Below are 57,671 nucleotides of genomic sequence, written 5' to 3' on the forward strand. Positions count from 1 at the left end.
CGGAGGCGGGTTTGCCGGTCTTCAGGCAGCTATCCAGTTAGGACGCTACTCTGTGCACCGTGTACTGGTCATTGATGCAGGTGCGGGAAGATCAACGCTGTGCCGGAGCTATCATAATATTATTGGCTGGCCGGATGGAGTATCAGGTGAAGAATTGCGCTCCAAAGGCCGGCAGCAGGCTGAGACAGCAGGTGTGGAGTTTATAACCGATAAGATCATTTCAGCGCAAAAGAGTGAGGACCGCTTTTTGTTAACCGGGCAGCAGGGTCAACAGTATGAGGGTACAACTTTACTGCTGGCGACGGGTGTTATGGACCGTTTTCCGGAGTTGCCGGGAATGAAAGCAACGATGGGCCGGACCCTCTACGTATGCCCTGACTGCGACGGATACGAAATAGAGAACCGGCAGACGGTGCTACTGGGCTCCGGTGATGCGGGGGCGAACATGGCCTTTGTTCTGCGTGAGCGTACAGGGGACCTTATTTATATTAATCATGAGCGTGAACCTGTCTCTCTAGAAAATATCGATCGTCTCCTTCGCGAGGGAATCAGATACATTGAAAAGGCTGCTGCCGAAATTGTCCATGAAAATGATGGGTGTATCAGGCATGTTGTTATGGAGGATGGGGAGAATATCCCGGCTGAACGGGGATTTATTGCTTTTGGGAAAAATCCGGTCCATTCAGAGCTGGCTGCCCAGCTGGGAGTGACTCTGCATAAGAATAGGCATGTTGAAGCAAATAAACGGTCCTTAATGACAAACGTCGAGCATCTCTGGGTAGCCGGTGATATTGCTGTTCATGCGGAACAGGCTACAGTTGCTATGGGTGAAGGGGCGATTGCCGGGATCTGGATGAATAAAGTGCTGAAGAAGCTTAATCCCCCTAAACTTCCTGAGTCTCAGCATGCAGTCTGCAGCCCAAAGGCCATTAACTAGGAACGGCGGGATTGAATGTCTGGTATCCTTCAGAAGGGCTTGTCCGCATCGTATTGCAAAATATGATAAAATAGGCGAAAAGAGCAAAAGTGGTGGAGCATGGTGACTATGGATAGTGAGACTTTGCGTCAAAGACTGGAGCAGCTCACGGGAAAAAGAACCGGAATCAAACAGCTCGGGAGGCAGCATTCGGCTTCCCTTTTTGGTGCAGGCACAGAACAGCCGGATCAGCCGGTTACCTATGATGGGCATTTATGGGTTCCTTTATACGAGAATGAAGGCCGGTTCACTGCACTATGGGTTGAGATGGACGGCTTATCCCCGCTGGAGCTGCAATTGGTCAATTTTGCAGCACTTAATTATGCGGTTGCCCTTAAAGCTACCGGTTTGAAGGAAGAGGGCGAGGTAGAAGCACGCCAGCTCAGTGTCTGGCTTAACTCGCAGCTGGAGCAGGAAAAGATTGATGCGGAAATACCGGATGAGATGACGCTCAAGGGACGTTTATTCGGAGATATGATTCCTTTTCTGCTGGTAAGTGAAAATATGCATAATCCGCAGATGACTTACCGTTCGTTAATGAAGCTGCTGCGTAACTATTTTGAAAATGATGTACTGCTTATTCCCCTCCAGGAGAAGGAATGGCTAATTTTGGCCCGTAAGGAACTCCTCACTGGCGGAGATGATAAGGAAGATGAGGAAGAAAGTGAAGATGAGCTGCTGGCCCAGACCAGCATGGGACTGCATGAGCTGATTGCAAGCGAGTGGGTCGGTGTATTCCATCTGGCTGTAGCACCGGCTATTATTCCTGTGAAAGGCCTGACAGGCTCTGTTGCCCTTCTTCGGGAGACGATAGTGCTTGGCCGGATTTTTCAGGTCGGTGATTATATCCATCTTCCATGGGAGCTGCATATGGAACGTTTGGTTAACAGTATTCCAGACAGCCGGCGGCGACAGCTGCTGGGACAGATCGGCGACTACTCCTCTGTGCTGGCTGACAAAGAGATGCTCCTTACCCTGGAGACATTCTTTGAAATGGACTGCAATGTAAGTGAGACAGCAAAAAAGCTGTACATTCACCGCAATACATTGCTGTATCGGCTGGATAAGATCAAGCAGGAAACAGGAGCTGATGTCCGGAGCTTCGGCGATGCGGCGATTGTGAAGTTAGCCATGTTATTGTATAAAGTGACGAAAAGAAAATAGGTTTTTTGTGAACGTTACAAATAGCCAGTTCTGCACGTCTGGGGTAAGATAAATGTACAAGAAAGCGATTTATTTTTATCCTAATTAATAAACTCGAGGGGGAAATACAATGGCAGGCGTACGTTTAGAGCATATTTTCAAAAAATACCCGGGTTCTGATAAAGCAACAGTAATGGATATCAATCTTGATATTAAAGATAAGGAATTTCTCGTATTGGTTGGACCTTCCGGTTGCGGTAAATCCACAACCCTGCGTATGATCGCTGGTCTGGAAGAAATCTCTGAAGGAAAAATGTACATTGGCGACCGTGTAGTCAATGACGTTGCTCCTAAGGACCGCGATATCGCGATGGTATTCCAATCCTACGCGTTGTACCCGCACATGAGCGTATATCAGAACATGGCATTCGGTCTGAAACTGCGCAAAGTGAAGAAAGAAGAAATCGACAAGAAAGTACGCGAAGCTGCGAAAATCCTCGATATCGAGCACTTGCTGGAACGTAAACCTAAGGCTCTGTCCGGTGGTCAACGTCAACGTGTCGCTCTGGGCCGTGCGATCGTCCGCGATCCGCAAGTCTTCCTGATGGATGAGCCGCTTTCCAACTTGGATGCTAAACTTCGTGGTCAGATGCGCGCCGAAATCACTAAGCTGGTTAAACGCCTTGAAACCACTTGTATCTACGTAACGCATGACCAGACAGAAGCTATGACAATGGGTGACCGTATCGTAGTTATGTACGACGGTATCATTCAACAGGCTGCTTCCCCTGAAGAGCTGTACAATGAGCCTACTAACCTGTTCGTAGCCGGATTCATCGGATCCCCTACAATGAACTTTATCAATGGTACCCTGAGCGATGTTAACGGTGCAGTTCGCTTCCGCGCTGAAAACCTGGATGTTGAAGTTCCAGGCGGCAAAGCAACAATCCTGCGCAGCAAAGGCTACATCGGTAAAGAAGTAATTCTTGGTCTTCGTCCGGAAGATATCCATGAAGAGCCAGTATTCCTGGAAGCTTCCCCTAACACAATCTTCTCTTCCCTGGTAGACGTTACAGAAAACCTCGGTCACGAAATGCTCCTCTACTTGAGCGGCGTGGGCACAGGAACTGTAATCGCCCGTGTAGACGGACGTTCTACTACCCGTGAAGGCAGCAAGCCAAAATTGGCAATCGATATGAACAAAGTTCATATCTTCGATAAAGAATCCGAACTGAACGTATTGCTGGGCTAAGATAGCAGTATCTTCCCTGCTTGAGAGAGGCCGCCTGAAAGGGCGGCCTTTTTCATATGTTGGCCCCGGCGGGATTAAGCAGAGAGACAGGCATTAAGATTGCATTCATAGACGTTATCCATTAAGATAGCAGGAGAATTATCTACGGATGGGTGAATAAGAAATTGATATCCAGACGCGGAACAGCGGCGGACTGACCGCAGGCGACGAAAGGAAGAACATACATGGCTAAGAAAGTAAAAGTATCTGAATTGGTACAGCATTTTCAATTAGAAGTGGTTTCCGGGCATGAAGGTCTTAAAAGACCGATTACAGTAGATGATCTCAACCGTCCCGGGCTGGAAATGGCCGGTTATTTCGAATATTATCCTGAAGAACGTGTGCAGTTGCTCGGTAAGACGGAGCTGGCGTTCTTTTCGATGCTTCCCGAGGAAGAGCGTATTAAAAGAATCCAAGGTATTTGTACAGATAATACTCCATGTATTGTAATTACACGAGGACTGGAGGTGCCGCAGGAGCTGATTGATACCAGTAATGAAAAAGGGCTTCCGGTACTGCGCAGCTCGATGGCAACCACGATTTTTTCCAGTAGACTGACCAGCTTCCTGGAAGGCAGACTGGCACCTACCGCAACCATTCATGGCGTTCTGGTCGATGTTAACGGCGTGGGCATGCTGATTACCGGCAGCAGCGGTATTGGTAAAAGTGAAACGGCACTTGAACTGGTTAAACGCGGACACCGCCTGATTGCCGATGATGCAGTAGAAATCCGCCAGACCTCTGATAACCAGCTCCATGGTACAGCTCCGGAGCTAATCCGTCATCTGCTGGAGATCCGTGGTGTCGGGATTATTAATGTAATGACCCTGTTTGGTGCAGGCGCCATTCGTAATCATAAGCGTATTACACTCGTCGTGCGTCTTGAGGCATGGCAGCAGGACAAACAGTATGACCGTCTTGGCCTGGATGAGGAGACTACACGGATTATTGATACAGATGTAACTCTTGTAACGATTCCGGTCCGTCCCGGACGAAACCTTGCTGTTATTATTGAAGTTGCCGCAATGAATTACCGCCTGAAGCAAATGGGCTTTAACGCCGCTCTTCAGTTTACCAACAAACTTACAGCCACCATCTCTGAAGACATGGATGATCTGGACTAGGAGGAGTGTGAAAACATGTTTTTTTCTTTGGCGATTAATCCCATTGTATTCTCCATTGGGTCGCTGCCGGTACACTGGTATGGGCTGATTCTGGGAACCGGAGCGCTTGTCGGCCTGTTTCTGGCCATCCGTGAGGGCAAGCGGTTTAATATTCCCCAGGAGTTCTTTATGGATCTGCTGCTGCTGGGCGTACCGTCGGCCATTATTGGTGCCCGGATCTACTTCGTTGCTTTCATGTGGGATGATTACAAGGACAACCTGATTGATGTCTTTAAAATCTGGAACGGCGGGATTGCCATATACGGCGCCTTAATCGGGGCTATTATCTGCGGGATTATATACTTCCGCTATAAGGGATATCCGTTCTGGCGTATTGTAGATATCTGTGCACCAAGTCTGCTTGCCGGACAAATGATTGGCCGCTGGGGTAATTTTGTTAACCAGGAGGCCTACGGTGGTCCGATTGAAGAGTCCTTTTTGCGTGACAAGCTGCATCTGCCGGACTTCATTGTTAATCAAATGTACATAGGTGATGCTTTTCACCATCCGACGTTCCTGTATGAATCGCTGTGGAGTCTGCTCGGCATTGCGCTGCTGATGGTCCTGCGCCGCCAGAAATTTGTACGCGCCGGTGAGATCTTCCTGTCCTATTTCATCTGGTATTCTATTGGGCGCTTCTTTATTGAAGCACTGCGTACCGACAGTCTGGGCTTCAACGGAAGCAGCGGTGTAGCTTCACTGGTTGACGGGCTGTGGAGTCCGATGAAGTGGATGGGCTTTGAACAGGGCTATCTTGATCCTGCATACGGTAATATCCGCATCTCCCAGCTGCTGGCCCTGCTGATCATCATCGCGGCGGTTATCATCATTGTCGTGCGCCGGGTGACAGGCCAGGCGAATGCTTATTACTCTGACCCTATTGTCAGCACGAAGCTTGCGGCCGGTGAACCGGTTGTGCCGGAGCATGCCGCGGTTACTCCGCAGAAAGCCTCGCAGGATGCCCAGTCTGAAGCAGATAAAGCGGAGAATGAGCAACGTAAGGAGTAAACCTGAAATGATAGAACATGTGTTATTTGATCTGGATGGAACGATCGTAAATACGAACGAGCTGATTATTAACTCGTTTATGCATGCACTTAAGGAAAATAATCTGCCCCCGCTAAGCCGGGAGCAGATTATTCCTCATATGGGGACAACGCTGCAGCAACAGATAAGCACCTTTTCCGGGCTGGTAGATACAAGCGCACTGGAGCTTTCATACCGTGCGTATAACAACGCGCACCATGATGAGCTGGTGGCTGCTTTTCCGCGTGTAAATGAAACGATGGACGAGCTGCTGCGGCGCGGAATCAAGCTGGGGATTGTTACGACGAAGATCCGGCCGACTACCCTTAGAGCGCTGGAGATGTTCGATCTGCTCAAGTATATGGAGACGATTGTTACCGTAAATGATGTAGAACATGCCAAACCTCATCCGGAGCCGGTGCTGACAGCAGTCCGTAATCTGAATGCTGATCCGCAGCGGACGCTTATGGTTGGGGATAGTGCGGTGGATATTCAGTCGGCCCAGGCAGCCGGTGTGCGTGTAGCGGCGGTTGCCTGGTCACTGAAGGGCGAGGAAACACTGCGTAAATATAATCCCGATTATATTATTCAGGATATGGCTGATCTGTTGACTATTGTAGAGCAAGGGTGAATGAACCGTGCGAAAAGTAACCCGTTATCCGGTTGAGGGACATAACTCATTATGGTACATCTACCGCACAGTCAGCCCGTGGAAGGGCGTGCGCAATTTTATTTTTATCCAGATTGCCCGTTATTGTCCGATCCTGCCGGTCAAAAACTGGATCTACCGTAATATACTTGGCATGAAGGTAGGCAAGCATACGGCATTCGGCCTTATGGCGATGGTCGATGTGTTTTTTCCGGAGAAGATAACGGTTGGTGAAAATTCTATTATTGGCTACAATACAACGATTCTGGCGCATGAATATCTCATCAAGGAATACCGCCTGGGTGAAGTCATAATCGGAGAAAATGTACTGATTGGAGCGAACACGACGATTCTTCCAGGCGTCACGATTGGTGACGGGGCCGTTGTCGCTGCCGGCTCGGTAGTACACAAGGATGTGGCAGCCGGCTCTTTTGTCGGCGGTAATCCGCTCCGGGAGCTGCGTCCGGCTTCTGCAGCAGCAGCTGTACGGGACGAGCAGTAAAGGACAGGACATCAGGAATTACCCTGCAGTTTCAGAATGCGTGTACCGGCGCAGGAGCTGCAGGTTTTTTTTATAAATAAGCATCTATATGTCCTGGGGTCCCTGTAAAGTACCTGAGTCAGCCTCCATGTTAAGGCCTCACTTTGTGGGGTTATTTTATGTTAGCAGGGTGGCAGCGGACCTTTTCTTATCTGTTTTTAAGAAAAATTAAGAAAGGTTTAAGTGCCCTGGCAGCAAAAGAAGCGGTATACTGGTAATAAGATAAGCATGTAGCCGGCACAGAGAAGCTGCAGCACATATCAGAATGAATAATCAGCATAGGACAGGCTTCCTGATAGGTACAGTCATCATGATCCGCTCGCTTTGGCGTCTATATGAACAGCCATTATAAGCAGAGAAGAGGAACCATTATCATGAGTGCAGCCAGACAGGAAAGACTGCCGCAGCTGGATATTTACCGTGCCCTGGCCATCACGGGTGTTCTGCATGTGCATTCTTCATCGTTCGCGGCCGGGGAGCAGGCACTGAATTCCCCCTATTATTATTGGCTTAACTGGATCAATATTTTTTTCAAATTTGGGACCCCGTCGTTCATTTTTCTCAGCAGCTTTGTGCTGTTCTACAATTATTATGGGCGTCCGGTTACGAAAAGCCTGATCGGCAGCTTTTACCGGCGCAGGCTGAAGTACATTTTGCTGCCTTATCTGCTTGCCTCCATCGGATACTATGTGCTGACTCTGTATGTGAACGGGGTGCTGATGCAGCAGCCGGGTGAGAATCTGTCGAGCTTTCTCGGGGCGCTTTTTTCGGGATCAGCTTATGCGCATTTGTATTTCGTCTTCATTAGTATTCAGTTTTATCTGCTGTTTCCTTTATTATTGAAGCTTCTGCAAAGTTCAGGATTCTGGGTGAAATGGGCTTTTCCGCTTGGGCTGATGCTGCAGTGGGGGTTTATTTTCTGGAACAAATATCAGCTTCATATAGTGGAGAAGGGCAGTCTGGCTATCTCTTATCTGGCTTATTATATGCTGGGTGCGTATATTGCAGTTAACTTTGAAAAGGTGAAGCAGTGGCTGGTACAGCCATGGAGCGGACTTACGGCTCTGCATAAAAGGCTGACGGTACTGCTGTTCACCGCCTGGCTGGCGGCAGCTTTTACTCATGTCCAGTTATGGTATGAAGCGCGCCACTTCGGGATTTGGACAGATTCGCTGTGGTACGAGCTGCTGTGGAATGTGCATACGCTGCTGTCGGCGCTGGTATTGCTATACGTGACCTTTTTGCTCTACAGGAGGGCTCCGCGATGGCTGGTTGCTTTTTTGACAAGGCTGGGGGAGCTGTCGTTTGCAATTTATCTGATCCATCCGCTGCTGCTTGCCGTGTACAGACGGTTCCGTTACAGCATTTCACCTGAGTCGTTACTCTATGTAGGGTTTATCTATGGCGGACTTGTGGTTGCACTGGCAGGCAGCTGGATTATTGTGCAGTTTACGTTCCGCAGATTCCCGCTAGGCTGGGTTGTATTCGGAAGTGTGCCACGGTCGCTTGCCCCTCCGGTAAAGGTGAGGCCGGGATATACAGCGGGAAACGATCAGGTACAGGTTGAAATAAACGGGAATCATGGGGCTTGAAGCAGATGGGCTGTCTAATAAACAAATCCGGGATGCGGAGCTTAACAGGAGGAACATAAATGGGACATAAAGAAAGAATTCCGCAGCTGGATATATTTCGGGCAATTGCAATTTTTGCGGTACTGGCGATTCACGCCACTTCACGTACATTATCGGAGACACTGGGCACAGGGATGTTTCATCCGTTTTTGTTCATCAACAAATTCAGCCAATTCGCGGTACCATCGTTTGTATTTCTGAGCGGGTTTGTACTGTTTTACAATTATATCGACCGTCCGCTCAGCGGAAAGACACTGGGTAAGTTTTATAGCCGGCGGCTGATTTACATTATTGTACCTTATTTTGTTTTTTCAGCATTGTATTTCATATTAAAAATGACGGCCGGACATACCTGGACCATGCCGCTGGACGATATGGCAGCCAAGCTGTGGAAGTACCTATGGACGGGGACGGCCTACACCCATTTGTATTACATCATTATTATTATCCAGTTCTACTTGCTGTTCCCGCTGATGCTGTGGTGTCTACAAAAAGCCCGTAAGCTTGCTGCCTGGGCACCGGTCATCGGGCTTGCGCTGCAATGGGGCTTCGTGCTGCTGAACAAATATATGACGAACAACGGCTACTGGCAGCTGTCCAAGGGCAGTCTTTCCATTACCTACTTCTCCTATTTCCTGCTGGGAGCGGCGGTTGCCGTGTACTATAGTTCTCTGAAAAAATGGCTAATTCCTTCGCGTGAAGGCTGGAAATCCGGCAAAGGCGGAGCGTGGATCACTTTATGGCTGTTATGGGCGGCTGCAGGGGTTGTTCATGTAGAGCTGTGGTTCAACAACTACACCAAGAAGACAGTGATTAACAGCCTCTGGTATGAGGGCTTCTCCAATCTTCATGCGCTGCTCTCCTGTCTGGCGCTGCTGCAGCTGTCCTTCCTGCTGTACGGGGCGGGCCGCAGTCTGCTGACAAGAATGCTGATTTCAGTCGGTGCCTGCTCATTCGGTATTTATCTGCTGCATCCGGCAATTCTGTTCTTCTACCGTAAATTGCCGTTTCACGGCGGTTCGCTGGCCTATACGGCAGCTATCGCCGGAGGCTTCCTCGCGGCGCTCCTGCTCTCATGGCTGGTCGTGGCGGTTGCCTTCCGGTATGTAAAACCAGCCTGGGTGCTGTTCGGCTCCGCGCCGCAGAAACCAAAATCCAAAACAGCCGTTTAAGCGAAAAGTAAAGCGCCGGCATAGCCTGTATCATACAGGCCATGCCGGCGCTTGTTTGTTATAAGCAGACATTGACCTTACTGAGGGTCAGACAGCTTACTCTCCGGCCTGTTCACGCTGAAACGCTGCAATGGCCTCATACTGGCTCTCCAGGCTGCGGAAGACAGAGATAAAGATAGGCAGGAGCTGCTTGTAGACCTTGGCATGCGCTTCTACCGGTTCATGCCGGTGAGTGGAGCCGATCATGTCAAATACAATGTCGAAGGATTCAGCCCGCCCTGTGGCATGCAGCCCTAGCACAACTGCTCCGAGACAGGAGCTCTCAATACTCTCCGGTATGATGACCTCCTGATCAAAAATATCGGCCATCATCTGCCGCCAGAGGGAAGAACGGGCAAACCCGCCGGTAGCGAGAATCCGGCTTGGACGGCCAATGCGTTCCTCCATTGCCAGGAGTACGGTGTACATATTAAAGATAACGCCCTCCAGCACCGAGCGGATCATATGCTCCTTGCGGTGGGTCATGCTCAGCCCGAAGAAGGAGCCGCGTGCATCCGGGTTCCACAGCGGAGCGCGTTCACCAGTCAGATAAGGATGGAACAGAAGCCCGTTACTGCCGGGAGGCACCTGCTCGGCTATACGCGTGAGGACCTCGTACGGGTCAATGCCGAGGCGCTTCGCGGTTTCCACTTCCGAAGCGGCAAACTCATCACGTACCCAGCGGAACAGCATGCCGCCATTGTTGACCGGCCCGCCGATGACCCAGTGATTCTCGGTCAGGGCATAGCAGAAGATCCGGCCCTTCGGGTCTGTCAGCGGGCGGTCGACTACGGTGCGGATAGCGCCGCTCGTACCGATGGTAGCAGCTACTACGCCGGGCTTGATTGCACCTACACCAAGATTGGACAATACCCCGTCACTGGCGCCAATGACGAACGGCGTTGAAGCAAGCAGTCCAAGCTGTTCGGCAAAGCCGGGAAGCAGCCCCTGGATTACCCGGGTAGTGGGGACAGGCTCCGACAGCCGGTCGGCTGTTATTCCGGCAATACGCAAGGCTTCCGGGTCCCAGTCCAGATGCTCCAGATTGAACATACCAGTGCAGGAGGCAATCGAATAATCTACAACATATTTGCCGAACAGTTTAGCGAAAATATATTCCTTAATAGAAATGAATTTATAGGTCTGACGGAACAGCTCCGGCTGCTCCTCACCCAGCCACATCAGCTTAGTAATGGGAGACATGGGGTGAACCGGTGTGCCTGTGCGCAGGTACAGCTCATGTCCGTTCAGTTCATTCTTCAGGCGGGCTGCAGCAGCGCTGCTCCGGTTATCAGCCCAGGTAATACAGGCGGTAAGGGGCTTGCCGTCAGAGTCAACTGCGATTACGCTGTGCATAGCGGAGCTGAAGGAGAGAAACAGCAGCTCGTCCGGGCGGATGGCGCTTTGCTGCATCACTGCTGCTACCGTATGGAGGACAGCGTTCAGGATCTGATCCGGGTCTTGCTCGGCAACTGACGGCGAGGGCTGATGCAGCGGATAACCTTCACTCGCCTGGATGACGATGCTTCCGTTCTCCCTGAAGAGAACAGCCTTGGTGCTTGTAGTTCCAATATCAACGCCGATCATATACGATGGATTCAAGTTCACAGTCCTTCTTTCTGCTTGAGAATAGATACTTGGAACGCTGAATGCGGGAAGTGCGGTAGAATTATATTAGTTCATTATAGTATCCGTTCAACATAGTGGCAAAGATATGAATCAATAAGTTGGGTAAGTAACGGAGAGGGGCTGGAAAGGACAGGTGTTATCCGGCAGGAAGGTAAGGTATTATTGACGTATGAAGACAGTCCATGATACGATGTTCCCACCACTTTACTTTACTACCACTTTACCATAGTAAAGCGAATTACATAACTTTTTATGAACTCTGACGAGGTGACTAATGAAGATGTCCAAGCCGAAGGGATTCGAGAAACCGGCAGGTGTACGTGATTATCTGCCGCGAGCAGTCAAGAAGCTGCGCAAGATTGAACATGATGTGCTGCATTGCATGAGCCGCTGGGGATATCAGCAGATGATAACCCCTACACTGGAATATTACGATACGGTTGGTGTGGCCAGCTCCACGTCTGACCAGAAACTTTATAAACTGCTGAATAACCGGGGACAGGCGCTGGTACTGCGTTCAGAAATGACCGCCCCGGTGGCAAGGGTGGTATCCTCGCTGCTCAAGGATGAGCAGCTGCCGCTGCGCTTGTCTTACCACGCCAATGTCTTCCGGGCTATTGAGGAGGAGGCAGGCCGCGAGGCTGAATTCTTCCAGACCGGCGTGGAGCTGGTCGGCGATGACTCCCCCGAGGCGGATGCCGAGGTCGTTGCACTGGCTATTGCCTCATTGCAGGCAGCCGGTGTGAATTCCTTCAAGATTGCTATGGGCCATGTGGGCTTCCTTGACGGCCTGTTCCAGGAAGCGGTGCCCAACCTGCCGGAAGCACAGGAGGAGCTCAAGAGCCATCTGCTTGGCCGTGATTATGTGGCCTTCCGTGATACGTTGCGGCGGCTTGAGCTGCCGGATGCCCAGAAGAACGAGCTGTACGGGCTGCTGCGCCTGCGCGGCGGCAAGGAAATCTGTGGACAGGCACTGGAGCTCAGCAGCCATCCGCTGGCCCGCGCTTCCATCGAGCATCTGTGCAAGGTGTGGGAAGTGCTTGTATCATACGGGGTATCTGAGCATGTCCTGATCGATCTGACCATGATCGGTGATTTCTCCTATTATACTGGCATGACTTTTGAGGGCTATGCCTCTGAGCTTGGATTTCCGGTATGCAGCGGCGGCCGTTATGACAACCTGCTGCAGCAGTTCGGCCGGCCGGTTCCGTCAACAGGGTTTTCGCTGAAGACGAACCGGATTCTGGACGGCGTGACCGGTATGCCAGAGGAAGAGGAGCTGCCGGTTTTAGTCCAGTATGACGCGCAACGGCGGACTGAAGGGCTAACAGAAGCGGCAAGGCTGCGTTCTGAAGGACATATGGTTGTGACCAGACTCGCCGCAGGTCCTGAGGATCTGAAGACTGTAAAGCGGCTTGATTTGGAGCAGGTTGAAGCAAATGGCGAACGGTATGGTGAAATATATACCTTTGTGTCTTTTGTAAGTGAGCATTACTGAGCCGAAGGGGAACGGATGAACCTATAGTATATAGATATTGTTAAAAGGGTTATAAGAAACGGAGGCAAGTGACATGGGGCAGATATTGAAGGTAGCCATGCCGAAAGGCCGGATTTACACTAAAGCGGCAGAGATGTTCCGCCAGGCGGGTCTGCCGATTCCCCCGGACGGGGAGGAGTCGCGCAAGCTGGTCATTTCCTTGCCTGAGGCGGGGATGGAGTTTATTCTGGCCAAGCCGGTTGATGTGCCTACTTATGTGGAGTATGGCGTAGCGGATATCGGAATTGTCGGTAAGGATGTACTGCTCGAAGAGGAGCGCGATGTGTATGAATTGCTCGATCTTGGTATTGCGCGCTGCCGGATGTCAATCATCGGCCTGCCCAACTGGCAGCCGGGAATCCAGCAGCGGGTAGCGACCAAGTATCCGAATGTCGCTTCGCGTTATTTCCGTGAGCAGGGCCAGCAGGTAGAGGTTGTGAAGCTGAACGGCTCCATCGAGCTTGCGCCGCTAATCGGCCTGGCAGACCGGATTGTCGATATGGTCGAGACCGGCCAGACCCTTAAGGATAACGGGCTGGTGGAAATGACGAGTATCTTCGAAATTACGAGCCGGCTGGTAGCCAACCGGGTAAGCTACCGGATGAAAAATGACGAAATACAGCAGCTGTGCGACCGCCTGCAGGCGGTTATCGGAGAGCCGGGCTTGCAGCTGAAGTGATAACGGGAAGTTAAGCAGCCGCCAGTTTCCTAAAGATGAAAGAGCAGGCGAATGATATATAGAAGGCAATGGGATACAGGATTAATGCGTTACATGTGCAGAAGGGGGAAGCGGCGGTGAAGGTTCAATCGAGTAAGGATTTTAAGCTGAAGCGGGAAGTGGAGTACGGAACGCCGGAGCAGAACGAGAGCGTAAAGCAGATCGTGGCTACTATAAAAAAAGAAGGCGATGCCGCGCTGCTCCGTTACACGGAGCAGTTTGACCGCACGGTGCTGAATGCACCGGAGCTGCGGGTGACACCTGAGGAGCTGCAGGCTGCCTACAGCCGGGTGGAGGATTCGTTCGTCACCGCTATCCGCGCTGCTGCCGTTAATATCCGGGCGTTTCATGCCCGCCAGAAACGCAGCTCCTGGATGGATCTGCAGCCGGACGGTACGATCCTCGGGCAGATCATCCGCCCGCTGAAGCGGGTGGGCGTTTATGTTCCGGGAGGCACGGCGGCTTATCCGTCATCCGTGCTGATGAACGTCATTCCGGCACAAATCGCAGGGGTGCCGGAGATCGTGATGGTCACCCCGCCGGCCACGGGCGGCAAGGCGGGGATTGACCCTTACATTCTCGTTGCCGCCGCTGAAGCGGGCGTAAACGAGATCTACCGGGTAGGCGGCGCGCAGGCGATCGCCGCCCTGGCCTTCGGCACGGAGAGCATCGCGCCGGTCGATAAGATCTGCGGGCCGGGCAACATTTACGTTGCCCTGGCCAAACGCGAGGTCTACGGCGTTGTCGATATCGACAGCATCGCCGGACCGAGCGAAATCGTCGTGCTCGCCGACGATACCGCCGAGCCGGCCTACGTCGCGGCCGACCTGCTCTCCCAGGCCGAGCATGACACGATGGCCTCGGCCATTCTGGTGACGCCATCGCGCAGCCTGGCGGACAGTGTTGCTGCCGAGGTGGAGCGGCAGCTGCAGGATCTGCCGCGCGAGGCAGTGGCGCGCGCCTCCGTCGAGAACCACGGCGCGATTATCGTCGTGGACTCGCTGCAGGAAGGCATTGAGGTGGTCAACCGGCTGGCGCCGGAGCACCTGGAGGTTGTAGCAGCGGACCCGATGGGCCTGCTCGGCAGCATTGAGAATGCCGGAGCGATCTTCCTCGGGCCGTACAGCTCGGAGCCGGTCGGCGATTACTTTGCCGGACCGAATCATATTATACCGACCAACGGCACAGCGCGGTTTGCCTCGCCGGTCGATGTGGATGATTTTATTAAGAAATCAAGCCTGATCTACTATAGCAAGGAAGCGCTACTGCGTGACGGGGAGACAATTATGGAGCTAGCCAGACGCGAAGGCCTTGAAGGGCATGCACGGGCGATACAAATCAGACTGGAGAACGAAGCGAAAGGTGGAGCAGAGGATGGAGAATAACAATAACGAACTGGCAGAACGCAAAGCCGGTCTTAGCCGCAAAACAAATGAAACAGATATTACCCTCTCGTTAGGCGTTGATGGCAGCGGGGTTGCTGAACTGGAGACGGATGTCCCTTTCCTGAACCATATGCTGGATTTGTTCGCCAAGCACGGCCAATTTGACCTTTCGGTGCAGGCGCGCGGAGATATTGATATTGATGACCACCACACGGTAGAGGATATCGGGATCTGTCTGGGACAGGCGCTGCGTGAGGCGCTCGGTGACAAAAAAGGCATTAAACGCTACGCGAGTGTGTTCATTCCAATGGACGAAGCGCTGGCACAGGTCGTGATCGACATCAGTAACCGGCCGCATTTCGAGTACCGTGCGGAATATCCGTCACAGCAGGTAGGCAGCTTCTCTACAGAGCTGGTACACGAATTCCTCTGGAAGTTCGCGCTGGAGGCTCGGATTACGCTGCATGTGATTGTGCACTACGGCTCCAATACCCACCACATGATTGAGGCGGTATTCAAGGCGCTCGGACGCGCGCTGGATGAAGCGACACTGATCGATCCCCGTGTAAAGGGTGTACCTTCTACGAAGGGAGTGCTGTAGCATGACCGTTGCAATCGTCGATTACGGCATGGGCAACCTGCACAGCGTCAGCAAAGCAATAGAGCGGCTCGGCTATGAAAGTCTGGTGACGGGCAAGGCTGAGGAGATTTTTGCAGCGGACAGCGTCATCCTGCCGGGAGTCGGTGCCTTCGGCGATGCGATGGAGCAGCTGCGCGCAAGCGGCCTCGACGAAATCGTGAAGCAGGCTGCTGCCGGCGGTCAGCCTGTGCTGGGTATTTGTCTCGGCATGCAGCTGCTGTTCAGCAGCAGCGAGGAGCACGGGGAGAATACCGGACTGAATATGCTGCCGGGTGCCGTCGTGCGTTTTGCCCCGCGTGAAGGCTACAAGGTGCCGCATATGGGCTGGAACAGGCTGATCTTTAAGCAGCAGCAGAGTCCGCTGCTGGATGGCCTGGAAGAAGGGCATGTATACTTTGTTCACTCTTATCATGCACAGGTGGAGCAGGAGAGTGACCTGATCGCCGTCACCGATTACGGGCATCCGGTAACGGCAGTAGTCGGGCGGGATAACGTGTATGGCATGCAGTTTCACCCGGAGAAGAGCGGAGAGCTGGGCATGAAGCTGCTGGGCAATTTTTTGCGGATAAAGAACGGGCAGGAGCGTGCGTAAGCCCGCTATAAATCTATTTTAGGGAAAGCAGGGAGTGCCACATGTCTTCTTTTATCGTGTATCCGGCGATTGATATCCGGGATGGAAAGTGTGTAAGACTGCAGCAGGGCGATTACGCCCAGGAGACCATTTACAACGACAGCCCGGTAGAGGTGGCTAAGTCGTGGGAAGAGCAAGGCGGGAAATTCATTCACCTCGTCGACTTGGACGGTGCCAAGGCGGGCCATCCGGTGAACGATGCCATTATCGGCACTATCGCCAAAAACGCAAACGTTCCTGTACAGGTGGGCGGCGGATTGCGCTCGCTGGCTGATGTGGAGAAGCTGCTGGGCCTTGGCGTGAGCCGGGTGATTATCGGAACGGCGGCCATCAATGACCATGCCTTCACGGAAGCGGTACTGGCCAAATACGGTGATAAAGTGGCGATTGGTATTGATGCGCGGAACGGCTATGTGGCGACACACGGCTGGCTGAACACCTCGGAAGTACGTGCAGAGGATTTGGCAAAAGAGCTTGCAGGCAAGGGAGCCGAAACGTTCATTTACACCGACATCTCGCGCGATGGAATGATGCAGGGTCCGAACATTGAGGGCATCCTTTCCATGGCCTCTGCCAGCGGACGGACAGTTATTGCTTCCGGTGGCGTTACCGTTCTGGATGATCTGCTGCGTCTGAATGTACATAGCGGTAGCGGAATCGGCGGAGCCATCGTCGGCAAGGCGCTGTATACCGGCAATATCAATTTGACCGAAGCGCTTTCGGCGCTTGGGCAGAAATAGAAGCATGTAGAATTTAAAAGGTTTTGCAGCTTTGCACTTTTGCAATTTTCCAGTCTTCGTTTTTGCTGTTTTGCAAATTGGCAGGAGCACATATTGTTCAAGCGGCCCCGCAGGGGCTAGCGCTGCCTGCTCATTGTTGCCGGGTGCGCCTCGGCCTCTCCTAAGACAGCCATCCGGGTGTCCAGAGGGCCGGGGCCCTTGGGGTCCCCCTTGGCTAAGGGGGATTTAGGGGGATCGAAAAAGCTTTTGCATGAAAAGATTGTAATATTTGGAAAGCAGTTGGAGGGGTGCCGCATGTTAGCCAAACGTATCATCCCCTGTCTGGACGTAAAAGACGGGCGGGTAGTCAAAGGTGTGAATTTTGTTAATCTTCGTGATGCCGGGGATCCGGTGGAGCTGGCGGCGACTTATGACCGTGAAGGGGCGGATGAGCTGGTATTTCTGGATATTTCCGCTTCAGTAGAAGGACGGGCCACGATGATAGAGGTCGTCCGGCAGACCGCCGGGGAGATCGCGATTCCTTTTACGGTGGGCGGCGGTATCTCAACCCCGGACGATATGAAGCGGATTCTGCGCGCCGGTGCCGATAAGATCGGTATTAATACAGCTGCAGTCACCAATCCGCAGCTCATTCTGGAAGGCGCACGCCGCTTCGGCTCCCAATGTATTGTAGTGGCAATGGATGCCAAATATAATGAGGCTTGGGGCGAGTGGGAAGTGTACACGCACGGCGGGCGTAAGCCGGCCGGTATCCGGGCGCTGGCCTGGGCCAAAGAAGCCGAAAAGCTGGGTGCCGGTGAAATTCTGCTTACCAGTATGGATGCTGACGGAACCAAGGACGGATTCGATCTGAAGCTGACAGCCGCTGTGAGCAGCCTGGTAGGCATTCCTGTTATCGCCTCGGGCGGCGCCGGAAAGATCAGCGATTTCTACGATGTATTTACCGAAGGTAAAGCTGATGCCGGGCTTGCCGCTACTATTTTTCATTATAAGGAAATTGCAATCCATGATCTGAAGGCAGATTTGAAGTCTAAAGGGGTAGAGATCCGATGAGCCAAGAACAAGAAACGATTATTGAAAATATCCGCTGGAACGAATCCGGACTGCTGCCTGCCGTTGTGCAGGATGCCCGCACGCTGGAGGTGCTGATGTTCGCCTACATGAACCCGGAATCGCTTCGTCTCTCGCTTACGAGCGGACAGACCTGGTTCTGGAGCCGTTCGCGCAGCGAGCTGTGGCACAAGGGCGGAACCTCGGGCAACACCCAGGCCATTAGTTCAATTCACTATGACTGTGACAGTGATACCCTGCTGGTGAAGGTGGTTCCTGAAGGACCTGCCTGCCATACAGGTGAAAATACATGCTTTTACCGTGAAATTCCGCTTACCGGTCCGGCAGCAGAGGTACAGAACACTGAGCAATCCTCCAAGGCTGCTGCAGGTGAAGGGCGTTTTGCCGTACTGGGCGAGCTGGAGCGTGTAATTGCCGAGCGGGAAATGGAGCGTCCGGAGGGTGCTTATACAACCTATCTGTTCGATAAGGGTGTAGACAAGATTCTGAAGAAGGTGGGCGAGGAAGCCTCCGAGACCATAATTGCCGCCAAAAATAAAGATAATGCCGAGCTCCGCCTCGAAGTGAGCGACCTGATCTATCACCTGCTGGTGCTGCTGCAGGAGCGCAAGCTGCCGCTGGATGAGATTCTGGAGGAGCTGAGCGCCCGCCACGAGCGGCCGCGCCGCGACTAGGAGGAGCAGAGGTATGCATATCGACTATCACACCCATCATGAGCGCTGCGGGCACGCGGTAGGGAAGCTGGAGGAGTATGTACAGCGCGGGATTGAGCTGGGCCTGCAGCAGCTGGGCCTGTCCGATCACCTGCCGCTGATTCATGTAGATCCGGACAGCTATTATCCAGAGATGGCCATGCCGCTGGCTGAACTCCCGCGGTATGTCGAGGAATGCCTGGCACTGAAGGAACGCTACCGTGGAGTCATTGATCTGCGGGTGGGGCTGGAGGCGGATTATATTGAAGGCTACGAGGAGCAGATCCGCGAGCTTTTGTCGCCTTATCCATGGGATTATCTGATCGGTTCTGTGCATTTTCTCGGAGAGTGGGATATTACCGATCACCGGCAGACCGGAGGCTGGGAAGGCAAGGATGTAATGGAGGTCTACCGCCGTTATTATGATGCGGTGCGGAAGTCGGCGTTATCGGGATTATATGATATTATAGGACATATGGATGTTATCAAACGGTTCGGTTACGGTCCGCAGACTCCGGAGGAAAAGGCTGAAGCCAGAGAATTGGAGCTTGGCACGCTGAAGGCGATTGCATCAAGCGGTATTGCCATGGAGCTCAATGCTTCCGGCCTCACCAAGCCCTGCGCCGAAATGTTCCCGGCGGAGCATGTACTGCAGGAGGCGTTTAAACTGGGTATTCCGCTGACACTCGGCTCTGATGCCCACGATCCGGCCAAGCTGGGGGACGGGCTAGAGGAGGCACGCAGCCTGCTGTGGCGTACCGGCTTCCGCGAGCTTGCGGTGTTTGAAGGCCGTCGCCGTTCATCGGTTCCGTTTGAGCTTAAACTATGATCCCAGGAGGGTATTATGCAGCATCATCAATTGCGTATTTTTTCCGGTTCGTCTAATCCGAAGCTGGCCGCAGACATTGCGGAGCGTCTTGGTGCACCCCTCAGCCCCATTAAGCTGACCCGTTTCAAGAGCGGTGAGATTTATGTGCATTATGAGGAGAGCATCCGGAACTGTGACGTATTTTTGGTGCAATCCCTCGCTCATCCTATTAACGAGCTGTTTGTAGAGCTGCTTGTGATGATTGATGCGGCCAAACGCGCCTCAGCCAGAACGGTGAATATTATCGTTCCTTACTACGGCTATGCCCGGCAGGAGCGGAAATCGGCTCCCCGCGAGCCGATCTCGGCCAAAATGGTTGCCGATGTGCTGACCACCGCAGGGGCAACCCGGGTCATAACCATTGATCTGCATGCGGCAGCCATTCAGGGCTTCTTCAACATTCCGGTGGATCATCTGACCGCGCTTGATCTGATCAGCGGCTATCTGAAGGTTAAGAATATACCGAACCCTGTTGTCGTCTCTCCGGATGCAGGCCGTGCCTCTATGGCTGAGAAGCTGGCCAGCCGGCTGGATTCGCCGTTTGCGATTATGATCAAGAAGCGCCCGGCGCACAATGAATCAGTCATCACGCATGTCATAGGAGATGTTGAGGGAAGAACGCCGATTATTATCGAGGATCTGATCGATACCGGCACGACAATTGTAAATGTGGTCGAGGGTCTTAAGGAACGCGGAGCCGGTAACAGTATTGTATGTGCTACACACGGCCTGTTCTCCGGTGATGCACTGACACGCATGGATCATGATAATATTGATGAGATCGTGGTCACTGACTCCATTGCGCTGCCTGATGATCATTCTACCCGTTACAAGGTGCTGTCCGTTGCACCGATGCTGGCTGAAGCCACCCGCATTATTATTGAAGGCGGATCTATTGATAAATTGTTCAGGGACGCGGGAATCTAATTCCCGCGTTTTTTGTTCAAAGCAGCTACATCTTTTTTCCTGAGGTGCCACCATCCCTTAGCTTGAGAATCCCCCTCTGACATGTGTTATACTGTGTGAAGCAGCGTTTATCCAGAGATGGAAACGATAGAATGCTTTAAGATAGGAGCCAGGAGTGTCTATATGACGCTGTACTCCTATTTTTGCTTGAGGAAAAGGAAGCTTACAAAGGGAGGTGCCTTGCTTCCATGATTGAGAGAACTTCAGATGAGGCGGAATTAAGCAATGTCATTCCGGTAAATCTGGATGCCAATTTTTTCTTTGAAAGAGCCGTTCGGTCGATGGACCGCTTTCAATACGATAAGGCATTAAAGAATTTTCGCAAAGCTGTTGAATACGAGCCGGAGAATCCGGTAAATCATTGTAACATGGCGGGTATATTATCTGAGATGGGTAATTATAAAGCATCCAATGATATTCTGGCCCATGTACTGGAGAAGATTGATCCGGCGATGACGGAGTGCCACTTCTATATGGCTAATAATTACGCCAATATGGAGAGCTTCGAGGAAGCTGAGCGCTCCCTGATGACCTATTTGGAGCAGGATGCCGAAGGGGAGTATCTGGCTGAGTCGGAGGAACTGATGGAATTGCTGCAGTATGAGCTGGACCGTCCGGCTCCGCTGATGCGGATCCGGAGCCGGGAAGGGGTAGTGGAGCATGACCGTGCCCGGAGCCTGCTGGAGGAAGGCAAGTTTCCGCAGGCAGTGGATTTGCTGGAGGAGATCATTAAGGTAACCCCTGATTTTCTGGCAGCCCACAATAATTTGGCGCTGGCCTACTTTTATATGGGCCGGTTTGCCAAGGCTAAGGAATGCCTGGGTGAGGTACTGCAGCAGGACCCGGGTAATCTGCATGCCCTTTGCAATATGGCGATCTTCCTGCAGTATGCCGGAGACCGCGGCCAGCTGGATACGCTGCTTGAGAGACTGGAAGCCACAGTTCCGTTCCACAAGGAGCATGTGTTCAAAATGGCGACCACTATGGGTATCGTGGGCCGGCATAAAACAGCATACAGCCACTTCCGCCGCCTGCTGAAGGATGAGGAGGTTGGGGCAGACGCAAGCCTGTACCATTATTGCGCTGCTGCGGCTAGCAACAGCGGGCTCTACAATGAGGCGCTGCGCTGCTGGCGGCAGGCTGCCAAGCTTGACCCGGCTTCGCCGGTAGCTGCCTTCTTCCTGGCTCAGCTGCAGCAGGCGCTGGCCGAGGACCGGACGATGTCACCGGTCAGCTACAACTATCAGCTGCCTTTTCAGGAGCAGCTGAAGCAGTGGAAGAACAATGCCAGCAGCTTCACGGCAGAAGTCCGGAATAATCCGCTGCTGCGTGCCTCGTTCTTCTGGGCGCTGCGTTACGGCGATTCCGGTACCCGGATGCAGGTTACTGAAGCGCTCCGCTGGATCGAGGATGAAGAGATGTCCGGGATGCTGGGCGAGCTGCTGCAGCAGGAGCCGCTGCAGGAGGAGAAGCTGCAGGAAGCGGCGCTCATCAGCCTGCAGCGGCTGATCGGCAGCAGCCTGAAGGAGAACCCGGGTTCTGCCGAAGAGCAGGAGATGGCACAGGGGGAGCTGCCGTCTTCCACCGAGAAGATTTAAGAAATGGCAAGGTAATATAAGCAAGCAGGAATAAATGATGCGCGATTCTGCATCCTTATATTGTTTACCGGAAACGCACAAGGCTTCCCAGAAGTCTCACCGCTGTTTCTTCTTATAAATCTTTACCTACTCGTAAGGAGGCCATAGTGATGTACAAAACGATTGTAATCGGAACAGGCCCGGCAGGACTGACTGCTGCTATTTATTTGGCTCGCGCCAATCTTAGCCCGCTCGTAATTGAAGGCTTGCAGCCGGGCGGACAACTGACAACGACGACAGAAGTGGAGAACTTTCCAGGCTTTCCTGAAGGTATTCTCGGACCTGACCTGATGGAGAACATGCGCAAGCAGGCTGAACGCTTCGGTGCACAATTCAAGAACGGCTGGGTGGAATCCGTTGATTTCTCCCAGCGTCCTTTTAAAGTAAAAGTGGATGGGCTGGGTACACTGGAAGCGGAAACGGTTATTATCTCAACCGGTGCTTCAGCCAGATATCTGGGGATCCCGGGCGAGCAGGAGAATGTTGGACGCGGGGTCAGCACCTGTGCCACCTGTGACGGATTCTTTTTCCGCGGCAAAAAGATTATCGTCGTCGGCGGCGGCGATTCAGCGATGGAGGAAGCCAGCTTCCTGACCCGCTTTGCTTCCAGCGTAACGCTGGTTCACCGCCGTGAGGAACTGCGTGCCTCCAAGATCATGCAGGACCGGGCGCGTGATAACAGCAAGGTGACCTGGGCGCTGAACCGTACCCCGCTGGCAGTGGCAGTCGAGGGTATGGGAGTCAAAGGATTAACAGTGCGCAACAATGAGACAGGCCTGGAAGAGCTGATTGAAGCAGACGGCGTATTTGTGGCCATCGGCCACACGCCGAATACAGGCTTCCTGGGCGGCCAGATTACAACGGATGCCAATGGATACATCGTGGTGAATCCGGGCACGACAGAAACGAACATTCCGGGCGTATTCGCCTGCGGCGATGTTCAGGATACCCGTTACCGGCAGGCGATTTCTGCAGCGGGAACCGGATGTATGGCTGCGATGGATGCCGAGAAGTACCTGGAAGGCACTATGGTGCATGACTGGAGCGAAAGTCTGGATAAGTAACATAGGGTGTACCGCGAGTGTAATAAATGAGATCAAGCCGGTAATTCTGCTGCTGCGGAACTGCCGGCTTTTTTTCAATTAGCTACGGATAATTAATTCGGACTGCAGTCCCGCGCGGCAAAGCGCAGAAGGCAGTCTTTTTTTATTTTAAAAATAAAGTACATACCCGCCGCAACTTAGTGATTGGAATCACAATATGCGTTAATGGCCTATGCTAAGCTAATGTTGAGAAGAGTTCTCAATAAGTAGGCTAAAGGAATGGTGATCATGAACAGAGTGCTGAGGATGGATGAGTCCATATTCGAGCTGGTGAGCCGGCATCCCGAGGTAACCGGTATTATGGTAGAGCTGGGTTTTCAGGATATTGCCAAACCGGGGATGCTGCAGACCGCAGGCCGGTTCATGACCCTGTCGAAGGGAATCAAACTTAAGAAAATGGATCCGGAAACCGTCAGACAGATCTTTGTCCGTCATGGTTTCGAGATTGTTGAATAGAAGCATCCCGATTATAAAGGAGAGAGTACAATGAGTGAATTAATCAACAACCGTGAAGTGGACGTACCTGAGCAGACGCGCCGCCAGGCAATGCTTAAGGAGATTATCAAAGAGCTGCATGCCGGCAAGAGTGTGGATGAGGTCAAAGCGCGTTTTGCTGAGGCTGTTGGCGATGTAACGGTGGCAGAAATTTCGGCAATGGAGCACTCGCTGATGACGGAGGAGGGCATTCCTGTAGCAGAGGTGCAGCGGCTGTGCTCGGTGCATACCGCGATTTTCAAAGGCTCGATCGAACAGATTCACCGTTCCTCGAAGCCGGAGGAGCAGCCGGGTCATCCGGTGCATACCTTCAAGCTGGAGAACCGTGAAATTGAACGGCTGGTTAACTTCCATCTGGAGCTGCATGCCGGCAAGTTCCTGAAGAATGACAGCGAGGAGATCATCTTCAAGCTGCTGGAGGATCTGAGCCTGCTGCTCGATCTCGATAAGCACTATAGCCGTAAGGAGAATCTGCTGTTCCCTTATCTGGAGAAGTACGGCATCTACGGACCGACCAAAGTAATGTGGGGTGTGGATGACGGCATCCGGGCGATGATCAAGGGAGCCAAGGCAGCGCTTAGCTCGTACAGCGGCAATAAGGATGAAATCGGTGAACAGCTGGCCCATATTATACAGGAAGTCAACGAAATGATCTTTAAGGAAGAAAATATTCTGCTGCCGATGGCGCTCGACAAGCTGACTGAGGATGAATGGGTCAAAATCGCCCGCGAAAGCGACGAGATCGGCTTCTGCCTGACGGCGCCGGAGGAGGAGTGGGTTCCGGAACGTGCAGCTGAACCGGAAGGAGCCACTATCTCTGCGGAGGAGCAGCAGGCCGGCGAGAGCCCCCAGGGCTTTATCCGTTTTGAGACAGGTCTGCTGTCGCTGCATCAGCTGGAGACCTTGATGAACCATCTGCCGGTTGATCTGACCTTTATCGACGAGAATGACGTTGTCCGTTATTTCTCCCATGGCAAGGAACGGATTTTTGCACGGACCAAAGCCGTCATCGGCCGTACCGTTCAGAACTGCCACCCGCCGCAAAGCGTACATGTAGTAGAGAAGCTGCTGGAGGACTTTAAGGCAGGACGCAAGGATGCTGAGGATTTCTGGATTAATATTAAAGACAAGTTTATTTATATCCGTTACTTCGCAGTCCGTGATGAAGCCGGCCGTTACATGGGTACGCTGGAATTCACCCAGAATATCGCCCCGATCCGCGCGCTGGAAGGCCAGAAACGGATTTTGTCGGAATAGAGTTGGTTTTTGGATAAGGTGCAGGCCTCGGGGCCTGCGCCTTTTTCTGCTGGTTGGGAGAGTGTAGTCTGCGTAAAGTCAAGCCGCTTTAGGTGCGGGTCCGTTGATTTATAGGAAATGCTACCAAAATGGGGCAGCGGGGCGGAATGGCCGAAATGAAAGGCAAAAATGCCCTTGATTCGCGTCAGCGGGGCGGAATGGCCGAAATGAGAGGCAAAAATGCCCTTGATTCGCGTTAGCGGGGCAGAATGGCCGAAATGAAAGGCAAAAATGCGTCTGATTCTATTTTCCGCTTGCAGCCAGCTACGAGGATACCTGTAATAGTATACAAGTCATAGATTATAGTGATAACGCATACAACATTAATATGCCCGAAAAAGGAATCCGCCGACGCCGGCTCTGCCGGCCTCTTTTTATCCAGCTTAGTTTTTAGAGTAGGGTATATAGCCGGGTGTGCCGCCTTTCCTTGACCGCAGGGGAGGCTTCTATTATAGTGGGTACGTAGGATTAACTATTTTAGCATAGAAAAAGGTGGCTTGTTACATGTCTGAGAATATCTACGTTGGCGTGGATTTAGGTGGAACCACGATTAAGGTTGGAATCTGCAATGCCGAGGGAACCCTGTTGCATACTTATGAGGGACCTACGGGGACTGCGGATGGCGTCGATGCCGTTATCGATAACATCGAGAAGTATGTGCGCCTGATTGTGGAAGAATCCCCGTACTCCTGGGAACAGCTTGCCGGTGTGGGAGCAGGCCTGGCCGGATTTACAAACATTCGTGAAGGAATCATCATTCTTGCGCCTAACATAGGATTTAGAGATGTGCCGATCCGTTCCATCCTGGAAGGACGCCTTAACAAGCCTGTCAAAATAGACAATGACGCCAATGTGGCTGCACTGGGTGAAGCCTGGAGCGGCGCTGGCCGTGGTATTGAGAACTGTGTCTGCTACACGCTGGGAACCGGTGTGGGCGGCGGTATTATCATTAACGGTAAGGTCTACCAGGGCTTCGGCGGACTTGCCGGAGAGCTTGGCCATATCTCTGTTGTTCCTGACCTGGAAGCAATCCAGTGCGGCTGCGGCAATATGGGCTGTCTGGAGACCGTATCCTCGGCAACAGGCATTATCCGTATGGCAAATGATGCTGTAGCACGCGGGGACCGTACTTCGCTCTCTACGGTGGAAAAGATTGCGGCGAAGGAAGTATTTGATGCTGCGAAAGCCGGCGATGAAGTAGCTCTGCGTATTGTTAACCGTGCTGCATTCTACCTCGGCAAGTCTATTGCTGCAGTTGCTGCCGTGCTGAATCCGGAAGTGTTCATCATCGGCGGAGGTGTGTCCAAAGCAGGTGACATTCTGTTCGATGAGGTACGCCGTGTCTATGCCAAGCTGGCTCCTGCGCCGCTGCAGAAGGGCGTTACCATCGTGCCGGCGGAGCTTGGAAATGATGCCGGTATTATTGGTGCAGCGGGTCTCTTGTTGCGTTCTTAAAAGACTGGAATTATTCATATACTATTCTTAGGGAGGGAACGCTCTCATGACCGAATTGGAGCACTCCGAAACGGCCGGCGCCACCCTGATTATTATTACAGGCATGTCAGGCGCAGGCAAAACGATTGCTGTACAAAGTTTGGAAGACCTCGGATTTTTCTGTGTAGATAATCTGCCGCCGGTGCTGATTCCGAAATTTGCTGAACTGATTGAGCAGTCTAAAGGTAAGATTGCCAAAGTGGCGCTTGTTATTGATTTACGGGGACGGGAATTTTTTACGGCTTTATCTGAATCGCTGACCTATATCAAAAATGAGTCCACGATCGGCTGTGAAATTCTGTTCCTCGATGCTACGGATTCTGTGCTGGTACAACGCTATAAGGAGAGCCGCCGCCATCATCCGCTTGCTCCAAAGGGGATGCCGCTTGACGGCATCCGGCTGGAGCGCCAGATGCTGGAGGAGCTGAAGAACTCGGCTACCCTGTGTCTGGATACGAGCAGTATGAAGCCGGTGCAGCTGAAAGAGAAGATAGTCTCCAGATTTTCTCATCTGGGCAAAAGCACACTCTCCGTTAACATTACTTCGTTTGGATTCAAGTATGGTATACCGATTGATGCAGACCTCGTGTTTGACGTCCGCTTTTTGCCTAATCCGCATTATGTGGATCAACTGCGGCCCAAGACCGGCCAGGACAGCGATGTATACGACTATGTAATGAAATGGCCCGAAACGCAGGTTTTTCTGACCAAGCTGCTGGATATGCTTCATTTCCTGATTCCCCAGTACCGTAAAGAAGGCAAATCCCAGATTATTATCGGCATTGGCTGTACCGGCGGCAAACACCGTTCGGTGGCCATATCCGAATATCTGGGCAAAATGCTGGGAGTGAGCGAGACGGAGACGGTAGCGGTCAGCCACCGGGATTCCGAGCGTGACCGGCATTAACGAGAGAAGGGGTCTAAGTGTCCGAGGAACAAGAGAAACGTCCGCGTATCGTCGTAATGGGCGGCGGTACAGGGCTTTCTGTTATGCTTCGCGGTTTGAAGGAAAAGCCGCTTGATATTACAGCAATTGTAACAGTGGCAGATGACGGGGGCAGCTCCGGCATTCTGCGCAGTGAGCTGCAGATGCCGCCTCCCGGCGATATCCGCAACGTGCTGACGTCTATGGCTGATGTAGAGCCGCTGATGGCGCAGATCATGAAATACCGCTTCAGCACCGGGGAGGGACTTGCCGGTCATAGTCTCGGCAATCTTATCCTTGCAGCGCTGACCGACATTTCAGGTGACTTCGTCACTGCTGTACGTGAGCTGAGCCGGTTGTTTGCTGTCCGCGGGCGGGTATTGCCTGCTGCAGGAGAAGCGGTAGTGCTGCATGCCGAGATGGCGGACGGCACCATTGTGACAGGCGAGTCCAAAATACCCGAGGCAGGCGGCCGGATCAAACGGGTGTTTTTGGAGCCGGCTGATGTGGAACCGCTGCCGGAGGCGCTTGAGGCAATCCGGAACGCGGATGCCATTCTGTGCGGACCCGGCAGCCTGTACACCAGCATCCTGCCCAACCTGCTGGTTCCCAAGCTGGCTGAGGCCGTTGTAGAATCGGATGCGATCAAAATCTTCGTCTGCAATGTCATGACCCAGCCGGGCGAAACGGACAACTATACCGTCAGCGATCATCTTCAAGCTGTATACGATCATATCGGCCTGCATTTGTTTGATTATGTCATTGTCAACGACGGGGAGATTCCGGAGCAGGTACAGGTCAAATATGCCGAGAAGGGCGCACGCCCTGTGCTGCTTGACCTGGATGTGCTTGACGGCAACGGGTACAAAGTAATTGCGGATAAACTGGTGTTGTTTAAGACCTATCTGAGGCATGATACAGATAAGCTCAGCCACCATATTTACCAGCTGGTCAAAGATTGGATTTCCAGATAAACAAGCTTCAATGAACATGAAAGAGGTGAGCCCCTTGTCTTTTGCGGCCCTTACCAAAAAAGAGCTGACGATGGTGGAGAGCCAGCCCTGCTGTGAGAAGGCGGAGATGTCAGCGCTGATCCGGATGAACGGATCCGTGCAGCTTTCGAGCAAAAAGGTGGTCTTAGACATCTCGACGGAGAACGCCGCGATTGCAAGGCGGGTATATTCTTTGCTTAAGAAATATTACCAGGTCCATATCGAGCTGCTCGTGCGTAAAAAAATGCGTTTGAAGAAAAATAACGTCTATATTGTCCGTATCCCCAGCCGGGTACAGGAGATCCTGAAGGACCTGCGGATTGTATCCGAGGGCTTCATCTTTAATGATGGAATAGACGAGGAAATGGTCGGGAAAAATTGCTGTAAGCGGGCTTATCTCCGCGGAGCCTTTATGGCCGGCGGATCGGTAAATAACCCTGAAGGCTCGTCCTATCATTTGGAAATCGCTTCCATGTATGAAGAGCACTGCAAAGCGCTGGTGGAGCTGGCTGGTGAATTTCACCTGAACGCCCGTTGCATAGAGCGCAAAAAAGGCTTTATCCTATACATTAAGGAAGGCGAGAAGATCATCGAGTTCCTGAGCCTAATCGGTGCGCATCAGGCGCTGTTTAAATTCGAGGATGTGCGGATTATGCGCGACATGCGCAACTCCGTGAACCGCATCGTCAACTGTGAAACGGCTAACCTGAACAAAACGATCGGCGCGGCGGTGCGGCAGATTGAGAACATAAAGCTGCTGCAGCGTGAAATGGGGCTGGAGAGCCTTCCGGATAAGCTGCGCGAGGTCGCAGAAATCAGGCTGGCACACCCGGATATCAACCTGAAGGAAGTCGGTGAGATGCTGAAGGGGAACGTCAGTAAATCAGGAGTAAACCACCGTTTGCGCAAAATTGATGAGCTGGCGGAGAAGGTCCGCGGCGGCTAATTATTTTTTTTCTAGTGTGGATGAGGTTATAATGATATAATATTATAAAATTAATGTGAAATTTTTGGGCAGATCTCAAATAGGGGGTAAGCGTTTCATGACAAAGCACCCGGTAGTTGTACGGTTGAAGACGGGGCTCCATGCTCGGCCGGCAGCATTGTTCGTGCAGGAAGCCAACAAGTTTTCGTCGGAGATTTTCGTGGAAAAAGACGATAAAAAAGTTAACGCCAAAAGCATCATGGGCATTATGAGCCTGGCGATCAGTTCCGGCACGGAGATTTATATCAGCGCGGATGGCGCGGATGCGGATCAGGCTGTAACCGCTTTGACAAGTCTTGTAAGCAAGGAAGAGCTGGAGAACCAATAAGTGGTTCCGGCCTAACTTAAGATGAAGTTACAAAGAGCCCCTTCGGGGCTTTTTTTCATTTCTTCAAAAATGTTCTTCAAAACCGAGAACCTGATGCAACTTTTACCAATGAGGCCCGTCTAGAGGGTACCAAACAAAACAAGAATATGAAAGGGGAAGTTAAAATGAAGAAGCTGGGTAAATCAATTGGAACGGTACTGCTGGCAGGAAGTCTAATTGTTGGAGGAATGGGGTTGAGCAGTGTGTTTAAGGGACCGGAAAAGGCTTACGCTGCTGAAGAAATTACCCGCAATATTGTTAGCGTGACCGGCAAAGGCGAGCTCTCAATCAAGCCGGATATCGTCTACTTGTCGATCGGTGTAAACACAACGGCAGGCACAGCCCAAGAAGCGCAAAAGGACAACGGCGCCAAAATTGCTAAAATAACAGCGCTGCTCAAGACTACATGGGGAATTTCCGATAAGGATATCCAGAGCACACAGTTCAGTGTACAGCCTAACTATGCTTACACAGAAAAAGACGGGCAGCAGGTAAAAGGCTATATCGCACAGCACACACTGCAGGTAGCTTACCGTGATCTGACCAAGGTTGGCGCTCTGCTCGATGCCGCTTCAGCAGCAGGTGCAAACAATATCGGCAGCGCACAGTTTGCGATTGAGGATCCGTCCGCTTTTGAAGCACAGGTTATCGAGAAAGCTATGGCTAACGCTGATGTAAAAGCTGCTGCTATCGCTAAAGCAGCCAAGCGCAGTCTGGGCCAGGTGGTTACAGTAACCCAGAACGACAACGGGAATAACCCTGTTTATTACATGGAAAATGCGGCTATGAGTAAAGCGGCAGCGGATACAGCTGGTGGCACTTCTGTAGAACCGGGCGAAGTGAAGGTTTCCACCCAGCTTAGCGTGGTATATGAACTGAAATAGGAAATGGAACAGATACAGGCTCTGCTTCTGCCGCAATGCGGTGAGGCGGGGCTCTTTTTTTCAGCCGGGAAAAGGGCCGGAAGGTAGAAAAGCTCTCATTTTGTTTAAGGAAAGGTAACAAGACCTTTTAAAATCGACGTAAATGCTTAAGAAACTGTAAGGAAATTTGTAACAACCGCGGCAGCTGTACTCTCTATAATAAGAAGAGTGGGCCGGGACAGCCAGGCTTTCCGGGTCTTAAGGGAACATCAAGTCAATCATCGTACCTGCGGAAGGGGAAATCGACATGAATATTATACTTAAGGAACAATTGCGCAAATGGGGAACAGGGGTATTAGCAGCAAGTCTGCTGCTTGGAGGGGGAGTGCTGTCCGCAGAAGCGGCTCAAGCGGCACCGGCTGCAGCACAGGCTCAAGCTGCCCAGTCCTCAGTGGTACTGAAATGGAACGGCAGCGTTACACAGCAGACCGGGATTTACAGCGGAGGCAAAGTGTGGGTGCCGGTCAGCTTCCTGCGCGATACACTGAAAATGCCTGTAACCTATGATAAAGCGGAGAAGACGTATTCCATCGGCAAAGGCAATACGCTGACCAAGCTGATGGTTTCGGATTACAGTACAGCTATTTCTGTAAACAATTATTTTCTCGGGGATTATGAAGCGAAAAATATAAATAACCGGCTGTATATCCCGTTTGACCTGATGACCGATTATCTCGGCTACCAGGGTGACTGGAGTGCATCCACCGGCCGTCTGAATGTGATGAAACAAAAGCAGAATGCCATTACTATCAGCACGGAAAGCTTTGTTAAGGAGTCGGAGGTTGCTCCGATCAAGCTGGATTACCCGCAGGTGAGCGGGCTGGTTAATGCGGATGCACAGAAAAAGATCAATGATATGATTAAACAGCAGGTGCTCAGTTATGCGGCAGATGCAGAAAAGCAGATTGCAAACCGGCCAGAGGATGACCGTCCGTATGAGTTCCAGGGCGGATATGTAGTAACGTACAATAAGGACGGTGTCCTCAGCCTTGTCACAGAGCAATACGGGTATACCGGCGGAGCGCACGGGATGACTTACCGCAATGCTTTTACCTTCTCACTGAAGGACGGCAAACGCCTGCTGATCGGTGATCTGCTGAAGGCCAACCCGAATTATAAAAAAGAGCTGAACGCACAGCTCTCTAAGAGAATTAAGGCAGAGGGCGGCTACCTCGGCGGATTTACCGGACTGAACACAGAGAAATATTTCTATTTAAAAGAAGGCAAGCTCGTCGTGTTCTTCCAGCTGTATGAATACACTGCTTACGCTTCCGGATTCCCGCAGTTTGACTTTACCTTTAAGGAACTGCTGCCGGACGGCACCAGCCCGTTTGCAGCATTCAAGTAAACATTCGCACGCTGCCCCCAGGGGCAGAACAAAAGAGCCCTTCCTTTCCCCGATCAGAGGGCCGGGGGGGCTCTTTGCCGTTAAAAAATCCGCATCTGCATATAAGGACGTCCTGCCGTTACGGGGCGCCCCTCCTGTTCATAAGCTGTAGAATGTACCGCATAACAGGAGGGAGGAAGATAAGGATGAGCTATCAGTACACGGCACTTGGGGACTCCCTGACGACAGGCTTCGGCGCGCTGCCCGGAAACGGGTTTGTGCCGGTCTACCGGAGAATGGCAGAGGCCCGCCTGCGGACACCTATCCGGCTGACGAACCTTGGTGTGAACGGGCTGACTACGGACGGACTGGAGCAGCGGCTGAAGGGCGACTATAACTTTCGCCTGGCTGTGCAGGAAGCGGATCTGATTACAATCTCGATTGGCGGCAACGACCTGATCAAAGCTGCCAAGGCAGCCGGCAGCCGCCCCGGTGATCTGTCACCGCTGCTGCAAAAGGCACTGCGCGGCTGTAAACAGAATATCAGTGATATCATGGGAACGCTGACACAGCTTAAGGCAGGCGTGAGTAAGCCTTACATCATCCGGATAGTCGGATTATACAATCCCTACCCGCAGATAGATGAAGCTACAGAATGGGTCCGGCAGTTTAACCGGTATACGTCCGGCTACAGCAGCCGGGTCTGCGGATTCGCTTCCATTTATAATGAATTTGCCGGCAACGAACGCGGCTTATTGTTCCTTGATCATATTCATCCTAACAGCAGGGGCTACCGGGTTATCGCCAATAAGCTGGACGGCCTCGGGTACGGGCGCTTGGGCTAATAGCCGCAATATGGCCTGGATCAGAGCTTCATCATACAGCTTCATCAAAAAAAGGCTGCGGGGACCGATAATGGTCCCCGCAGCCTTCTTTGCTGTTATCCCGCTTACACGCCGGCTGGCAGTGTCTTCTCGATAACTTTATCAACGATACCATATTCAGCTGCATCGGCAGCACTCATGAAGTAATCGCGGTCTGTATCCTTCTCAATGCGTTCCAGCGGCTGGCCGGTACGCTCAGAGAGGATGCGGTTCAGCTTGTCGCGCAGCTTCAGGATGCGGCGGGCACGGATTTCGATGTCCGTTGCCTGGCCCTGAGCTCCGCCGAGCGGCTGGTGAATCATGATTTCGCTGTTAGGCAGCGCGAAGCGTTTGCCCTTGGCACCGGCATTCAGCAGGAAAGCTCCCATGGAAGCGGCCATACCTACGCAAATAGTGGATACGTCGGGTTTGATGTACTGCATTGTATCAAAGATAGCCATGCCGGCTGTGATCGAACCGCCCGGGCTGTTGATGTACAGGTGAATATCCTTATCCGGGTCTTCGGCAGCCAGGAACAGCATTTGGGCAATGATGGAATTGGCTACCACGTCATTAACATCCGTTCCAAGGAAAATAATGCGGTCCTTCAGCAGGCGGGAATAGATGTCATAAGCGCGCTCGCCGCGGTTGCTTTGTTCTACTACCATAGGAATATAACTCACGTGTAAAACCTCCTTGAATGGGTTGTTCGAATGTGTTCATTTTTACTGTTACCGTATTAACCACATGATAAACAAAATCAAACAAAAAGTCAAAGAAAGTCAAACTTAGTTTTAAAAAAAAGAGCCGACAAGCGGCTCTTTGGTTAATTAACAGTAGGACAACTGCTAAATTATGTACAAACATGAAATTAATGGCGCGCCCGCCAAGAATCGAACTTGGATCTCAGGCTTCGGAGGCCTACGTCATATCCATTGGACCACGGGCGCAACAGAATTTATTATAATACATGAATCCATAAATTGCAACAGACATTGAAGATGTCCTTAAAATAACTTTTTGTTCTATAAAAGGCCCGTTTTCAGGTTTTTTGTTTAATAAGAGAAGCCGGCTGTTTCAGCTGAACTGGAGGGCCGTTCTTCTCTTACACCCTGTGACAGATGTATAAAATGTATAAGATGAAAAGCGGTTGAGAATTATACTCTCGGATGACTTGCACTCCGCGTAATATTTGGTTAGAATATGAGTGGGACTTAAAAAGTTAACCCGGGACATTTTGAGACCACGAACAAGGGAATAGAGAAAGACGAAGTTGCAGGAGTGAAAGCATGCGCAATTTATTGGAAATCCAAAAGCAGCTTCTGCCGGATCTCATGGAAACCCTTAAGAGACGTTATACGATTCTACATCAGATCATGCTGTCCGATATTATCGGGCGCAGAACGCTGGCCGCGTCGCTGGATATGACCGAGCGGGTGCTGCGTGCCGAGACGGATCTTCTGAAATCGCAAGGGCTCATTGAGATCGAGAGTGTCGGCATGCGGATTAGTGATGCCGGTCGCAGAACGCTTGACCTGCTGGAGCCGATCGCCAAGAGCCTGTTTGGCCTGGATGATCTGGAAGAGAAGATCCGCTCAACGTATGATCTTAGTAAAGTTATTATCGTGCCCGGTGATTGCGAATCATCCCCGTTCACCAAACGTGAGCTGGGACGTGCAGGCGCCAAAGCCTTTCTGGGTGTGCTGCGCGGCGACGATACCATTGCCGTAACAGGCGGCTCTACACTGGCTGATATGGCCGATCAGCTGACCCTGCCGCTATCCGCCTCCTATAAGAATGCATGGGTTGTCCCTGCACGCGGAGGACTTGGAGAAAGCATGGAGATTCAGGCCAATACGATTGCTTCAACTATGGCTAAGCGGATCGGAGCTAACTACCGTCTGCTGCATGTGCCGGATCTGCTCAGCGAAGAAGCTTACCAGTCGCTGGGGCATGACTCGAACATCGGGGAAATTGTACAAATCATCCGCAGATCGCGTATTATTGTTCATGGGATCGGCGATGCCCTGGAAATGACCCGCCGCCGCAAGCTGGATGAGACTACGGTTTCGGAGATTCAGGCTGAAGGCGCGGTTGCCGAATCGTTCGGCTATTATTTTAACGAGGCTGGCGAGGTTGTCCATACTATGCGTACCATAGGACTCCGTTTAGAGGATATTATCCGCACGGAAGTTGTTATCGGGATCGCCGGGGGCAAGCGCAAAGCCAAAGCAATCCACGCAATGCTGCGCTTCGGGCAAGAGGATATTCTGGTTATTGATGAGGCGGCTGCTGTCGAAATCGGCAAAGAAATCGACACAGAGTTGCAGCATGCGCTATAGATTCCAGGATATGGGGAGCGCGCGCAGTTATTTTGCATTATACTTAACATTGTTGTCTTGACGAGCTTCACCGCTTGTCTTGAATAAATAAAACGAACTCTAGGAGGAACTATTCAATGAGTGTAAAAGTTGGTATTAACGGTTTTGGACGTATTGGACGCCTTGCATTCCGCCGTATTCAAAATGTAGAAGGTATCGAAGTGGTAGCAATCAACGACTTGACTGACGCTAAGATGCTTGCTCATTTGCTTAAATATGATACAACTCAAGGTAAATTCCAGGGAGACGTTGAAGTTCATGACGGATTCTTCAAAGTAAACGGTAAAGAAGTTAAGGTTCTTGCGAACCGTAACCCAGAAGAACTGCCTTGGGGCGACCTCGGCGTAGATATCGTTCTGGAGTGCACAGGCTTCTTCACAACTAAAGAAGCTGCTGAAAAGCACCTCAAAGGCGGAGCTAAAAAAGTAGTTATCTCTGCTCCAGCAACTGGCGACATGAAAACTGTTGTTTACAACGTTAACCATGACATCCTTGATGGTTCCGAAACAGTTATCTCCGGCGCATCTTGCACAACTAACTGCCTTGCTCCAATGGCAAAAGTCCTGAACGACAAGTTCGGAATCGTTGAAGGCCTGATGACTACTATCCACGCTTACACTGGCGACCAGAATACACTTGATGCTCCTCACGCTAAAGGTGACTTCAGACGTGCCCGCGCAGCTGCTGAGAACATCATTCCTAACACTACCGGTGCTGCAAAAGCAATCGGTCTGGTAATCCCAGAACTGAAAGGCAAACTTGACGGAGCAGCACAACGCGTGCCTGTTGCTACAGGTTCCCTGACTGAGCTGGTTACTGTACTTGATAAGAACGTAACTGTTGAAGAAATCAACGCAGCAATGAAGGAAGCTTCCGACCCAGAAACTTACGGCTACACTGAAGATGAAATCGTATCTTCCGACATCAAGGGTATGACTTTCGGTTCCCTGTATGATGCAACACAAACTAAAGTCCTGACTGTTGGCGACAAACAACTGGTTAAAACTGTTGCTTGGTACGACAACGAAATGTCCTACACTGCACAGCTGGTTCGCACTTTGGAACACTTCGCAAAACTGGCTAAGTAAGACCGGCTTAACATAAGCAGCATCTATAGAGCGGAAACAGAGGTTCCTTGTTTCCGCTCTTTCTAAATTTGGGTGTGGAGGAAGACTAATCATGAACAAAAAAAGCGTCCGTGATGTAGAAGTAGCAGGCAAACGCGTATTCGTGCGCGTCGATTTCAACGTTCCGGTGGAAGACGGTAAGATCACTGATGATACCCGTATCCGCGAAACCCTTCCAACGATTAAGTACCTGATCGAAAACGGTGCAAAGGTCATTCTGGCGAGCCACATGGGCCGTCCAAAAGGCCAATTCGTTGATTCTATGCGTCTTACCGTTGCTGCAGAGCGTTTGTCCGAGCTGCTCGGCAAACCGGTAGCCAAAGCTGATGAAGCTATCGGCGAAGCTGTTAAAGCGCAGATCGCTGAGCTGAACGACGGCGATGTGCTCGTGCTTGAGAATGTCCGTTTCTATCCGGGCGAAGAAAAGAACGATCCTGAACTGGCTAAGCAGTTCGCTGAACTGGCTGACCTGTTCGTTAATGACGCGTTCGGCGCGGCTCACCGTGCCCATGCTTCTACTGAAGGTATCGCTCACTTCCTGCCGGCTGTATCCGGTCTTCTGATGGAGAAGGAATTGTCCGTACTGGGCAAAGCTCTCTCGAACCCTGAGCGTCCTTTCACTGCCATCATTGGCGGATCCAAAGTGAAGGACAAAATTGACGTTATCGACAACCTCTTGAACCTGGCTGACAATGTACTGATCGGCGGCGGCCTTTCTTATACATTCACCAAAGCTCAAGGCTATGAAATCGGTAAATCGCTGGTAGACAACGATAAAATCGATGTTGCACTGGGATTCATTGAGAAAGCTAAAAAGCTGGGCAAAAACTTCCTGCTTCCTGTTGACATTGTTGTCGCTGACAAGTTCGGTGCAGATGCCAACACCAAAATTGTAGATGTAACTGACATTCCTGCTGACTGGGAAGGTCTGGACATCGGTCCTAAAACCCGTGAACTCTACGCCAATATCATCAAAGATTCCAAGCTGGTTGTTTGGAACGGACCTATGGGCGTATTCGAAATCGATATCTTTGCTGAAGGAACCAAGGCTGTAGCGCAGGCTTGCGCAACAACTGAAGGCTACACTGTGATCGGCGGCGGTGATTCCGCAGCTGCAGCAGAAAAATTCCACCTGGCTGACCAAATGGATCACATCTCCACTGGCGGCGGCGCATCCCTGGAGTTCATGGAAGGTAAGGCACTTCCTGGCGTAGAAGCACTGAACGACAAGTAAGAGGCACAGAAGGAGGCAATACAAGATTATGAGCAGAACACCTATTATTGCAGGCAACTGGAAAATGTTCAAAACTGTTCCGGAAGCTGAAGGCTTTATCGCTGAAGTTAAGGGCGCAGCAGAAGTGGAAGGCGTGGAAACTGTAATTTGCGCTCCTTTTACTAACCTGCCTGCTCTGGTAGCAGCAGTTAAAGGTACAACTATCAAAATCGGTGCACAGAACCTGCACTTCGAAGACAACGGGGCTTACACAGGCGAAATCAGCGGCGTTATGCTGAAAGACCTTGGTGTAGACTACGTTATCATCGGCCACTCCGAGCGCCGCGCTTATTTCGGCGAAACGGATGAAATTGTGAACAAAAAAATGCACGCGGCATTCCGCCACGGCATCACTCCTATCGTATGTGTCGGTGAAAAGCTCGAAGAGCGCGAAGCTGACCAGACTAAGGAAGTTTGCAAAGTACAAACTGAAGGTGCATTTGCCGGTCTGAGTGCTGAACAGGCAGCTCAGGTTGTAATCGCTTATGAGCCAATCTGGGCGATCGGTACTGGTAAATCCTCTACTTCCCAGGATGCTAACGAAGTTATTGCTTATATCCGTACCCTTGTAAAAGATCTGTACGATGAAGCAACAGCTGAAGTTGTGCGTATTCAATACGGCGGCAGTGTGAAGCCTGAGAATGTAACGGAGTATATGAGTCAAAGCGACATCGACGGCGCTCTTGTCGGCGGTGCCAGCCTGCAGCCTGCTTCCTTCGTTTCACTCGTTGAGGGGGCGAAGTAAGGATGTCAGCTCCAAGACCTGTAGCATTGATCATCATGGATGGTTTCGGATTGCGGAATACGGATGAAGGCAACGCGGTTGCCCAAGCCAATAAGCCGAACTATGACCGTTACCTGAAGCAATACCCGAACACTACGCTTACCGCCTGCGGCGAAGCTGTAGGTCTGCCTGAAGGACAAATGGGCAACTCGGAAGTAGGTCACCTTAACATCGGCGCAGGCCGGATCGTATACCAGGATCTGACCCGTATCGACAAGTCGATCCGTGACGGTGAGTTCTTCGAGAACGAAACGCTGGTTGCTGCTGTAAGAAGCGCTAAGTCCACCGGCAAAAAGCTTCACCTGTATGCACTCGTTTCCGACGGCGGCGTGCACAGTCACATTAACCACCTGTTTGCCATGCTCGATCTGGCCAAGAAGGAAGATATGCACGAAGTGTATATCCATGCTTTCATGGACGGACGCGATGTAGCACCTGACAGCGGACAAAAGTTCGTTCAGGATCTGGTTGCGAAGATCGAAGAAGTGGGCGTAGGTAAAATTGCTACGGTATCCGGACGTTACTACGCGATGGACCGTGACAAACGCTGGGAACGTGTAGAGAAAGCCTACCGTGCTATGGTATATGGCGAAGGCCCTAAATATACTGACGCTCTGCAGGCTATCACTGCATCCTACCAGAATTCCGTTTATGATGAATTCGTTGAGCCTAGCGTAATCGTGGACAGCAACGATCAGCCGGTGGGAGTAGTGGAAAGCGGCGATTCTGTCATCTTCCTGAACTTCCGTCCTGACCGTGCGATCCAGCTGTCGCAAGTATTTACGAATTCCGATTTCCGCGGCTTTGACCGTGGACCGCTCTTCCCGCAGGGTCTGCACTTTGTGTGCCTGACTACGTTCAGCGAAACGGTACAGGGCTATGTAGCCTACTCGCCGAAGAACCTGGACAATACACTGGGTGAAGTGCTGGTACAGAATAACAAGAAGCAGCTGCGTATTGCGGAAACTGAAAAGTACCCGCACGTAACCTTCTTCTTCAGCGGCGGACGCGATGAAGAGCTTCCAGGCGAAACACGCATCCTGATTAACTCGCCAAAAGTGGCAACCTATGATCTGCAGCCTGAGATGAGCGCATACGAAGTGGCGGCGGCCTGCGTAGCGGAAATCGAAGCAGACAGACAGGATGCCATTATCCTGAACTTTGCTAACCCTGATATGGTAGGCCACTCCGGCATGCTGGAGCCTACAATCAAGGCGGTTGAAGTGACAGATGAATGTGTGGGTAAAGTTGTAGATGCAGTTGTTGCCAAAGGCGGCGTTGCGATCATCATTGCTGACCACGGTAATGCTGACATGGTATTTGACGAACAGGGACGCCCGTTCACCGCTCATACCACCAACCCGGTTCCTTTCATCGTAACTACTGAAAATGTTGTTCTGCGCGAATCCGGTATCCTTGCTGATGTAGCACCGACAATTCTGGATCTGATGGGACTTCCGCAGCCTGCGGAAATGACCGGACAATCCATGATTGCCAGCCGCAAATAAGCAGGAGCTTAAATAACGCTTTTTAATACCAAAACCATCGTTAAAGGAGACTATTTTACATGACTATTATTTCTGATGTATATGCACGCGAAGTCCTTGACTCCCGCGGTAACCCTACTGTAGAGGTTGACGTTTATCTGGAATCCGGCGCTAAAGGCCGCGCTATCGTTCCTTCCGGCGCTTCCACTGGCGCTCATGAAGCTGTAGAGCTTCGTGACGGCGACAAATCCCGTTACCTGGGCAAAGGCGTTCTGAAAGCTGTTGAGAACGTAAACGAAATTATCGCTCCGGAAGTAATCGGTATGGACGCTCTTGACCAAGTGGGCATCGACAAGCTGATGATCACTCTGGACGGAACTCCTAACAAAGGCAAGCTGGGCGCTAACGCAATCCTGGCAGTATCCATGGCAGTAGCTCGTGCAGCTGCAGCAGCTCTGGATATTCCTTTGTATGTATACCTGGGCGGATTCAACGCTAAAACTCTTCCAGTACCAATGATGAACATCATCAACGGTGGTGAGCATGCTGACAACAACATCGACGTTCAAGAGTTCATGGTTCTGCCAGTAGGCGCTCCAAGCTTCAAAGAAGCTCTTCGTACAGGTGCTGAAATCTTCCACAACCTGAAGTCCGTACTTCAGTCCAAAGGCCTGAACACAGCTGTAGGTGACGAGGGCGGCTTCGCTCCGAACCTTGGTTCGAACGAAGAAGCAATCACTACAATCATCGAAGCGATCGAAAAAGCCGGTTACAAACCAGGTGTTGACGTATTCCTTGGTATGGACGTAGCTTCCACTGAGTTCTACAAAGACGGTAAATACACACTTGCTGGTGAAGGCAAATCCTACACTTCCGCTGAGTATGTTGACCTTCTGGCTTCCTGGGTTGAGAAATACCCAATCATCACAATCGAAGACGGTATGTCCGAAGACGACTGGGATGGCTGGAAACTGCTTACTGAAAAATTGGGCGATAAAGTTCAATTGGTTGGTGACGACCTGTTCGTTACTAACACTGAGCGTCTTGCTACAGGTATCGAAAAAGGCATCGGTAACTCCATCCTGGTTAAGGTTAACCAGATTGGTACACTGACTGAAACTTTCGATGCTATCGAAATGGCTAAACGTGCTGGTTACACTGCTGTTATCTCCCACCGTTCCGGTGAGTCCGAAGACAGCACAATCGCTGACATCGCTGTTGCTACTAACGCTGGCCAGATCAAAACAGGTGCTCCTTCCCGTACTGACCGCGTTGCCAAGTACAACCAATTGCTTCGCATCGAAGACGAACTGGGTGAACTGGCTCAATACAACGGCCTGAAATCTTTCTACAACCTCAAAAGATAATCCCTTTTGAGCTATGTATTAAAAGCCTGCCGGTTTCGGCAGGCTTTTTTTGCGATGGTCGCAGGGATAAGGTTGTATTCGCTTTAGGGCTATGATAAAATAAGAATGCTGTTTATGAAACTCGTGAAATCTAAATTACCATAGATAGTGATGCTTGGACGTAGGAGGTGGAAGTGAATGGATATTTTTTTGAAAATTGTGCTCCTGATTTTTTCCGTCGGTCTGATTGCGGTCGTTCTTCTGCAAAAAGGGAAAAGCGCAGGTCTTTCCGGTGCCATCTCCGGCGGTGCTGAGCATCTCTTCGGTAAAACTAAAGCGCGCGGTATGGAACTCGTATTGCAGCGTGTAACAGTTGGACTGGCAGCCGGATTCTTCATCATGTCGGTTGTTGTTGCCGTTTTTGTTGACTAAACCCGCATACATTAGCCTTCGCTCTATTCTGAATGGAATGGGGCGGGGGCTTTTTATTTTTATTTTTGAGCTAACGTTAACCTTGGGTTGATCATAACAGGGATGGCCGGGATTGATTTCGTGTATACTAGGGTATGAAGTATATAGAGGGAAAATTTACTTGATGCAGGACAGGCAGAAGAGGACAAGACATACATATTTGCCAGCGGCATAACGAATGCTGCGAAAGGGCCGAGGTGACTTAAGTGATAACACAGGAAATCTTACTTGATTTTATGCGGGAAACCGCTTATAAACCGCTGACTTATGATGAGCTGGTCAGCCACTTTGCAATAGATGACGGGGCTTCGTTCAAAGCCTTTGAGAGCTTACTCTCAGAGCTGGAACAGGACGGGCGGATTGTACTGACCCGCAACAGCCGATATGGCGTGCCGGAACGGATGGATCTTTTACGCGGACGGCTGCAGGCCCATGCCAAGGGCTTTGCTTTTCTGATTCCTGATGACCGCGATCATCCTGATGTGTATATTCATGCCAATGACCTGAAGGGTGCAATGAACGGCGATATCGTACTTATCCGCATCACCTCCAAGAGCCCTTCAGGCGGACGGATGGAAGGTGAAGTGGAACGGATCATCAAACGCGGTGTGCTGCAGACTGTCGGAGTGTTTCAGAGCCTGGAGACTTATGGTTTTGTGCTGCCCGATGATAAGCGGATTAACCGGGATATTTTCATTCCGAAGCAGTCGTTTGGAGGTGCGGTTGACGGCGAAAAGGTCGTTGTGCGTATCGTAAATTACCCGGAAGGCCGGGCTGCGGCAGAAGGCGAAATTATTGAGATTCTCGGGCATAAGGATGACCCGGGAGTTGATATTCTGTCGGTAATCCGCAAGCACCAGCTGCCGGAGGCTTTTCCGGCTGAGGTGATGCGTGAAGCGGAGCAGGCTCCGGACTCGATCACGGAAGAGGAGATTGTTCAGCAAGGCCGGCGCGATCTGCGCGGGCTGAACATCGTGACCATCGACGGCGCAGACGCCAAGGACCTTGATGATGCGGTTAATGTACAGCGTCTGGAGAACGGTAACTACAAGCTGGGCGTTCATATTGCTGACGTCGGCTACTATGTGCGCGAAGGCTCTGAGCTGGATAAGGAAGCATATGACCGGGGATGCAGCGTCTACCTCGTAGACCGGGTTATTCCGATGCTGCCGCACCGGCTGTCGAACGGGATCTGCAGTCTTAATCCCAAGGTGGACCGGCTTACCATGTCCTGTGAGATGGAGTTCAACGAGCACATGAAGGTCGTGAAGCATGATGTCTTTACGAGCGTAATCCGGACCAAGGAGAGAATGACCTATTCCGATGTCCGCAAAATCGTTGAGGATGAGGATCCTGAGCTGCTGGAGCGTTACAGCCCGCTGATCGAGGATTTCCGTCTGATGAAAGAGCTGGCCATGAAGCTGCGCGGGGCGCGGATGCGGCGCGGTGCGGTTGATTTTGATTTTGAAGAGAGCAAGATTATTGTGGATGAGACCGGCAAGGCGATCGATATCGTAAAGCGCGAGCGCTCCGTGGCTGAGCAGATTATCGAGGAATTCATGCTGGCAGCTAATGAAACAGTGGCCGAGCACTTCCACTGGCTGAAGGTGCCTTTCTTGTACCGGATTCACGAGGACCCGGATCAGGAGAAGCTGCAGAACTTTATGGCTTTTGCCGCTAACTTCGGCTACCATGTCAAAGGCCGGGGTAACTCTATTCATCCGCGTGCCCTGCAGGATCTGCTGGAGCAGATCGAAGGAACGAAGGAACAGACCGTTATCAGCACGATGATGCTGCGCTCAATGAAGCAGGCGAAGTACGATGCCGAAAGTACAGGCCACTTCGGTCTGGCGGCAGAGTATTATTCCCACTTCACTTCACCAATCCGCCGTTATCCTGACCTTGTCATCCACCGCGTGATGCGTGAAGTGCTTGAAAACGGCGGGGCCCTGACAGAGAAGCGGCATGAGTATCTGGCTACCCGTATGCCGGATATTGCCCAGCAGTCCTCCGAGCGTGAACGTGTGGCGGTCGAGGCTGAGCGTGACACTGAGCAGCTGAAGAAAGCTGAATACATGCAGGATAAGGTTGGTGAGGAATTCGATGCGATGGTCAGCAGTGTGACCAGCTTCGGAATGTTCATCGAGCTTGAAAATACAGTCGAAGGCCTGATCCGTCTCAGCGCTCTGACAGACGATTATTACCACTTCGACGAAGCCCATATGGCGCTCATCGGGGAGCGCACCTCCAAGGTGTTCCGCATTGGCGACGAGGTGAAGATTCGTGTTGCCAAGGTGAACATGGACGACCATACGATCGACTTCGAGCTGGTTGACATGAAGCCGCGTGCAGCAGGCGAGCACCGCAGCTACGGCGGGCGCTCCGGCAAAGCCGGCGGCTTCGCCGGTGGTAAAGGCGGCCGCGGCGGCAAAGACCGCGGCGGCTTCAGCAAGCCGGGTGCAGCCGGTAAAGGTAAGGCTGGCGCAGCCGGTAAAGGCGGTGCCGGAGGCAAAGGCGGCTCCGGCAAAGCTAAAGCCGGCGGTGTTGGCTCTGCCGGCAAGCGCAAAGGCGGTGCCGTGACTACCGGCACCTGGGAGACGGCGCCGCGCAGCGAAGCGGCGCCAGGCGGAGGCGGCGGCCCGGCGGAGGCCGCACGCCGTGCTTTTGCCGCCCTGAACGGCGAAGCGGGCGGCAGTGGTGCGCCGCGTGAGCGCAGCGGCGGCGGCAAAGGCCGCGGCGGAGCGGCCGGAAGCGATGCCGCGGGGCGCGGCATCAGCTTCGGCTTCGGCTCCGGCAAGGGCGGCTACGGCGCGCCGCTTGGCGGCGGCGCGGGCAGCGGCGAGCTGCGCGGGGTTGACGCGAACACCCGGTTCACGAGCCGGGAGGATCGCGGGGCTGAAAGCCGCGGCGTCAGCAGCGGCAAGGACAAGGGCCGCCGCAAGAAAAAAGGCGGCGTCTTCACCAGCCCGGCTGTCACGCCGGGCGGCCCGGGGGGCGGCAACACGGAGAACGCCGTGCGCCGCAAGAAAAAGAAGAAGAAGTCTCAGGAGTAGACTGAGACTGAGGGGCGCCTCAAGCAGCGTATATGCTGCTTGGGGCGCTTTTCTTGCATCCAGGCTGTTGCTCTGGGGGCTGCTAGTTCAACACAACGATTCTAACGGACTCAGATGCCGTTATTCGCTGCTTATTACCCTCCTGCAGCTTGTCGCGGACTCCAGTGACCTTATGTGTTACTAAAGTGTGAAAATTGCAGCGTTTCAGCATAAATAACGTCATCTGTGTCCGTTAGAATAACAAACTGCAGGAAAATCGCTAAATAACGCCTCCTGAGTCCGTTATATGCTTCAAGCGAGCCCTAGTATTCATGTTGCGGTTAATCCCAGTCGATTACACAGATCAATGATCGCTCTGTCATATGTTTTTTTGGGGGATACACAACTTTATAGCGCTTAGGATCTATCTCGCTGACACTATGGGTAATAACCTTATGGGGAAATGTCCTCTTATCGAGTACAATGATACGGAAATGACCGTGGAACGGGGACAGTATCATCCTAAGACATGTCATTTCACCCGCTTCCCTGACATACAGTTGTCAAAATGACTAACCGATGTTAAGTCCGTTACTAACTGGCAGTGGAAACGTACTTCCTTGCGTTCACCGGATTCATTTTGATACAATATAGATCTGACACTTAACTCCGTTTTGACGGGGAATACGATTCAAGGAGTGACTTTCATGGGTAAAAAAGCAGACGGGAAAGTGCTCGCCCAGAACAAAAAAGCTTCCCATGATTACTTTATTGAGGACACTTTTGAAGCGGGTATGGTGCTGACCGGTACAGAGATCAAGTCGCTGCGTAATGGCCGCGCTAACATTGGTGATGCGTTCGCTACCATCCGTAACGGTGAGATTCATATCCACAACATGCACATCAGCCCGTTTGAGCAGGGTAACCGTTCCAATCCCGATGATCCGACGCGTACGCGCAAGCTGCTGATGCATAAGGTGCAGATCCATAAGCTGCTGGGCTTATCCAAGCAGGACGGCTACTCGATAGTGCCGCTGAAGATCTATGTGCGCAACGGTTATGCCAAGCTGCTGATCGGCCTCGGTAAAGGTAAGAAGCAATACGACAAACGCGACACTGCCGCTAAGAAGGATGCTCAGCGTGATATCCAGCGTGCACTGCGTGAGAAGCAGAAAGTTGCCAGATAAACTGGTGACGGGTGTTACCGGAAGACAGAATTCCAGATTGCTCCTTCAATTCCTTTAACCCACGTGTTAAAGTGTTGATAAATGTGCTATACTGTGTAAGTAAGATTTTTGCTTCGTGGCAGTCCTCAGGTTTGAGGCTGCAGATTGGATCTCTCTTGCTTAGAAGATCCGCTTGATCCGAAGCGCCCTTTTTAATGAGGGGCCGTTCTTGGATTCGACGGGGGTAGTTCGAGCATGAGCAGCGAGTAGTGGGGACGCGTCCGCTTTATCAACGCTAAAGCCTATTAAACGGCAAACAACAAAACAACTACGCTTTCGCAGCTTAATAACCTGTGTGCGTGCTTCTACCCTGCATCGCCCATGTGACAGGGATAGGGGCTAACAAGTAGTGGGATACGCTGTCTGGTCTCCGCCTGGGGTCAGCAGAAGAAGATAATCAGGCTGACCCGAAGAGGACCCGGTTACGGGGGGCTTCTAGGGTGACATCAAATCCGTGACTACACTCGTAGAAACTTATGTGCCGTTATCTTCGGACAGGGGTTCGACTCCCCTCGGCTCCATATGGAGTATTTAGAAAGACACCTTTAGGGGTGTCTTTTTTCGTTTTAGGTATTCTCCCTCGAAGCCCATTCAAAATGAAAAATGTTATAATAAATATTAAAGAATGGAGCTGATGCCGATGGATTTACTGGACCCACGTGTTGACTTTGTGTTCAAACGGATATTTGGCAGCGAGAACAATAAGGATGTGCTGCTGGCGTTCCTTAACCGTATTTTCACAGAAGCTGGCGAGCCGCCGCTGACCGAGATCATCCTGATGAATCCTTATACGGATAAAGACGATCCCCACGACAAACAGTCCATCTTAGATGTTTACGCCAAGACCTCTGAAGGCAAACTGATTGATATAGAGATGCAGCTTTTCAATAAGTATGATATAGAGAAACGAACGCTTTTTTATTGGAGCAAACGGTATGCGAGTCAACTGAGTGAGGGAGACAAGTATCCAGAGTTGAAGAAATGCGTAACGATCAACATTTTAAACTATACGTTATTAAAGAATGAACAATATCATAACGTATTTCATTTGCGGGAAGACCGAACAGGGATATCCTTGATTGATGACATCGAGGTTCATTTCTTGGAGTTGCCGAAGCTGGATGAACATAGAGTTCCGTCTGAAGGCGGATTGATCAATTGGCTGTTGTTTCTGAAAGGTGCCGATACATCACAATGGGAGGTGCTGAAGATGAATGAGCCAGGATTGGAGAAGGCAATGGACACCTTGCAATATTTGAGTCAGGATTCAGAGGCTAGACGATTGTATGAGGCCAGACAGAAGTATTTGCATGATGAGGCTTCTATGCTGGGAAGTGCAGAACTAGCAGGTATAAAAAAAGTGGCTAAAAATATGCTTGCCATGAATCTGGACATAACAACGATTGCTAAGGCGACTGGATTAACAGAGCAAGAGATCAATGCTTTGAGAAAGTAATTACTAATTATGCCTCACCTTATACTTCTTTGCCAAGTCAATTCAGATGGGGAGCTTCTAGGGTGACATCAAATCCGTGACTACACTCGTAGAAACTTATGTGCCGTTATCTTCGGACAGGGGTTCGACTCCCCTCGGCTCCATATGGAGTAAAGTGAAAGACACCTTTAAAGGTGTCTTTTTCGTTTTTGCGGCTGTTTTGGATTATACGTGGCGGTTAAAAATCCTATAATGACGCGGTTTCCGGGACATGCTGTTAACAGATACAATGAGTTTCACTGAGGCTATACGGAGACCGGTGGCTTTGGCCTCCACGTAACCCGTAATAAATATGCTCCCCCTTCGGCGTGTGTTTTCGCCTTCCATACCCATCATCCGCCCTTCGATGTTGACCAATGAAGAGATCGTTGCAGTCTGAGCACTCCTACCTGCTATAAGTTGATATGAACGGTGCCATTCAGAAATGCAGAAAATGGTTGTAACACCCAGTAGTATAAACTATAATTAGTGTCAGCTTGTAGATTAATGTCGAATAATGTATTGTCTTTCAGATAATCTCAATAATAATAGGGCACACTCGTTGAAAAACGGGGTCGCAAAACTACAGGGGCTATCACATTTCCAATTCAGATATGTTATGCCAGCCAGTTACCGAAGGCAAGGAAACCTCTCCTTTTCGGGAGAGGTTTTTTGTTGCAATGGGCCTGATTCATAAGGTGGGGGAACAGTGAGTAAATCTAATAAGTCGATTGTATTTATCATAGCTCTGATTGTTTTTGGACTACTAGGTAATATGCTCAACCTATCCCTATTGCTGGGGGTCAATTTTATCTTCGGCAGTATATTCACCTTTTTGATATTGCGGATATATGGTCTTAAATGGGCTCTAGTGGCATCGGCTATTGTAAATGGTTACACGTTGTTTCTTTGGAATCATCCTTACGCTATGTTTGTTTTTGTGCTGGAAACTTTATTTGTCGGCGTCTTCTACAGAGGGAAAAGGATTGTTCTTATTGATAGCCTATATTGGATGATTTTAGGGATGCCCCTCATATGGGTATTCTATCGTTATGCCCTGGATATGAATTTTACCGCTTCCCTGCTGGTTGTGCTTAAGGATGCCGTAAATGGTATTTTAAATGTATTAATTTCCAGTTTAATCTTTACTTATCTGCCTCTTATTAAATGGCCGTCATTCCAAAAACGCAAAATGTCGAGCTCTCTTCATGATGTGCTTTTCAACATATTTGTCACACTTACCTTTATAACTTTGCTTCTGGTGACGGTGATGATCGGCCATGAACAGTATCACAACATGAATGAAAAAATAAAGTCAGAGACTGAACGAGATTCGGCTATCATCTGCGATGATCTCACAGAGTGGGGAAAAGTTCATGTTGCCGCAGTGAATACTTTATCGATGGCGGCGGCTGAGAATAGGATGGAAAAGATGGATTCCTTGCAGCGCCATGTGGCTTATCTACTGGCGTCATATCCCGATTTTATTACATCATACATTGCTGATCGTAACGGAGTTACAAAGCTGTTCTCTCCATTACTGAATGACAAAGGAGAGTCAACGATTGGCTTAAGCTTCTCGGATCGGCCTTACTTTGAATATATGAAAGAAAAACACCAATCCGTTGTTTCCGATGTGTTTCTTGGAAGAGGCGGCGTTAACGAGCCCATTGTGGTTGTAGGCTCCCCTATTATGATTAGCGGCGAATTTACAGGGGTGGCCGTAGGCGCTCTAAATCTTAACTATGTTACAACAGAGTTAAAAAAGCTGGCGAATAATAGACTAATGAATATCACAATCGTAGATAGGCATGACAAGGTTATTGCGAGTACTCGTGATGAACTAGCCGTTATGAACCTGTATAACTGGGCAGAAGGGGGCGAAGTAAGTGAAATAATTGATGGTTTGTATTATTGGTTCCCGGATGCTGTCAGAAATCCAATGAGAAGATGGGGAGAATCCTCCTATTTCAAGATCATGACAATTCCGCAAATGGGTGATTGGAGTATTATTGTCGAGACACCGATTGCCCCCTATCGCGACCGCTTATATAGCTACTACATAAAAATATTCAGTATTTTATTGGCCTGTGGATTGATATTTATTTTTATTTCTAATGTAATCAGTGGAATCATTGTTCGACCGATTAAGCTTTTGACCTACACAACCACCAATTTACCTGAGAAAATAGCCAAGAACCAGATCGTGAACTGGAAAGGAAGCTTTATACAAGAAATTAATACGCTTATATCTAACAGCAGGGATACGGCCGCGAGACTTCAAAGCATGTTTGCTGAGATTCAACTCCTCGCCTATTACGACAGCTTGACCGGTTTACCCAATAGAGTCTACTTTAATCAACGATTACAAGCTTACTTGGAGGAAGCCGGCGACTATGGTCACACAGCCGCAGTTCTATTCATCGATCTAGATCGATTTAAGATGGTAAATGATACGTTCGGTCATACAAGTGGCGATCAGTTATTAAAGCTGGTAGTTGTGAGGGTTCAAGAATGTCTTGGTCAGGATGCGATCCTCTCAAGAATGGGTGGAGATGAATTCATCGCCTTACTTCCCAACATGACCCGCGAACAATCGGAACAAATCGCCCAAGCTGTTCTTGCGGCATTTAAGATACCCATTTCGCTAAGTGATCATGAGGTCTATACCACACCAAGTATCGGTATCAGCCTCTTTCCAAGGGATGGAGACAGTGAGATGGAACTTATTAAGAATGCAGATCAAGCGATGTACATGGTTAAAAAGACAGGGCGTAATGGTTACAGTTTCTATGAGGGGAAGCTTAATACGTCATTATCAAACCAAATGAGCTTGGAGACTATGCTTCATAAAGCTTTAGATAATCATGAGTTTGAACTATTCTATCAGCCCCGGATGGAATTGAAGACAGGCCAAATTATCGGACTAGAGGCTCTGATTCGATGGCGCCATCCCGTTCAGGGTATGATTAGCCCCGCGGAATTTATACCGATTGCCGAAGAAAGCGGTCTGATTAGCCCCATTGGAGAATGGGTGTTACGGACAGCCTGTTCGCAAAATAAAGCTTGGCAGAATGAGGGCTACAAGCCAGTCTGTGTCTCCGTTAATCTATCCGTAAGGCAATTCAAGGATAAGGATCTGGTTCGGAACATCTCTGGCATCTTGAATGAGACCCAGCTTGATCCACGATACTTGGAGCTGGAGATTACTGAAAATATAAGTATGAACAATGAAGAACAGGTACTCTCCACTTTACAGGAGATAAGAAAGTTAGGCGTTAAGATCTCCATTGATGATTTTGGAACAGGGTATTCTTCATTGAATTATCTTGTGAACTACCCAATCGATTTCCTTAAAATTGATCAGTCCTTCGTTCGTAACATTCAGAGCCAATCAAATGATGTGTCCATTGTGAAAGCTATCATTTTCATCGCACATAGCATCGGTTTAAAAGTGGTCGCGGAAGGCGTCGAAACGGAGGATCAATTGAACTTGCTGCGTGAATTGGAGTGTGATGATGTCCAGGGATATTTAATAAGCAAGCCAGTACAATGTGAAGAGGTAAGGAATTTCTTATAAGGGAGCTCCATATGGAGTAAGTGAAAAAGTCATTAGCCAGTATTCTGGGTGATGGCTTTTTTCTGGTAGGCCCAGTATGATATTGTGAATCAGGATGCAGTACTTGATTTACTATTAAGCAAATGTAAACTATAGTTAGTTTCGTGTCGAAATACAAGGATTAATATGAGGTGAACACGATTGTGTATAGAAATTCTCTAGTATTTAAAATTACTGCGGGAACGTCTGTGGTGATGATTGTTCTTTTTTCAGTCATCATTACCAGTAATCTTTTCTCCTTACGCGTTATAAGGACAAATACGGTCAATTCAGCTATGAACGAAATGAAGACTTATAATCGCGATATCAATTATTCCTTAAATAATGCGCTGAAGGATCTGAATGATGCAGCATTAAACGTAAATGCCTTTTCCGAATTGAACAGTGGCAGCGAATCTAAAAGATACTTTGCGGCGGTGAAATTGTCGGACATTTTGACGGAACGAATCAGTTTAAGCACAATAACCGATACCCTGGCCGTGTATAACAAACCGTTCGACAGCCTAATATTAAGCAGTAGCAGCAGAGTGTCAACCCTGGAAAAGGTAGCCGTATCGGATATGATCCGAACCGTTCTGGCACAGCGGGAGTACGCCCTTCATGATAAATGGTTTAACGTATGGATCAATGACCAGATGTTTTTTTATAAAGGATATAATTTCTCAGGCACGATCATTGTTTCTTTGGTCAAAGCAGATACATTGATGTCATTTGTAAATGTCATGGAGTTTAATTCAGATCAGCTTGTTGTTTTAACTGATTTGGCGGGGAATCCTTTATACACAGCGGCGAATGGGGGGCTATCCGGGATCGCTTACCCTTTACCAAATGGGGGGAGCGAGGTCAGCAAGTTATACGATAAATACATTATGGTGTCGACAGAACAGGAGACGAGTACTACAAGACTCTCGACAATCATTAAGGAAAAAAGTATATTGCTGGGTCTTGGATATATTCAGTGGATCATCGCGTTTCTGGGTATTATATCCCTAATTATAATGCCCTTTGTCATCTTTTATTTAAGAAAGGAAATCATAGTACCGATAAAGGCGCTTGTAGTAGGTACCAAAAGACTTGAACAAGGTAATCTGGATTATCAGGTAGCGGAAGAAGGGAGTTCTCTGGAATTTCGGACCCTAAATCATTCGTTTAATTCAATGGTGACAGAAATTAAAAATCTGAAGATAAGTCAATATGAGCGAAAGATCGAACTGCAAAAGGCCGAGTTAAAGTACCTGCAAATGCAGATCAGGCCTCACTTCTTCTTAAATGCGCTTACAACCATACACAGTCTGACTTTCAAAGATAAAAATGAGGATATCCGAGCATTTATCGATGCCTTATCTAATCATCTCAGGTATATGTTCAAGGGAGGCCTAAATAAAGTAACGGTCAGCGAAGAGATAGAGTATATAAAAAACTTTTTTTATATGCAGGAAATCCGTTTTCCCGACAGTGTATTTTATGTGTTTGATATAGAACCATCCCTTATGCAGAAGCAGATTCCGCAGTTTATCATACACACCTTTATTGAAAACTCCTTTAAACATGCTATGACATTGGATGAGCCTCTCTCGCTCTTCATCCAGATAAAACGGATTACCGATGAGGGTAAAGAAGCGATGAGGATAGTGATCGAGGATAGCGGGGAGGGTTTTCCTGATGAAATCTTGGAGAAAGTCAACAAGTCTGATGGGGTTAGCTCCATGGACGGGTATAGAATTGGAATTTCGAACATCAAAAGAACGTTAGCCTTGCTATACGGCAACAGTAGCCTTTTAAGAATATCCAATGTGGAATCACTGGGAGGACGAGTTGAGTTCATTATTCCCATAGATAAGGAGGATCAGCTTTGAAGCTGCTTATTGTTGAAGACGACCTGCTTACAGCAGAGGTGGTGCGTGACTCTATAGATTGGAAAGAGTTGGGAATCCATGAGACGGTTATGGTCCATAATGCTGCCGGGGCAAAGAAGATTTTTGAAGAGGATACACCCGATATTGTATTATGTGATATTGAAATGCCAAAGGAATCAGGGCTGGAGTTATTGAAGTGGGTTCGTTCAGAGCATTACACCAGTGAGTTTATCTTCCTAACGAATCACGAGAATTTTCATTTTGTTTCATTGGCGCTGGAATATACTGCGATTGGATATCTTACTAAACCGTTAAATATTGAGAAAATTAAAATAGCCGTTTTAAAAGCTGCTGAAAAGATAAACTTAAAAAATGAGCTTCACCGTTATAGCGAATATGGCCAATACTGGCTGAATAATAAAAGATTAATATTGGAAAACTTCTGGAGGGATCTTCTCTTTAATAAAATTACACCCGAACCGTCTGTGATAGAATATGAAGCTACAAAGAGAAACCTATCGATTGACTTGAAGGGACATTACCGTTTGGTCTTGGTGAGTGTGATTAAATCTGAGAATCAAGGCACCTCATGGGATGATTCAAGCTTCGAATATATTTTGACCAAGATATCTTCGGAAGTGATCCTTGAGGAATTGGGGCTTGAAAATGTAATTTTCTATGTGACAGACAGAAACTATTATGTGAGCATTATTGTAAGTGGAGTGGTGACAGACCAACAGATAAAAGAACGATGCGAGGCATTTATCAACACCTGCAAAAAATATCTGAGACGCATGGTTGCGTGCTATATTTCAGGCACAGGCAAACTTAAGACACTGGCTGAGAGTCGAAGAAAGCTGGAGGAAGTGGATCAGAATAATTTTATCTTGCGAAGCAAGGTGTTTTTCGAGGGAGATACAGATCTTCTCAACTTTACAGGACAGTATGCTCCTGATATTGGTACCCTCAGAGAAATGTTTGAAAAGGGCGAAAAACTGAAAATTGTAAATTTAATTAAGAATGATCTGGAGCTGCTGGTCGCTAAGAATAGTCTGGATGCCTCGACGATGTATTCCATTCATCAGGATTTTATGCAGATTGTATATGCATTTTTATATACTAAAGGGATACAGGCTCACCGATTGTTCTCGGATCCTTTATCGAAGCAGTTGAACCATAGTGCCAATAACTCTGTGTTTGACATGATGAAATGGGTGCATTTTATTTCTACAAGAACAATTGATTATGTGGAGGAAGTTAAAAAATCGGAGAGCATTATTGATAAAGCAAAACAGTTTATCTATGAACATTACATGGAGGATATTACAAGAAACGACGTAGCTGCAAGCGTTTTCCTTACCCCGGAATATTTTGCAAAGTTGTTCAAAGCCGAAACCGGGATCGTAATCAAGGATTTTATTAACCAATGCAGAATAGGAAGGGCCAAGGAACTGCTACTAAACAGCGATATCAGTATAAGCGAAATTGCCTTTCAAGTAGGGTTCGATAACTTCTCGTATTTCTCCACCGTGTTCAAAAAAATAACCGGCGTCAGTCCGCAGATATTCCGCAAGGAGGTTGGAGAGTAACATTCCACCTCCTTTCTTTAATGGCTTAAAAACGAAAAAGTCTCACTTGTTTTTGAAATCGAAAAATCAAAGGGGCAGCTATAATAAACCTGTAGAAGTTCTTGATTAACTAAATGGGGGATGTAAATGAGAAGAACTAAACGTTTTCAAAGTGTATTGTTGGCAACAGCTCTTTCAGCATCTTTATTGGCAGCATGCAGCAATGGGAATACCCAGGAATCTGGAGAGGACAGTAAGAGTAAGCCGGATGAAATTGTATATTCATTCGTAACTTTTAACAAGATACCGGAAAGCACACAAAATGTTGAAGAGGAAATCAACAAGATTACGGTTCCAAAAATCAATGTAAAAGTAAAACTGAAACCGCTAGCAATTTCGAGTTATGCGCAGCAGGTCAATCTCGACATTGCAAGTGGCGAAAAACTGGACATTTTCCACACTTTAGGGGATCTGAATCAGTACATTTCCAAGAACATGGCCCTGCCGCTAGACGATTTGCTCGATAAATATGGTCAAGAGACTAAAAGCATACTAGGTGAAGATTTCCTGAAGTCAACCCAAGCCAATGGAAAAACCTATGCGATTCCTGCATATAAAGGATATGCGTTGGCACCTAACTTGGTTTATAGAAAAGACATTATGGAAGAGCTTGGAGTTTCACCAAGCACGATTACAAGTATCGCAGATCTGGATGCTCTGTTTGCAAAGCTAAAAGCCAAGTATCCGGATATCGTTCCCATTGCGCCTGCTAATCAGGGGATTTCCGGCGTGTTAAACACTTTGGATAACATCGATTTTCTGACAGATGATATGTTCAAACCGACTGCAGTTTTGGTTGGAGACAGCACCAAAGTGGTCAATTTCTACGAAACAGAACAATTTAAAGAGGCAATTAAAATTGCCAGAGATTGGTATAATAAAGGCTATATTCAAAAGGATGCTGCTACATCCAATGTGCTGGCTACCGAACTGATGTCGTCTGATCGGGGATTTTCCTATATAGCAAGTTACGCGGGAATGGAATCGGGCGCTCAAATATCCGGCATGACAGGCAAGCCTGTTGACATGGTGCGACTGGCTCAGCCTTATCTATCGACAACCAGTGTAAACGCAGTTAGCTGGGCAATTTCTGCAAACAGTGCGAATCCCGAAGCTGCCATGAAATTCCTGAATTTAACCTATTCGGATAAAGAGATTGTGAATCTGATCGTTTATGGAATCGAAGGTGAAAGCTATAAGAAAATCGATGCTGATCACGTGAACTTTCCTGACGGCAGCGACGCAAATTCAGTTCCTTATACAGCTCAGCTTAGTTCGGGCATTGTAGGAAATATGTTTAATCAATTTGCACTCGAAGGACAAAGTATGGATGATATGAAGCTCATGGATAGTGAGAATAAATCGTCTGCCAAGTCGAAGGCGTTTGGATTTACTTTTGACAGTTCGAGTCTTAAAGCAGAATACTCTTCAGTCTTGAATGTAATTAACCAGTACTTGCCCGGCCTGAACTGCGGCGTGTTGGACCCTGATACAGAGCTTCCTAACTTTATTAAAGCTCTGAAAGATGCCGGAATGGACCGAATTGTTGCGGAGAAACAGAAACAGCTTGATGCCTGGCTCTCCCAAAATTAAATACATTACCAACATAAGTGAAGTGAAGATATCAATCTTCACTTCACTTATCACTGGGAAGGATATGGATATGGAGAAAACAGCGAAACGCAACAGCAGAAAAAATACATGGTCGTTATTGATGCTGACTCTCCCGGGGTTGGCGTACTTGTTAATTAATAATTATATTCCGATGGCCGGAGTGATTATAGCTTTTAAAAGTCAAAATTTTGCAAAAGGGATTTTTGGCGGGGAATGGATTGGCTTTGAGAACTTTGCATTCTTATTTAAAACCAAAGATGCCTGGATCATGACCAGAAATACAATTCTTTATAATCTGGCTTTTATAGTTATCGGGACGGTTTGTGCTATTTTCTTAGCACTGCTGATGACAGAATTAACCAAAAAGGTATTTTCTAAATTATATCAAAATGCACTGATACTTCCGAGTGTAATTTCCATGGTAGTCGTATCGTATATTGCGTTCTCATTTCTGAATTCAGATTCCGGGCTTATGAATAAGAGCATTCTGCAATTATTCGGATTTCCTGAAATCTCCTGGTATTCAGAAGCCAAGTATTGGCCACTTATTTTAATACTGGTCTATATCTGGAAAACCGCGGGTTACTCTTCCATTGTATATATGGCTAGCATTGCCGGTATGGATAAGAGTATATATGAAGCGGCGAAAATAGACGGGGCAGGAAAAATAAGACAAATCAAGGAAATCACCATCCCCTTGCTAAAGCCGACGATCATTATTATGACGTTGTTAGCTGTTGGAAGAATAATGAATTCTGATTTTGGGTTGTTTTATCAGGTACCCATGAACTCTGGGGCACTTTACAGTACAACTCAGACCATAGATACCTTCGTATATCGAGCTATGATGCAGTTGAACGACACAGGAATGGCAGCTGCCTCTGGATTATATCAATCCCTGATCGGTTTTATGTTAGTAATGGTAGCAAACGGGATTGTAAGAAAAATCGATTCAGACAACTCATTGTTTTAGGAGGCAGAATAAATGACAGAACTAAAAACCCGGGGAGAGAAAGGGTTCGCTATATTTGCTGAAGCAGTCATTGTTCTTCTTGTGTTACTTAGTATCGCACCCATTTTATTAATATTTATTGCTTCGATTACCCAAGAGAATTCTCTCATTTCAAATGGATACAGCTTTTTCCCGAAAGCTTTGAGTCTTGACGCTTACTCGTATCTTTTAGGAGATTTCAAAACCATTTTAAGAGCTTACGGCATTTCCATTTTAGTCACGGCAGCAGGTACCCTCTTGGGCGTATTGATTACGGCTATGTTGGCGTATCCGATATCAAGAAGTGATTTTAAATATGGCCGCATCATTGCATTTCTTGTTCTTTTCACGATGCTGTTTAGTGGGGGGATTGCGCCTGCATATATTATGTGGACAAGAATATTCCATATCAAGAACACCATTCTAGCCTTGGTTCTACCTAACTAT

The 57,671-nt window shown here is 49.7% G+C and carries 49 protein-coding genes, 1 tRNA gene, 1 other RNA gene and 1 riboswitch (2 of these 52 only partly in view); of the genes, 48 read left to right on the forward strand and 3 right to left on the reverse strand.

The features are described from left to right. From NST84_RS00720 to NST84_RS00760, 9 genes are all read left to right on the forward strand, one after another. Positions 1 to 937 carry the 3' portion of an NAD(P)/FAD-dependent oxidoreductase gene (locus NST84_RS00720; RefSeq protein WP_342563776.1) on the forward strand. 23 nt of this gene lie to the left of the window's left edge, so the window shows 937 of its 960 coding nt (coding positions 24-960); the start codon falls outside the window, past its left edge; its stop codon occupies positions 935 to 937. Between the two features lie 108 nt (positions 938 to 1,045). Continuing rightward, positions 1,046 to 2,140 (forward strand): helix-turn-helix domain-containing protein, encoded by a 1,095-nt coding sequence (locus NST84_RS00725; RefSeq protein ID WP_342566310.1) that lies wholly within the window; start codon positions 1,046 to 1,048, stop codon positions 2,138 to 2,140. Positions 2,141 to 2,249: 109 nt separating this feature from the next. Continuing rightward, the gene (gene ugpC, locus NST84_RS00730) at positions 2,250 to 3,371 is read left to right on the forward strand and encodes a sn-glycerol-3-phosphate ABC transporter ATP-binding protein UgpC (RefSeq protein ID WP_068721650.1); all 1,122 of its coding nucleotides are present in this window, start codon (positions 2,250 to 2,252) and stop codon (positions 3,369 to 3,371) included. A gap of 224 nt (positions 3,372 to 3,595) precedes the next feature. Continuing rightward, positions 3,596 to 4,534, forward strand: coding sequence for an HPr(Ser) kinase/phosphatase (gene hprK, locus NST84_RS00735; RefSeq protein ID WP_342563777.1), 939 nt, complete (start codon positions 3,596 to 3,598; stop codon positions 4,532 to 4,534). Between the two features lie 15 nt (positions 4,535 to 4,549). Beyond that, positions 4,550 to 5,581, forward strand: a complete 1,032-nt coding sequence (gene lgt, locus NST84_RS00740) for a prolipoprotein diacylglyceryl transferase (RefSeq protein ID WP_342563778.1) — start codon at positions 4,550 to 4,552, stop codon at positions 5,579 to 5,581. 7 nt (positions 5,582 to 5,588) lie between these two features. After that, positions 5,589 to 6,230, forward strand: a complete 642-nt coding sequence (gene ppaX, locus NST84_RS00745; RefSeq protein WP_342563779.1) for a pyrophosphatase PpaX — start codon at positions 5,589 to 5,591, stop codon at positions 6,228 to 6,230. A 7-nt stretch (positions 6,231 to 6,237) separates the two neighbouring features. Then, on the forward strand, positions 6,238 to 6,750 hold the full coding sequence (locus NST84_RS00750) for an acyltransferase (RefSeq protein ID WP_342563780.1): 513 nt from the start codon (positions 6,238 to 6,240) through the stop codon (positions 6,748 to 6,750). Between the two features lie 413 nt (positions 6,751 to 7,163). Further along, on the forward strand, positions 7,164 to 8,381 hold the full coding sequence (locus tag NST84_RS00755) for an acyltransferase (protein WP_342563781.1): 1,218 nt from the start codon (positions 7,164 to 7,166) through the stop codon (positions 8,379 to 8,381). Between the two features lie 59 nt (positions 8,382 to 8,440). Beyond that, entirely contained in the window at positions 8,441 to 9,592 is a 1,152-nt protein-coding gene (locus tag NST84_RS00760) for an acyltransferase (protein ID WP_342563782.1), read from the forward strand. Positions 9,593 to 9,688: 96 nt separating this feature from the next. Here NST84_RS00760 and gntK read toward each other — a convergent pair whose 3' ends face one another. Continuing rightward, entirely contained in the window at positions 9,689 to 11,218 is a 1,530-nt protein-coding gene (gntK, locus tag NST84_RS00765) for a gluconokinase (RefSeq protein WP_342566311.1), read from the reverse strand. Positions 11,219 to 11,540: 322 nt separating this feature from the next. On the opposite strand from gntK, the gene NST84_RS00770 reads away from it, so the two are divergent. From NST84_RS00770 to NST84_RS00875, 22 genes are all read left to right on the forward strand, one after another. After that, a complete protein-coding gene (locus NST84_RS00770; RefSeq protein ID WP_342563783.1) occupies positions 11,541 to 12,758 on the forward strand; it encodes an ATP phosphoribosyltransferase regulatory subunit in 1,218 nt (405 codons plus the stop codon). A gap of 73 nt (positions 12,759 to 12,831) precedes the next feature. Next, a complete protein-coding gene (gene hisG / locus NST84_RS00775) occupies positions 12,832 to 13,476 on the forward strand; it encodes an ATP phosphoribosyltransferase (protein ID WP_342563784.1) in 645 nt (214 codons plus the stop codon). A 116-nt stretch (positions 13,477 to 13,592) separates the two neighbouring features. Beyond that, complete coding sequence (hisD, locus tag NST84_RS00780; protein WP_342566312.1) at positions 13,593 to 14,900, forward strand: histidinol dehydrogenase; 1,308 nt, start codon at positions 13,593 to 13,595, stop codon at positions 14,898 to 14,900. After that, on the forward strand, positions 14,890 to 15,501 hold the full coding sequence (gene hisB, locus NST84_RS00785; RefSeq protein ID WP_342563785.1) for an imidazoleglycerol-phosphate dehydratase HisB: 612 nt from the start codon (positions 14,890 to 14,892) through the stop codon (positions 15,499 to 15,501). Before hisD ends, hisB begins: the two co-directional genes overlap by 11 nt. 1 nt (position 15,502) lies before the next feature. Further along, the gene (gene hisH / locus NST84_RS00790) at positions 15,503 to 16,132 is read left to right on the forward strand and encodes an imidazole glycerol phosphate synthase subunit HisH (RefSeq protein WP_342563786.1); all 630 of its coding nucleotides are present in this window, start codon (positions 15,503 to 15,505) and stop codon (positions 16,130 to 16,132) included. Between the two features lie 41 nt (positions 16,133 to 16,173). Further along, a complete protein-coding gene (gene hisA / locus NST84_RS00795) occupies positions 16,174 to 16,911 on the forward strand; it encodes a 1-(5-phosphoribosyl)-5-[(5-phosphoribosylamino)methylideneamino]imidazole-4-carboxamide isomerase (RefSeq protein WP_342563787.1) in 738 nt (245 codons plus the stop codon). 294 nt (positions 16,912 to 17,205) lie between these two features. Further along, complete coding sequence (gene hisF / locus NST84_RS00800) at positions 17,206 to 17,964, forward strand: imidazole glycerol phosphate synthase subunit HisF (protein ID WP_342563788.1); 759 nt, start codon at positions 17,206 to 17,208, stop codon at positions 17,962 to 17,964. Beyond that, positions 17,961 to 18,656 (forward strand): bifunctional phosphoribosyl-AMP cyclohydrolase/phosphoribosyl-ATP diphosphatase HisIE, encoded by a 696-nt coding sequence (hisIE, locus tag NST84_RS00805; RefSeq protein WP_342563789.1) that lies wholly within the window; start codon positions 17,961 to 17,963, stop codon positions 18,654 to 18,656. The genes hisF and hisIE overlap by 4 nt, the downstream gene beginning before the upstream one ends. 13 nt (positions 18,657 to 18,669) lie before the next feature. Continuing rightward, positions 18,670 to 19,503 (forward strand): histidinol-phosphatase HisJ, encoded by an 834-nt coding sequence (hisJ, locus tag NST84_RS00810; protein WP_342563790.1) that lies wholly within the window; start codon positions 18,670 to 18,672, stop codon positions 19,501 to 19,503. A 15-nt stretch (positions 19,504 to 19,518) separates the two neighbouring features. After that, positions 19,519 to 20,469, forward strand: a complete 951-nt coding sequence (locus tag NST84_RS00815; RefSeq protein ID WP_342563791.1) for a ribose-phosphate pyrophosphokinase — start codon at positions 19,519 to 19,521, stop codon at positions 20,467 to 20,469. 227 nt (positions 20,470 to 20,696) lie between these two features. Further along, positions 20,697 to 22,106, forward strand: a complete 1,410-nt coding sequence (locus NST84_RS00820) for a tetratricopeptide repeat protein (protein WP_342563792.1) — start codon at positions 20,697 to 20,699, stop codon at positions 22,104 to 22,106. Positions 22,107 to 22,255: 149 nt separating this feature from the next. Next, positions 22,256 to 23,209, forward strand: coding sequence for a thioredoxin-disulfide reductase (gene trxB, locus NST84_RS00825; protein ID WP_342563793.1), 954 nt, complete (start codon positions 22,256 to 22,258; stop codon positions 23,207 to 23,209). Positions 23,210 to 23,476: 267 nt separating this feature from the next. Further along, entirely contained in the window at positions 23,477 to 23,704 is a 228-nt protein-coding gene (locus tag NST84_RS00830; RefSeq protein ID WP_342563794.1) for a DUF1858 domain-containing protein, read from the forward strand. Between the two features lie 30 nt (positions 23,705 to 23,734). Next, entirely contained in the window at positions 23,735 to 25,000 is a 1,266-nt protein-coding gene (locus NST84_RS00835; RefSeq protein WP_342563795.1) for a DUF438 domain-containing protein, read from the forward strand. Positions 25,001 to 25,543: 543 nt separating this feature from the next. Then, positions 25,544 to 26,494, forward strand: a complete 951-nt coding sequence (locus tag NST84_RS00840) for an ROK family glucokinase (RefSeq protein ID WP_342563796.1) — start codon at positions 25,544 to 25,546, stop codon at positions 26,492 to 26,494. Positions 26,495 to 26,540: 46 nt separating this feature from the next. Further along, positions 26,541 to 27,440, forward strand: coding sequence for an RNase adapter RapZ (rapZ, locus tag NST84_RS00845; RefSeq protein ID WP_342563797.1), 900 nt, complete (start codon positions 26,541 to 26,543; stop codon positions 27,438 to 27,440). Between the two features lie 56 nt (positions 27,441 to 27,496). Continuing rightward, complete coding sequence (locus tag NST84_RS00850) at positions 27,497 to 28,432, forward strand: YvcK family protein (RefSeq protein WP_342566313.1); 936 nt, start codon at positions 27,497 to 27,499, stop codon at positions 28,430 to 28,432. Between the two features lie 34 nt (positions 28,433 to 28,466). After that, positions 28,467 to 29,396, forward strand: coding sequence for a DNA-binding protein WhiA (whiA, locus tag NST84_RS00855; RefSeq protein ID WP_342566314.1), 930 nt, complete (start codon positions 28,467 to 28,469; stop codon positions 29,394 to 29,396). Between the two features lie 97 nt (positions 29,397 to 29,493). Next, the gene (locus NST84_RS00860; protein ID WP_019914358.1) at positions 29,494 to 29,763 is read left to right on the forward strand and encodes an HPr family phosphocarrier protein; all 270 of its coding nucleotides are present in this window, start codon (positions 29,494 to 29,496) and stop codon (positions 29,761 to 29,763) included. Between the two features lie 164 nt (positions 29,764 to 29,927). Next, positions 29,928 to 30,686: an SIMPL domain-containing protein gene (locus tag NST84_RS00865; protein ID WP_342563798.1), complete on the forward strand. Its 759-nt coding sequence runs from the start codon at positions 29,928 to 29,930 to the stop codon at positions 30,684 to 30,686. Positions 30,687 to 30,972: 286 nt separating this feature from the next. Further along, on the forward strand, positions 30,973 to 32,073 hold the full coding sequence (locus NST84_RS00870) for a DUF4163 domain-containing protein (RefSeq protein ID WP_342563799.1): 1,101 nt from the start codon (positions 30,973 to 30,975) through the stop codon (positions 32,071 to 32,073). A 185-nt stretch (positions 32,074 to 32,258) separates the two neighbouring features. Then, the gene (locus tag NST84_RS00875) at positions 32,259 to 32,897 is read left to right on the forward strand and encodes a GDSL-type esterase/lipase family protein (protein WP_342563800.1); all 639 of its coding nucleotides are present in this window, start codon (positions 32,259 to 32,261) and stop codon (positions 32,895 to 32,897) included. A gap of 104 nt (positions 32,898 to 33,001) precedes the next feature. Here the strand turns inward: NST84_RS00875 and clpP are convergent, their stop codons facing one another. Both clpP and NST84_RS00885 read right to left on the reverse strand, forming a co-directional pair. Further along, positions 33,002 to 33,598 carry an ATP-dependent Clp endopeptidase proteolytic subunit ClpP gene (gene clpP, locus NST84_RS00880; RefSeq protein ID WP_068721693.1) on the reverse strand — a complete coding sequence of 199 codons (597 nt, stop codon included), beginning with the start codon at positions 33,596 to 33,598 and terminating at the stop codon, positions 33,002 to 33,004. Positions 33,599 to 33,790: 192 nt separating this feature from the next. Further along, a tRNA-Arg gene (locus tag NST84_RS00885) sits at positions 33,791 to 33,865 on the reverse strand. A gap of 339 nt (positions 33,866 to 34,204) precedes the next feature. Here NST84_RS00885 and NST84_RS00890 point away from each other — a divergent pair. From NST84_RS00890 to NST84_RS00970, 17 genes are all read left to right on the forward strand, one after another. Further along, positions 34,205 to 35,257, forward strand: a complete 1,053-nt coding sequence (locus tag NST84_RS00890; protein ID WP_342563801.1) for a sugar-binding domain-containing protein — start codon at positions 34,205 to 34,207, stop codon at positions 35,255 to 35,257. A 116-nt stretch (positions 35,258 to 35,373) separates the two neighbouring features. Further along, positions 35,374 to 36,384, forward strand: a complete 1,011-nt coding sequence (gap, locus tag NST84_RS00895) for a type I glyceraldehyde-3-phosphate dehydrogenase (RefSeq protein ID WP_342563802.1) — start codon at positions 35,374 to 35,376, stop codon at positions 36,382 to 36,384. Between the two features lie 91 nt (positions 36,385 to 36,475). Next, a complete protein-coding gene (locus tag NST84_RS00900; RefSeq protein ID WP_342563803.1) occupies positions 36,476 to 37,657 on the forward strand; it encodes a phosphoglycerate kinase in 1,182 nt (393 codons plus the stop codon). A 28-nt stretch (positions 37,658 to 37,685) separates the two neighbouring features. Beyond that, positions 37,686 to 38,441: a triose-phosphate isomerase gene (gene tpiA / locus NST84_RS00905; protein ID WP_342563804.1), complete on the forward strand. Its 756-nt coding sequence runs from the start codon at positions 37,686 to 37,688 to the stop codon at positions 38,439 to 38,441. A 2-nt stretch (positions 38,442 to 38,443) separates the two neighbouring features. Further along, complete coding sequence (gene gpmI, locus NST84_RS00910) at positions 38,444 to 39,988, forward strand: 2,3-bisphosphoglycerate-independent phosphoglycerate mutase (protein WP_342563805.1); 1,545 nt, start codon at positions 38,444 to 38,446, stop codon at positions 39,986 to 39,988. 59 nt (positions 39,989 to 40,047) lie between these two features. Continuing rightward, positions 40,048 to 41,334 (forward strand): phosphopyruvate hydratase, encoded by a 1,287-nt coding sequence (gene eno / locus NST84_RS00915; RefSeq protein ID WP_342563806.1) that lies wholly within the window; start codon positions 40,048 to 40,050, stop codon positions 41,332 to 41,334. Positions 41,335 to 41,511: 177 nt separating this feature from the next. Next, on the forward strand, positions 41,512 to 41,745 hold the full coding sequence (gene secG, locus NST84_RS00920; RefSeq protein WP_342563807.1) for a preprotein translocase subunit SecG: 234 nt from the start codon (positions 41,512 to 41,514) through the stop codon (positions 41,743 to 41,745). A 245-nt stretch (positions 41,746 to 41,990) separates the two neighbouring features. After that, positions 41,991 to 44,837, forward strand: a complete 2,847-nt coding sequence (gene rnr, locus NST84_RS00925) for a ribonuclease R (protein WP_342563808.1) — start codon at positions 41,991 to 41,993, stop codon at positions 44,835 to 44,837. Between the two features lie 686 nt (positions 44,838 to 45,523). Beyond that, on the forward strand, positions 45,524 to 46,003 hold the full coding sequence (gene smpB, locus NST84_RS00930; RefSeq protein ID WP_342563809.1) for an SsrA-binding protein SmpB: 480 nt from the start codon (positions 45,524 to 45,526) through the stop codon (positions 46,001 to 46,003). Between the two features lie 198 nt (positions 46,004 to 46,201). Next, positions 46,202 to 46,566: a transfer-messenger RNA gene (gene ssrA / locus NST84_RS00935) on the forward strand. Positions 46,567 to 46,682: 116 nt separating this feature from the next. Continuing rightward, a complete protein-coding gene (locus NST84_RS00940; protein WP_342563810.1) occupies positions 46,683 to 47,498 on the forward strand; it encodes an Rpn family recombination-promoting nuclease/putative transposase in 816 nt (271 codons plus the stop codon). A 560-nt stretch (positions 47,499 to 48,058) separates the two neighbouring features. Then, positions 48,059 to 48,154, forward strand: a riboswitch (cyclic di-GMP riboswitch). Positions 48,155 to 48,225: 71 nt separating this feature from the next. Continuing rightward, positions 48,226 to 51,096 carry an EAL domain-containing protein gene (locus NST84_RS00945; protein ID WP_342563811.1) on the forward strand — a complete coding sequence of 957 codons (2,871 nt, stop codon included), beginning with the start codon at positions 48,226 to 48,228 and terminating at the stop codon, positions 51,094 to 51,096. Positions 51,097 to 51,266: 170 nt separating this feature from the next. Then, complete coding sequence (locus tag NST84_RS00950; RefSeq protein ID WP_342563812.1) at positions 51,267 to 52,991, forward strand: histidine kinase; 1,725 nt, start codon at positions 51,267 to 51,269, stop codon at positions 52,989 to 52,991. After that, the gene (locus NST84_RS00955; RefSeq protein WP_342563813.1) at positions 52,988 to 54,580 is read left to right on the forward strand and encodes a helix-turn-helix domain-containing protein; all 1,593 of its coding nucleotides are present in this window, start codon (positions 52,988 to 52,990) and stop codon (positions 54,578 to 54,580) included. Before NST84_RS00950 ends, NST84_RS00955 begins: the two co-directional genes overlap by 4 nt. Positions 54,581 to 54,706: 126 nt before the next feature. After that, a complete protein-coding gene (locus NST84_RS00960; protein ID WP_342563814.1) occupies positions 54,707 to 56,212 on the forward strand; it encodes an ABC transporter substrate-binding protein in 1,506 nt (501 codons plus the stop codon). A 70-nt stretch (positions 56,213 to 56,282) separates the two neighbouring features. Then, positions 56,283 to 57,206, forward strand: coding sequence for an ABC transporter permease subunit (locus NST84_RS00965; RefSeq protein ID WP_342563815.1), 924 nt, complete (start codon positions 56,283 to 56,285; stop codon positions 57,204 to 57,206). A gap of 12 nt (positions 57,207 to 57,218) precedes the next feature. After that, positions 57,219 to 57,671, forward strand: partial view of a carbohydrate ABC transporter permease gene (locus NST84_RS00970; protein WP_342563816.1) — the 5' portion only. 447 nt of this gene lie beyond the right edge of the window; 453 of the gene's 900 nt are visible here — the first part of the coding sequence; it begins with the start codon at positions 57,219 to 57,221; its stop codon lies off the right edge, out of view.

Origin of the sequence: Paenibacillus sp. FSL R7-0345 (genome assembly GCF_038595055.1) — a bacterium.
Taxonomy (GTDB): domain Bacteria; phylum Bacillota; class Bacilli; order Paenibacillales; family Paenibacillaceae; genus Paenibacillus_AQ.

What these genes read in the sequence shown, in the direction of transcription:
- NST84_RS00725 (WP_342566310.1), top strand. Translation starts at nt 1,046, where the DNA reads ATGGATAGTGAGACTTTGCGTCAAAGACTGGAGCAGCTCACGGGAAAA.
- ugpC (WP_068721650.1), top strand. Translation starts at nt 2,250, where the DNA reads ATGGCAGGCGTACGTTTAGAGCATATTTTCAAAAAATACCCGGGTTCT.
- hprK (WP_342563777.1), top strand. Translation starts at nt 3,596, where the DNA reads ATGGCTAAGAAAGTAAAAGTATCTGAATTGGTACAGCATTTTCAATTA.
- lgt (WP_342563778.1), top strand. Translation starts at nt 4,550, where the DNA reads ATGTTTTTTTCTTTGGCGATTAATCCCATTGTATTCTCCATTGGGTCG.
- ppaX (WP_342563779.1), top strand. Translation starts at nt 5,589, where the DNA reads ATGATAGAACATGTGTTATTTGATCTGGATGGAACGATCGTAAATACG.
- NST84_RS00755 (WP_342563781.1), top strand. Translation starts at nt 7,164, where the DNA reads ATGAGTGCAGCCAGACAGGAAAGACTGCCGCAGCTGGATATTTACCGT.
- NST84_RS00760 (WP_342563782.1), top strand. Translation starts at nt 8,441, where the DNA reads ATGGGACATAAAGAAAGAATTCCGCAGCTGGATATATTTCGGGCAATT.
- gntK (WP_342566311.1), bottom strand. Translation starts at nt 11,218, where the DNA reads ATGATCGGCGTTGATATTGGAACTACAAGCACCAAGGCTGTTCTCTTC.
- NST84_RS00770 (WP_342563783.1), top strand. Translation starts at nt 11,541, where the DNA reads ATGTCCAAGCCGAAGGGATTCGAGAAACCGGCAGGTGTACGTGATTAT.
- hisG (WP_342563784.1), top strand. Translation starts at nt 12,832, where the DNA reads ATGGGGCAGATATTGAAGGTAGCCATGCCGAAAGGCCGGATTTACACT.
- hisB (WP_342563785.1), top strand. Translation starts at nt 14,890, where the DNA reads ATGGAGAATAACAATAACGAACTGGCAGAACGCAAAGCCGGTCTTAGC.
- hisH (WP_342563786.1), top strand. Translation starts at nt 15,503, where the DNA reads ATGACCGTTGCAATCGTCGATTACGGCATGGGCAACCTGCACAGCGTC.
- hisA (WP_342563787.1), top strand. Translation starts at nt 16,174, where the DNA reads ATGTCTTCTTTTATCGTGTATCCGGCGATTGATATCCGGGATGGAAAG.
- hisF (WP_342563788.1), top strand. Translation starts at nt 17,206, where the DNA reads ATGTTAGCCAAACGTATCATCCCCTGTCTGGACGTAAAAGACGGGCGG.
- hisIE (WP_342563789.1), top strand. Translation starts at nt 17,961, where the DNA reads ATGAGCCAAGAACAAGAAACGATTATTGAAAATATCCGCTGGAACGAA.
- hisJ (WP_342563790.1), top strand. Translation starts at nt 18,670, where the DNA reads ATGCATATCGACTATCACACCCATCATGAGCGCTGCGGGCACGCGGTA.
- NST84_RS00815 (WP_342563791.1), top strand. Translation starts at nt 19,519, where the DNA reads ATGCAGCATCATCAATTGCGTATTTTTTCCGGTTCGTCTAATCCGAAG.
- NST84_RS00820 (WP_342563792.1), top strand. Translation starts at nt 20,697, where the DNA reads ATGATTGAGAGAACTTCAGATGAGGCGGAATTAAGCAATGTCATTCCG.
- trxB (WP_342563793.1), top strand. Translation starts at nt 22,256, where the DNA reads ATGTACAAAACGATTGTAATCGGAACAGGCCCGGCAGGACTGACTGCT.
- NST84_RS00830 (WP_342563794.1), top strand. Translation starts at nt 23,477, where the DNA reads ATGAACAGAGTGCTGAGGATGGATGAGTCCATATTCGAGCTGGTGAGC.
- NST84_RS00835 (WP_342563795.1), top strand. Translation starts at nt 23,735, where the DNA reads ATGAGTGAATTAATCAACAACCGTGAAGTGGACGTACCTGAGCAGACG.
- NST84_RS00840 (WP_342563796.1), top strand. Translation starts at nt 25,544, where the DNA reads ATGTCTGAGAATATCTACGTTGGCGTGGATTTAGGTGGAACCACGATT.
- rapZ (WP_342563797.1), top strand. Translation starts at nt 26,541, where the DNA reads ATGACCGAATTGGAGCACTCCGAAACGGCCGGCGCCACCCTGATTATT.
- NST84_RS00850 (WP_342566313.1), top strand. Translation starts at nt 27,497, where the DNA reads ATGGGCGGCGGTACAGGGCTTTCTGTTATGCTTCGCGGTTTGAAGGAA.
- NST84_RS00860 (WP_019914358.1), top strand. Translation starts at nt 29,494, where the DNA reads ATGACAAAGCACCCGGTAGTTGTACGGTTGAAGACGGGGCTCCATGCT.
- NST84_RS00865 (WP_342563798.1), top strand. Translation starts at nt 29,928, where the DNA reads ATGAAGAAGCTGGGTAAATCAATTGGAACGGTACTGCTGGCAGGAAGT.
- NST84_RS00870 (WP_342563799.1), top strand. Translation starts at nt 30,973, where the DNA reads ATGAATATTATACTTAAGGAACAATTGCGCAAATGGGGAACAGGGGTA.
- NST84_RS00875 (WP_342563800.1), top strand. Translation starts at nt 32,259, where the DNA reads ATGAGCTATCAGTACACGGCACTTGGGGACTCCCTGACGACAGGCTTC.
- NST84_RS00890 (WP_342563801.1), top strand. Translation starts at nt 34,205, where the DNA reads ATGCGCAATTTATTGGAAATCCAAAAGCAGCTTCTGCCGGATCTCATG.
- gap (WP_342563802.1), top strand. Translation starts at nt 35,374, where the DNA reads ATGAGTGTAAAAGTTGGTATTAACGGTTTTGGACGTATTGGACGCCTT.
- NST84_RS00900 (WP_342563803.1), top strand. Translation starts at nt 36,476, where the DNA reads ATGAACAAAAAAAGCGTCCGTGATGTAGAAGTAGCAGGCAAACGCGTA.
- tpiA (WP_342563804.1), top strand. Translation starts at nt 37,686, where the DNA reads ATGAGCAGAACACCTATTATTGCAGGCAACTGGAAAATGTTCAAAACT.
- gpmI (WP_342563805.1), top strand. Translation starts at nt 38,444, where the DNA reads ATGTCAGCTCCAAGACCTGTAGCATTGATCATCATGGATGGTTTCGGA.
- eno (WP_342563806.1), top strand. Translation starts at nt 40,048, where the DNA reads ATGACTATTATTTCTGATGTATATGCACGCGAAGTCCTTGACTCCCGC.
- secG (WP_342563807.1), top strand. Translation starts at nt 41,512, where the DNA reads ATGGATATTTTTTTGAAAATTGTGCTCCTGATTTTTTCCGTCGGTCTG.
- smpB (WP_342563809.1), top strand. Translation starts at nt 45,524, where the DNA reads ATGGGTAAAAAAGCAGACGGGAAAGTGCTCGCCCAGAACAAAAAAGCT.
- NST84_RS00940 (WP_342563810.1), top strand. Translation starts at nt 46,683, where the DNA reads ATGGATTTACTGGACCCACGTGTTGACTTTGTGTTCAAACGGATATTT.
- NST84_RS00960 (WP_342563814.1), top strand. Translation starts at nt 54,707, where the DNA reads ATGAGAAGAACTAAACGTTTTCAAAGTGTATTGTTGGCAACAGCTCTT.
- NST84_RS00965 (WP_342563815.1), top strand. Translation starts at nt 56,283, where the DNA reads ATGGAGAAAACAGCGAAACGCAACAGCAGAAAAAATACATGGTCGTTA.